This window comes from Herbidospora daliensis (assembly GCF_001570585.1).
Classification (GTDB): domain Bacteria; phylum Actinomycetota; class Actinomycetes; order Streptosporangiales; family Streptosporangiaceae; genus Herbidospora; species Herbidospora daliensis.
On sequence record NZ_BBXF01000004.1, the window covers coordinates 446511 to 504181 of the forward strand.

Annotated in this window: 45 protein-coding genes (1 of these 45 only partly in view); 13 read left to right on the forward strand and 32 right to left on the reverse strand. The window is 70.1% G+C overall.

Features of this window, described 5'->3' with window-relative positions; all coding sequences use genetic code 11:
* Positions 1–7 precede the first annotated feature (7 nt).
* A complete protein-coding gene (locus tag AW274_RS22430) occupies positions 8–658 on the forward strand; it encodes an O-methyltransferase (RefSeq protein WP_062435900.1) in 651 nt (216 codons plus the stop codon).
* On the opposite strand, the gene AW274_RS22435 is transcribed toward AW274_RS22430, so the two are convergent.
* The 4 genes from AW274_RS22435 to serA all read right to left on the reverse strand — a co-directional run bounded on the left by AW274_RS22435 (position 655) and on the right by serA (position 4899).
* Complete coding sequence (locus tag AW274_RS22435) at positions 655–1746, reverse strand: branched-chain amino acid aminotransferase (RefSeq protein WP_062435901.1); 1092 nt, start codon at positions 1744–1746, stop codon at positions 655–657. The two genes, AW274_RS22430 and AW274_RS22435, sit on opposite strands and share 4 nt — an antisense overlap.
* Positions 1747–1863: 117 nt before the next feature.
* On the reverse strand, positions 1864–2910 hold the full coding sequence (locus AW274_RS22440; RefSeq protein ID WP_062341410.1) for a 3-isopropylmalate dehydrogenase: 1047 nt from the start codon (positions 2908–2910) through the stop codon (positions 1864–1866).
* Positions 2911–2972: 62 nt separating this feature from the next.
* On the reverse strand, positions 2973–3122 hold the full coding sequence (locus AW274_RS40480; protein ID WP_157520661.1) for a hypothetical protein: 150 nt from the start codon (positions 3120–3122) through the stop codon (positions 2973–2975).
* Between the two features lie 187 nt (positions 3123–3309).
* Complete coding sequence (gene serA / locus AW274_RS22445) at positions 3310–4899, reverse strand: phosphoglycerate dehydrogenase (protein WP_062435902.1); 1590 nt, start codon at positions 4897–4899, stop codon at positions 3310–3312.
* Positions 4900–5158: 259 nt separating this feature from the next.
* On the opposite strand from serA, the gene AW274_RS22450 reads away from it, so the two are divergent.
* The 5 genes from AW274_RS22450 to AW274_RS22470 all read left to right on the forward strand — a co-directional run bounded on the left by AW274_RS22450 (position 5159) and on the right by AW274_RS22470 (position 9528).
* A complete protein-coding gene (locus AW274_RS22450; RefSeq protein ID WP_062435903.1) occupies positions 5159–6043 on the forward strand; it encodes a hypothetical protein in 885 nt (294 codons plus the stop codon).
* 45 nt (positions 6044–6088) lie between these two features.
* Complete coding sequence (locus AW274_RS22455) at positions 6089–7414, forward strand: MFS transporter (protein ID WP_062435906.1); 1326 nt, start codon at positions 6089–6091, stop codon at positions 7412–7414.
* A gap of 162 nt (positions 7415–7576) precedes the next feature.
* Positions 7577–8470, forward strand: a complete 894-nt coding sequence (locus AW274_RS22460) for a CAP domain-containing protein (RefSeq protein ID WP_157520662.1) — start codon at positions 7577–7579, stop codon at positions 8468–8470.
* Positions 8471–8520: 50 nt separating this feature from the next.
* A complete protein-coding gene (locus AW274_RS22465; RefSeq protein ID WP_062341405.1) occupies positions 8521–9057 on the forward strand; it encodes an FHA domain-containing protein in 537 nt (178 codons plus the stop codon).
* 90 nt (positions 9058–9147) lie between these two features.
* Positions 9148–9528: a Clp protease N-terminal domain-containing protein gene (locus AW274_RS22470; protein WP_062435909.1), complete on the forward strand. Its 381-nt coding sequence runs from the start codon at positions 9148–9150 to the stop codon at positions 9526–9528.
* A gap of 179 nt (positions 9529–9707) precedes the next feature.
* Here AW274_RS22470 and ilvC read toward each other — a convergent pair whose 3' ends face one another.
* The 6 genes from ilvC to AW274_RS22500 form a co-directional block, all read right to left on the reverse strand.
* Positions 9708–10697, reverse strand: coding sequence for a ketol-acid reductoisomerase (gene ilvC / locus AW274_RS22475; protein ID WP_062436210.1), 990 nt, complete (start codon positions 10695–10697; stop codon positions 9708–9710).
* A 32-nt stretch (positions 10698–10729) separates the two neighbouring features.
* Entirely contained in the window at positions 10730–11254 is a 525-nt protein-coding gene (ilvN, locus tag AW274_RS22480) for an acetolactate synthase small subunit (RefSeq protein WP_062435911.1), read from the reverse strand.
* Positions 11254–13044, reverse strand: a complete 1791-nt coding sequence (locus AW274_RS22485; protein ID WP_083974643.1) for an acetolactate synthase large subunit — start codon at positions 13042–13044, stop codon at positions 11254–11256. The genes ilvN and AW274_RS22485 overlap by 1 nt, the downstream gene beginning before the upstream one ends.
* Positions 13045–13171: 127 nt before the next feature.
* On the reverse strand, positions 13172–13789 hold the full coding sequence (locus tag AW274_RS22490) for a hypothetical protein (RefSeq protein WP_062435915.1): 618 nt from the start codon (positions 13787–13789) through the stop codon (positions 13172–13174).
* A complete protein-coding gene (locus AW274_RS42110) occupies positions 13789–16458 on the reverse strand; it encodes a putative bifunctional diguanylate cyclase/phosphodiesterase (RefSeq protein ID WP_439648782.1) in 2670 nt (889 codons plus the stop codon). Before AW274_RS42110 ends, AW274_RS22490 begins: the two co-directional genes overlap by 1 nt.
* Positions 16459–16608: 150 nt before the next feature.
* A complete protein-coding gene (locus AW274_RS22500; protein WP_062435917.1) occupies positions 16609–17520 on the reverse strand; it encodes a 2-hydroxyacid dehydrogenase in 912 nt (303 codons plus the stop codon).
* A 40-nt stretch (positions 17521–17560) separates the two neighbouring features.
* Here AW274_RS22500 and AW274_RS22505 point away from each other — a divergent pair, with 40 nt between their 5' ends.
* The gene (locus AW274_RS22505; protein ID WP_062435919.1) at positions 17561–18682 is read left to right on the forward strand and encodes a PQQ-dependent sugar dehydrogenase; all 1122 of its coding nucleotides are present in this window, start codon (positions 17561–17563) and stop codon (positions 18680–18682) included.
* 6 nt (positions 18683–18688) lie between these two features.
* Here the strand turns inward: AW274_RS22505 and AW274_RS22510 are convergent, their stop codons facing one another.
* The 7 genes from AW274_RS22510 to AW274_RS22540 all read right to left on the reverse strand — a co-directional run bounded on the left by AW274_RS22510 (position 18689) and on the right by AW274_RS22540 (position 28353).
* Positions 18689–20524: a VanW family protein gene (locus AW274_RS22510; RefSeq protein WP_062435921.1), complete on the reverse strand. Its 1836-nt coding sequence runs from the start codon at positions 20522–20524 to the stop codon at positions 18689–18691.
* A 554-nt stretch (positions 20525–21078) separates the two neighbouring features.
* Positions 21079–22584 carry an Asp-tRNA(Asn)/Glu-tRNA(Gln) amidotransferase subunit GatB gene (gene gatB, locus AW274_RS22515; protein WP_062435923.1) on the reverse strand — a complete coding sequence of 502 codons (1506 nt, stop codon included), beginning with the start codon at positions 22582–22584 and terminating at the stop codon, positions 21079–21081.
* Positions 22581–23168, reverse strand: a complete 588-nt coding sequence (locus AW274_RS22520) for a DUF4276 family protein (RefSeq protein ID WP_062435925.1) — start codon at positions 23166–23168, stop codon at positions 22581–22583. The genes gatB and AW274_RS22520 overlap by 4 nt, the downstream gene beginning before the upstream one ends.
* On the reverse strand, positions 23168–24361 hold the full coding sequence (locus AW274_RS22525; protein WP_062435927.1) for an AAA family ATPase: 1194 nt from the start codon (positions 24359–24361) through the stop codon (positions 23168–23170). The genes AW274_RS22520 and AW274_RS22525 overlap by 1 nt, the downstream gene beginning before the upstream one ends.
* A gap of 32 nt (positions 24362–24393) precedes the next feature.
* Positions 24394–25887 carry an Asp-tRNA(Asn)/Glu-tRNA(Gln) amidotransferase subunit GatA gene (gene gatA, locus AW274_RS22530; protein ID WP_062435929.1) on the reverse strand — a complete coding sequence of 498 codons (1494 nt, stop codon included), beginning with the start codon at positions 25885–25887 and terminating at the stop codon, positions 24394–24396.
* Positions 25884–26183, reverse strand: coding sequence for an Asp-tRNA(Asn)/Glu-tRNA(Gln) amidotransferase subunit GatC (gatC, locus tag AW274_RS22535; protein WP_030456557.1), 300 nt, complete (start codon positions 26181–26183; stop codon positions 25884–25886). The genes gatA and gatC overlap by 4 nt, the downstream gene beginning before the upstream one ends.
* Before the next feature lie 76 nt (positions 26184–26259).
* Positions 26260–28353 carry a putative bifunctional diguanylate cyclase/phosphodiesterase gene (locus AW274_RS22540; RefSeq protein ID WP_062435932.1) on the reverse strand — a complete coding sequence of 698 codons (2094 nt, stop codon included), beginning with the start codon at positions 28351–28353 and terminating at the stop codon, positions 26260–26262.
* A gap of 311 nt (positions 28354–28664) precedes the next feature.
* Here AW274_RS22540 and AW274_RS22545 point away from each other — a divergent pair, with 311 nt between their 5' ends.
* Positions 28665–30050 (forward strand): glycoside hydrolase family 6 protein, encoded by a 1386-nt coding sequence (locus tag AW274_RS22545; protein WP_083974646.1) that lies wholly within the window; start codon positions 28665–28667, stop codon positions 30048–30050.
* Between the two features lie 554 nt (positions 30051–30604).
* Here the strand turns inward: AW274_RS22545 and ligA are convergent.
* The 3 genes from ligA to AW274_RS22560 form a co-directional block, all read right to left on the reverse strand.
* A complete protein-coding gene (ligA, locus tag AW274_RS22550) occupies positions 30605–32797 on the reverse strand; it encodes an NAD-dependent DNA ligase LigA (protein ID WP_062435934.1) in 2193 nt (730 codons plus the stop codon).
* Between the two features lie 61 nt (positions 32798–32858).
* Complete coding sequence (locus AW274_RS22555) at positions 32859–33170, reverse strand: hypothetical protein (protein ID WP_062435936.1); 312 nt, start codon at positions 33168–33170, stop codon at positions 32859–32861.
* Between the two features lie 56 nt (positions 33171–33226).
* On the reverse strand, positions 33227–34228 hold the full coding sequence (locus AW274_RS22560; protein ID WP_062435938.1) for a methionine synthase: 1002 nt from the start codon (positions 34226–34228) through the stop codon (positions 33227–33229).
* Between the two features lie 19 nt (positions 34229–34247).
* Here AW274_RS22560 and AW274_RS22565 point away from each other — a divergent pair, with 19 nt between their 5' ends.
* Positions 34248–34880, forward strand: a complete 633-nt coding sequence (locus AW274_RS22565; protein ID WP_062435940.1) for an MBL fold metallo-hydrolase — start codon at positions 34248–34250, stop codon at positions 34878–34880.
* A gap of 501 nt (positions 34881–35381) precedes the next feature.
* On the opposite strand, the gene mnmA is transcribed toward AW274_RS22565, so the two are convergent.
* Positions 35382–36464: a tRNA 2-thiouridine(34) synthase MnmA gene (gene mnmA / locus AW274_RS22570; protein WP_269750609.1), complete on the reverse strand. Its 1083-nt coding sequence runs from the start codon at positions 36462–36464 to the stop codon at positions 35382–35384.
* A 59-nt stretch (positions 36465–36523) separates the two neighbouring features.
* Between mnmA and AW274_RS22575 the strand changes: the two genes are divergently transcribed.
* Positions 36524–37531, forward strand: a complete 1008-nt coding sequence (locus tag AW274_RS22575) for a DUF695 domain-containing protein (protein ID WP_062435943.1) — start codon at positions 36524–36526, stop codon at positions 37529–37531.
* A gap of 3 nt (positions 37532–37534) precedes the next feature.
* Here AW274_RS22575 and AW274_RS22580 read toward each other — a convergent pair whose 3' ends face one another.
* From AW274_RS22580 to glgP, 11 genes are all read right to left on the reverse strand, one after another.
* Positions 37535–38680 (reverse strand): cysteine desulfurase family protein, encoded by a 1146-nt coding sequence (locus AW274_RS22580; protein ID WP_083974649.1) that lies wholly within the window; start codon positions 38678–38680, stop codon positions 37535–37537.
* Positions 38681–38971: 291 nt separating this feature from the next.
* Complete coding sequence (locus tag AW274_RS22585) at positions 38972–39919, reverse strand: electron transfer flavoprotein subunit alpha/FixB family protein (RefSeq protein WP_062435947.1); 948 nt, start codon at positions 39917–39919, stop codon at positions 38972–38974.
* 12 nt (positions 39920–39931) lie between these two features.
* Positions 39932–40714: an electron transfer flavoprotein subunit beta/FixA family protein gene (locus tag AW274_RS22590; RefSeq protein WP_062435950.1), complete on the reverse strand. Its 783-nt coding sequence runs from the start codon at positions 40712–40714 to the stop codon at positions 39932–39934.
* Positions 40715–40868: 154 nt separating this feature from the next.
* Positions 40869–42104: a serine/threonine-protein kinase gene (locus AW274_RS22595; RefSeq protein WP_062435952.1), complete on the reverse strand. Its 1236-nt coding sequence runs from the start codon at positions 42102–42104 to the stop codon at positions 40869–40871.
* Between the two features lie 53 nt (positions 42105–42157).
* A complete protein-coding gene (locus AW274_RS22600) occupies positions 42158–44140 on the reverse strand; it encodes a serine/threonine-protein kinase (protein WP_062435954.1) in 1983 nt (660 codons plus the stop codon).
* A complete protein-coding gene (locus tag AW274_RS41420) occupies positions 44141–46510 on the reverse strand; it encodes a serine/threonine-protein kinase (protein ID WP_083974651.1) in 2370 nt (789 codons plus the stop codon).
* Between the two features lie 106 nt (positions 46511–46616).
* Positions 46617–47129, reverse strand: coding sequence for a YbaK/EbsC family protein (locus AW274_RS22610; protein ID WP_062435958.1), 513 nt, complete (start codon positions 47127–47129; stop codon positions 46617–46619).
* On the reverse strand, positions 47129–48628 hold the full coding sequence (locus AW274_RS22615) for a flavin monoamine oxidase family protein (RefSeq protein ID WP_062435960.1): 1500 nt from the start codon (positions 48626–48628) through the stop codon (positions 47129–47131). The genes AW274_RS22610 and AW274_RS22615 overlap by 1 nt, the downstream gene beginning before the upstream one ends.
* Positions 48625–49467, reverse strand: coding sequence for a M55 family metallopeptidase (locus AW274_RS22620; protein ID WP_062435962.1), 843 nt, complete (start codon positions 49465–49467; stop codon positions 48625–48627). Before AW274_RS22620 ends, AW274_RS22615 begins: the two co-directional genes overlap by 4 nt.
* Entirely contained in the window at positions 49467–49667 is a 201-nt protein-coding gene (locus AW274_RS22625) for a hypothetical protein (protein ID WP_034386164.1), read from the reverse strand. The genes AW274_RS22620 and AW274_RS22625 overlap by 1 nt, the downstream gene beginning before the upstream one ends.
* A gap of 108 nt (positions 49668–49775) precedes the next feature.
* The gene (gene glgP / locus AW274_RS22630; protein WP_062435964.1) at positions 49776–52373 is read right to left on the reverse strand and encodes an alpha-glucan family phosphorylase; all 2598 of its coding nucleotides are present in this window, start codon (positions 52371–52373) and stop codon (positions 49776–49778) included.
* Positions 52374–52722: 349 nt separating this feature from the next.
* On the opposite strand from glgP, the gene AW274_RS22635 reads away from it, so the two are divergent.
* The 3 genes in view from AW274_RS22635 to AW274_RS22645 are tightly spaced (at most 33 nt apart) and all read left to right on the forward strand, a layout consistent with a single transcriptional unit that may run on beyond the window.
* Positions 52723–54807, forward strand: coding sequence for an alpha-1,4-glucan--maltose-1-phosphate maltosyltransferase (locus AW274_RS22635; protein WP_062435966.1), 2085 nt, complete (start codon positions 52723–52725; stop codon positions 54805–54807).
* A 33-nt stretch (positions 54808–54840) separates the two neighbouring features.
* Entirely contained in the window at positions 54841–56574 is a 1734-nt protein-coding gene (gene treS, locus AW274_RS22640; protein WP_062435968.1) for a maltose alpha-D-glucosyltransferase, read from the forward strand.
* Positions 56575–56577: 3 nt separating this feature from the next.
* Positions 56578–57671 carry the 5' portion of a maltokinase N-terminal cap-like domain-containing protein gene (locus AW274_RS22645; RefSeq protein ID WP_062435970.1) on the forward strand. It continues 256 nt past the right edge of the window, so only the first 1094 of its 1350 coding nucleotides appear in the window; it begins with the start codon at positions 56578–56580; the stop codon falls past the right edge of the window.

Here is a 57671-nt window from a genome sequence, read left to right on the forward strand (position 1 = left end):
TGGGATCATGAAGGGTTCTTTTCTGGGCGAAGCTCTGTCCGACTACGTCTCCGCCCACGCCACCCCGCCCGACCAGGTACTTCGTGATCTCGCCGTCGAGACCACGGCCCTCCACTCCGACTACGCCGGCATGCAGATCTCACCCGAGCAGGGCACCTTCATGACCCTGCTGGTGCAGCTGACCGGCGCGCGGCTGGCGGTCGAGGTCGGCACGTTCACCGGCTACTCCTCGATCTGCATCGCCCGCGGGCTGGCTCCCGGCGGGCGGCTGATCGCCTGCGACGTCAGCGAGGAGTGGACGTCGATGGCCCGCAAGTACTGGGAGCGCGCCGGGCTCACCGACCGCATCGAACTGCGGCTCGGCGACGCCGTCGAGACCCTCGGCGCGCTGCCCGCCGGCGAGGAGATCGACTTCGCGTTCATCGACGCCGACAAGGCCGGCTACCCGAACTACTACGAGGCGCTGCTGCCCCGCATGCGCCCCGGCGGCCTGATCGTGTGCGACAACACGGTCCAGGGCGGCCGCATCACCGACCCCGACGCCGGGGGCAACGTGCCGGTGATGCGGGAGTTCAACGACATGGTGACCGCCGACCCCCGGGTCGATTCGGTGCTCCTCCCGGTGGCCGACGGTCTGACGCTGGTGCGCAAGCGCTAGGCGATCTTGTGGACCCAGGTGTGGGGGTCGGGACGGGTGCCGTACTGGATGCCCATGAGCTCTTCCCTGATCTTCAGGGTGACCGGGCCCGGGGTGCCGTCGCCGACGGTCCAGGCGCGGTCGGCGCCCTTCACCGAGCCGACCGGGGTGACCACGGCGGCGGTGCCGCAGGCGAAGACCTCGGTGAGCTCGCCCGACTCACACCCAGCCTGCCACTCCTCGATCGAGAGGCGGCCCTCCTCGGCGGTCAGGCCGAGGTCGGCCGCGAAGGTGAGGATCGAGTCGCGGGTGATGCCCGGCAGCAGGGTGCCGGTGAGCGCCGGGGTGAGCAGGCGGTCGCCGAAGACGAAGAACAGGTTCATCCCGCCCATCTCCTCGACGTAGCGGTGCTCGACGGCGTCGAGCCAGACGACCTGGTCGCAGCCCTCGGCCACGGCCTGGCGCTGGGCCACGAACGCGGCCGCGTAGTTGCCGCCGCACTTGGCGAAGCCGGTCCCGCCGGGGGCGGCGCGGGTGTACTCGGTCGACAACCACACCGAGACCGGCTTCACGCCGCCCGCGAAGTAGGAGGCCGCCGGTGAGGCGATCACCATGTAGCGGTAGGTCTTCGAGGGGTAGTTGACGCCCAGCCCGGCCTGCGTGGCGATCATGAAGGGGCGCAGGTAGAGGCTGTGGCCCTCGGTCGTCGGCACCCACTCGCGGTCGGTCTGCACGAGCAGTTCGAGCGACTCGACGAAGACGTCCTCGGGCAGCTCGGGCATCGCCATGCGGGCGGCCGAGGCGTTGAACCGCGCCGCGTTGGCGAAGGGGCGGAACGCGACGATCGAGCCGTTGGCCTGGCGGTAGGCCTTGAGACCCTCGAACAGCTCCTGGGCGTAGTGGAACACCGAGGTCGCGGGGTCGAGCACGAGCGGACCGTAGGGCTCCAGCCGGGCGTCGTGCCAGCCCTCGCCCTCGGTGAAGTCGATCGAGACCATGTGGTCGGTGAACGTCTGCCCGAAGCCGGGCGCCTCCAGCACCCGCTCTCTTTCCGCGGTGCTGCGCGCCTGGGGGTTCGGGCGCACCTCAAAGCTGAGCTGGCTGGTCATGCGGGTTCCTCTCTACGCTACTGATGAAAACCTAGGGCATGTCGCGGGGCACAAAAAAGCGCACAGTGACCCAACACGGGCCACTGTGCGCTGTGGAACGACGGAGGTGGCCGGCGATCAGCCGGCTACTCGGGCGGCGATGTCGTCGCCGATCTCCCGGGTGGTACGGGCCTGCCACGCGCCGGCGCGCTCGACCAGGTCGTCGGCGACGGCCTGCTCGACGCGGGCGGCGGCCTCGGCCTGGCCGATGTGGTCGAGCAGCATGGCGACCGACAGGATGGTCGCGCTCGGGTCGGCCTTGCCCTGCCCGGCGATGTCGGGGGCGGAGCCGTGGACCGGCTCGAACATGCTCGGCGCGGTGCGGTCGGGGTTGACGTTGCCGCTGGCCGACAGGCCGATGCCGCCGGCGATGGCGGCGCCGATGTCGGTGATGATGTCGCCGAACAGGTTGTCGGTGACGATCACGTCGAACCGCTGCGGCTGCGAGACGAAGAACATCGACGCGGCGTCGACGTGGCAGTAGTCGGTGGTGACCTGCGGGTATTCCTCGGCGACCCGCTTGACCGTACGCGACCACAGGTCGCCGGCGAAGGTCAGCACGTTGGTCTTGTGGACCAGCGTGAGATGGCGGCGCTCACGGCCGGCGGCCTTCTCGAAGGCGTAGCGCACGACGCGCTCGACGCCGTAGGCGGTGTTCACCGAGTCCTGCGTGGCGATCTCGTGGGGGGTGCCCTTGCGGAGCACGCCGCCCGCGCCGGCGTAGGGGCCCTCGGTGCCCTCGCGGACGACGACCATGTCGATGTCTTCGGGACGGGCCTTGCCGAGCGGGGTCTCCACACCCGGGAAGAGCTTCACCGGGCGCAGGTTGACGTAGTGGTCGAGCTCGAAGCGCAGACGGAGCAGCAGGTCGCGCTCCAGCACCCCCGGCGGCACGCTCGGGTCGCCCACCGCGCCGAGCAGGATCGCGTCGAACCCGCGCAGCTCGGCGAGGACCGAGTCGGGCAGGGTCTCACCCGTGGCGTGGTAGCGCGCCGCACCCAGGTCGTAGTGGGTGGACTCCACCTTGACGCCGACCGCGTCGAGAACTTTGAGGCCCTCCGCGACGACCTCGGTGCCGATCCCGTCGCCCGGGATCACTGCCAGGCGGATGTTGCTCGAATCCATGGGGGTACCTTAGCGGGCTGTCTCGGAGATCGAACAACGATCTCACCATACGGAATGTCGCGTCAGCGCTCGGGCGAGCCGCCGTTGTCGCGCCGGTCGAGGGCCGTCTGCAGGGCCTCGGCGACCTCGTCGTCGGTGTCTTCGGGACGGTTCCACGGATACATGTCGTACATGTGGGTCTCCAGCTCTGGAGGAGAAAGGGAGGTCGGCACGCCACGACTCCGCGGCGGGTCGCCGGCCTGCTGGATCAGACCCCGCCGCGGCAGGTAATTACGAGAACCCGACGCATCCCTGTCACAGTACCCCAGCCGTCTCGTAGGACGACCTACCATCTCACCCCATGAGACGGCAAAGCCGCCTCTCACAAAAGAGAGGCGGCTTTGTCTCGGTGCTTGGCGCTCAGCCCTCGAGGTCGACGACCCGGCCGCTGTCGGCGCCGATCTCGCTGGCGATCTGCTCGACCACGTCGGCCGGGGCCGCCGAGTCGAGGGTCAGCGCGATCAGGGCCTTGCCGCCCTTGGCGCCACGGGCGACCTGCATGGAGGCGATGTTGACGCTCTGCTCGCCGAGCAGGCGGCCGACGATGCCGACGATGCCGGGACGGTCGGTGTAGGTGAAGAACGCCAGGTGGTCGGTCGGCTCGATCTCCATCGTGAAGCCGTTGACCTCGACGATCTTGGTGATCTGGCGCGGGCCCGACAGCGTGCCGGAGACCGAGACGGTGCGGCCGTCGGCCAGCACGCCGCGGACGGTGATCACGTTGCGCCAGTCGGGGCTGTCGGGGCTGGTGACCAGCTCGACGACGGTGCCCCGGTCCTGGGCCAGCAGCGGCGCGTTCACATAGGTGACGCCGTTCTCGACGACGTCGGTGAAGACGCCCTTGAGCGCGGCCAGCTCCAGCACCCGCACGTCCTGGGAGGCGATCTCGCCCCGGACCTCGACGACCAGGCGGGTGGCGACCTCGCCCGCGAGGGCGGTGAAGACCCGGCCGAGGCGCTCGGTCAGCGGCAGGCCCGGCTTGACCTCTTCGGCCACCGCGCCGCCCTGGACGTTCACCGCGTCGGGCACGAACTCGCCGCCGAGGGCGAGCTTCACGCTGCGGGCGACCTGGGTGCCGGCCTTCTCCTGGGCCTCGTGGGTGGAGGCGCCGAGGTGGGGCGTGACGACGACCTGGTCGAGCTCGAACAGCGGGCTGTCGGTGACGGGCTCCTTGGGGAACACGTCGATGCCGGCGCCGGCGACGCGGCCCTCCTTGATGGCGGAGTAGAGGGCGTTCTCGTCGATGATGCCGCCGCGCGCGACGTTGATCAGGCGCACGTTGGGCTTGACCATGTGCATCTCGCGGTCGCCGATGAGACCGATGGTCTCCTTCGACTTCGGCAGGTGGACGGTGATGAAGTCGGCCTGCTGGAGCACCTCCTCCAGCGAGACGAGCTTCACGCCCATGGCCGCCGCGCGGGCCGCCGGGAGGTAGGGGTCGTACGCGATCAGTTCGACCCCGAACGGCGCGAGGCGCTGCGCGACGAGCTGACCGATCTTGCCGAGGCCGAGGATGCCGACGACCTTCTCGTCGAGCTCGACGCCGGTGTACTTGGACCGCTTCCACTCGCCGCCCTTGAGGGCGGTGTGGGCCTGGGCGACGTTGCGGGCCGAGGCGAGGATGAGCGCCACGGTGTGCTCGGCGGCGCTGGTGATGTTCGAGGTGGGCGCGTTGACGACCATGATGCCGGCCTTGGTGGCCGCATCGACGTCGACGTTGTCGAGGCCGACACCCGCGCGGGCCACGACGCGCAGCTTGGGCGCGTGGGCCACGGCCTCGGCGTCGACCTGGGTGGCGCTGCGCACGATTAGAGCGTCGACGTCGGAGAGAGCCGGAAGGAACGCGGACCTGTCGGCTCCGTCGACCTGACGGACCTCGAAGTCCGCTCCGAGGACGGCGAGACCGGCCTGGGAGAGCTCCTCTGCGACCAGTACGACGGGCTTGTTCACTGGTGATGTCCTTCGAACGTGACGACTTCATCGGTCGCCGACGAGTCTATCCACGCCCTTCGGGGAGCCCTCGGAGGATCCGCCATCCGAGACGGCTGTTACTCAGGGGAGTCGTGAGAATCCTTCACGTAAACAGCAGATTTGACGGCATACCCGGGTTGGACCGAGCCAATCCCCACAGCCGCCAACTTGGTATTGATCGCACCTAATCTTGGCGATTAGCCTGCTAAATCGTGGTTCGGTACCTATGGTTCAGCATATGAGCATCGGGAATCCCGCTCTCGGCGAAGTGCTCGCCCAGCACGGCAGTCCGCACCAACTTCTCGCCGCTTTGGCGGATTGGGGCATCCTGGTCGCCGTCCGGCCCGATCGTTCCGTGGTGCTCGGCACCACGCAGAGTGGCGAACGGGTGCTGCTCGGCTACACCGGTCCGGCGACGTACGCGCGCCACCGGGGCAGCCACTCGTTGTCGGTGTGCGACGCCGACACGATCCTGGACATCCAGCGGGTGACCGGGGTCCGCGAGATCGTCATCGACGCCGCCGGGCCCGCCGCCGCGGCCGTGCCGATCGACGACCTCCAGCGGTACCTCCGCCAGACCCGCAGCGGGCCGCATCCGGTGTTGTCGGGCGCCACGCCGAACGCCTACGCGACCGGCAGCATGGACCGGATCCCCAAGCCGCCGGTCCGCACCGCGGCGCCGATGCCGCTGGGCGCGCCGGTCCCGCCGGTGCAGCAGCACGCCCCCGCCGCGCCGGCGCCGTGGATCCCCCAGCCGCGCCAGCACCTGTCGGGCGCGATGCAGGTGGTCGACCCCGGATACCAGCGCACGAACCACCCGATACTGCCCGCTCTGCGGGTGGCCATCGCCGAGTTACTGCGTGACATGCCGGTCGTCCACCACGTGTGGATCTCGGCCGCGCGCACGGTCTCGGGGTCGCAGGGGATCATGCTGCATGTGAAGGTGCACACCGCCAACGCCGAGGACATCGTCCGCGACCTCCATCGCGGGGTGCGCGCCAGGCTGCCGCAGCTGGCCGCCAGCGAGGCTCCGGTGCTGATGGCGCGGGTGGCCGACGCGTTCACCGAACGGCGCATGATCGAACTGGGCGCGCACGTCGTCTGTGCGGACGTAACGGACTGATCGATTCCCTATCCGATTTGCCGTGATTGAGTTTGAATTGCGGCCATGGTCACGGTCCCCACCCGAGTGCGCCTCGGCTATGCCGTCGGCTCCTTCTGCACGGCCAACTTCAACACCATCCCCGGCCTCCTGCTGCTGATCTACATGACCAACGTGCTGGCCGTCGATCCGCTGCTGGCCGGGTTCGTGGTGTTCCTGCCGAAAGCGTGGGACCTGGTCGCCAACACGCTGGTCGGCCAGTGGTCCGACCGGACGGTGTCGCGGTGGGGGCCCAGGCGGCCGTGGCTGCTCGGCGGGGCGGCGATCCTGCCGATCGCCTTCGTGGTGATGTTCATCGGCCCGCCCCTCACCGGGGTCCCGGCCGCGCTCTTCGTCGGGGCCGCCTTCCTGGTCGCGGCCAGCGGGTACGCCCTGTTCGAGGTCCCCTACAAGGCGATGCCCGCCGAGATGACCCACGACTACCACGAGCGCACGTCGCTGCTGCAGTGGCGCATGATCTTCGTCGCCATCGCCATCGGCATGAGCGGCATCCTGGCGCCGATCCTCGCGGGCGACACCGTCGAGGGCTACCGGCTCATGGGCGTGGTCTTCGGCGTGATCCTGCTGCTCTCGATGCTGGCCTCGTTCTTCGGCACCGCCGGCGCGCCCTACACCGGCCAGGCGGAGGCCGAGTCGAGCCTGAAGGCCCAGATCAAGGCGGCCCGCAGCTCCGGGCCGTTCATGTGGCTGCTGGGCCTGAGCTGCGCGCAGACCCTCGGCGCGTACGTCATGCTCGCCGGCGCGCCCTACTTCGCGGCGTACACGATCGGCAGCACCGGCGCGACGACGACCCTGTTCGCGGCGCTGGTCGGCCCGATGCTCGTGACGATGCCGCTGTGGGTGTGGCTGGCCAGGAAGCTCGACAAACGCGGGGCCATGATCCTCTCCGGGGTGCTGTTCATGAGCGGCGCGGTCGCGGCCGTCGCCACCCCCCTGTTCGGCCCGGTCTACGCCCACGTGGTGATCGTCGTGGTCGGCGTCGGGTACGCCGGCCTCCAGTTGCTCCAGTTCTCGATGCTGGCCGACGTGATCGCGTACGACGGCATGGTGAGCGGGAAGCGCCGCGGCGGCGTGTTCACCGGCCTGTGGACGGCGGTGGAGAGCGCGGTGGCCGCCTTCGGCGCGACCATCTACGGCGCGACCCTGGCGATCGGCGGCTTCCGCGAGTCGGACCCCGCCAACCCGGTCACGCAGCCCGAGAGCGCGGAGTTCGCGGTGCTCATCGGCATCACGGTGGTGCCCGCGGCGATCATCCTCGTGGGGGTCCTGATGACCTTCAAATACGACCTCACGAGTGCCAAGATGTCTCAGGTTTCACACGATGTGACGTAAATCACATGAACCTCGGTTGGAACGTGGCCATCAGGGATTCCGTAACGGGAAGATCTCGGCCAGGTCACCGAATATGACGGTTTTCCTCCCACGCCAGCTCCGACCAGGCCATACTTCGGTTCCATTCCAGAGCTTCGGAACCCCACCCCTGGAAGGAAGTTCATGAAGACTTCACTCCGCGCGCTCTTCTGCGCCGGTGTGCTGCTGGCCGCCACTCTCCCGGCGATCGGCTCTGCCTCGGCGGCGACCGCGCAGGCACAGGCCGCGCAGGCTCAGGCCGCGCGTTGCCGCATCGTCGCGTCGAAGCCCGCCGTCAACCAGCTCGGCCAGCTCACCGCCGTCGGCTCCCGCACCGGCCGCTGCTTCGGCAAGACCAGGGTCCGGGTGCGGATCAAGCAGTCGGTCGCCGGTCCGGACACCACGCTCAAGAGCGGCTCCCGGGTCGTCCGCACCGCCAAGCTGCGGCTGCGCGCCACCTGCGCCCCCGGCGTCTACTACACCCAGGTGACGGGCCGCTTCGGCCAGGTCGTCAACTCGCGCCGGGTCAACATCACCACCTGCACCCCGGCCCCCGCGCCGTCCCCCTCCCCGTCGCCCTCGGCCTCGCCCACCCCGTCGCCGAGCGCCTCGCCCAGCGCCACCCCGTCGACGAACCCGCCCACCGGCGGCACCGTCGGCACCACCGTCGAGAACGAGGTCGTGCGGCTCACCAACGCCGAGCGCGCCAAGGGCGGCTGCGGCCCCCTGACGCACGACGCCAAGCTCCGCACCGCCGCCTTCAACCACTCGGCGGACATGTCGGCGAAGAACTACTTCAGCCACGACTCGGCCGACGGACGCTCGTTCGGCGACCGTCTCAAGCAGGCCGGCTTCAGCTTCCGCGCCGCCGGTGAGAACATCGCCAAGGGCTACCAGACGGCCGCCCAGGTCGTTCAGGGCTGGATGAACAGCCCCGGCCACAAGGCGAACATCATGAATTGCACCTACACGCACATCGGCGTGGGTCACGTGGTCGCGGGTGGGCCATACTGGACCCAAGACTTCGCGAAGCCCTGACCTTAGGGGCTATCTGGACACCGGCCTGACGGAAAGCGGATACTCCAGACATGAGCTCCGAGCCACACGTGCGCGCCTCTGACGAGGACCGCGAGCGTGCGCTCAACGAGCTACGTGAACGGGCGGCCGAAGGCCACCTCTCAATGGAGACGTTCGTCGGCAGGGTCGACCAGGCCCTGCGCGCCCGCAGCGCCGCAGAGCTCGAACAACTCGTCGCCGACCTGCCCCAGCGGGGCAGGTTCCGGCGGCGGGCCACCGACCTCGTCGGATCGGTGTCCGACTTCAGCACCCGGCTACGGGCGGCCTGGCGCCGCCCCAAGCTCCCCCGCCTCGCACTGCCGGCAGACACGCGGATCCGGTACGTCGTGGGGCGCGGCTCAGCCTGCGACCTGGTGCTGGCCGACCTGACCGTCTCGCGGATCCACGCGGAACTGCGACGAGAAGAAGACCACTGGCTGCTGGTCGACCTCGGCTCACTGAACGGCACCCGCCTGAACGGGTGGCGCCTGGTGGGCCCGGCCCGAGTCCGCAGCGGTGATGAGATCAGCTTCGGCGACTGCGCCTTCCTGGTGTCAGTCCCTCTTTGATCGCACCAAGGCCCGGCTCCCCCTGATCAAGGGAGCCGGGCCTTGTTGATTTCCGGCCGCAGGAGGAGTCCCAGGTTCCGGCGCGGAGTCATGCGAGAGCCCGTCGAGCGCCTGCTCACCGCCAACGCGGCCAGAGTGCTCGCATTGGCCGATCGGCACGCCCCTGACGTCCTGGCCGCCCTGCTGGAGAACGGCGAAGGGGTCGCGATCCTGTGCCTGCGCAGGCTCGGGGTCAGCCCCCACGACCTGATCACCACGCCCACGAGCGGGCCCACCACAGTCCTGGAGCAGGCGCGGCGTCAGGCCCACCTCCTCGGCCACCGGTACATCGGCACCGAACACCTGCTGCTGGCGCTGGCAGAGGAGGACCCGGAGCTGCTCGCCCGTCTCGGAACCGACCCGGCCACCCTCCGGCGACTGGTCGTCCACGTGCTGAGAGAACCGGTCCCGACCGGCTGGACCTGGCCGTGAGGCCGGCCACGTGAAATGACGAACCCGGCCCCTTCGGTGAAAGGGGCCGGGCTGGTCGTATGGCACGTTCGGCCGCGGCGGTGTCTGGACTGAGGAACGCAGGAGAGCGAAGCGAACCGGAGTGACGAGGGAAGACACCGACTAAGAGCGGCCGAACCGCGCCTGCGGAGCAGGCGCCATTAACCAGCGTTCTGGAGCCAGCTCATCATCGGGCGGAGCTTGGCGCCGGTCTTCTCGATCGGGTGCTCGGCCAGTTCGTCGCGGTACTGCTGGAAGCGCTTCTGGCCGCCGTCGAACTCGGCCACCAGCTCACGCGCGAACTCACCCGACTGGACCTCGTCGAGGATGCGGCGCATCTCCTTCTTGGTCTCGTCGTTGATGAGGCGCGGGCCGCGGGAGTAGCCGCCGTACTCGGCGGTGTCGGAGACCGACCAGTACATCTTGTGGATGCCGCCCTCGTACATGAGGTCGACGATCAGCTTCATCTCGTGGAGGCACTCGAAGTAGGCGACCTCGGGCTGGTAGCCGGCCTCGATCAGGGTCTCGAAGCCCGCCTTGATGAGCTCGGACACGCCGCCGCAGAGCACGGCCTGCTCGCCGAACAGGTCGGTCTCGGTCTCCTCGGTGAAGGTGGTCTTGAGCGCGCCGGCGCGGGTGCCGCCGATGCCCTTCGCGTACGACAGCGCGAGCTGCCAGGCGTTGCCCGTGGCGTCCTTCTCGACGGCGACGAGGCAGGGCACGCCGCGACCGGCGGCGTACTGGCGGCGGACCAGGTGGCCCGGCCCCTTCGGCGCGACCATGGCGACGTCGACGCCCGCGGGGGCCTCGATGAGGCCGTAGCGGATGTTGAGGCCGTGGCCGAAGAAGAGGGCGTCGCCCTCGACCAGGTTCGGGGCCACGTGCTCGGCGTAGAGGTGGCGCTGGATGTGGTCGGGCGCGAGGATCATGGTGAGGTCGGCCTCTTCGACCGCTTCGGACGGGTTGAGCACCCGCAGGCCGTCGGCCTCGACCTTCTCCCGGCTCTTGGAGCCCTCGGGGAGTCCGACGCGGACGTCGACGCCGGAGTCGCGCAGGCTCAGGGCGTGCGCGTGCCCCTGGCTGCCGTAACCCAGGACGGCGACGTGGCGGCCCTGGATGATCGACAGGTCGGCGTCGTTGTCGTAGTAGATCTCAGTCACTTCGATAAACCTTTCGGGGTTTCTTAAGCGGTCCGGTCCAGGGCCCGGAGCGAGCGGTCGGTGATCGACCGGGCACCGCGGCCGATGGCCACCATGCCCGACTGCACGAGTTCCTTGATGCCGAACGGCTCAAGGACGCGCACGAACGCCTCCAGCTTGTCGACCGTACCGGTGACCTCGATGGTGACCGCGTCGGGGGCGACGTCGACGCAGCGCGCCCGGAACAGGTTGACCAGTTCCAGGACGTGGCTGCGCGAGTCGGCGTCGGCCCGCACCTTGATCAGCATGAGTTCGCGCTGCACGGACTGGTTCGTGTCCAGCTCGACGATCTTGAGGACGTTCACCAGCTTGTTGAGCTGCTTGGTGACCTGCTCGAGCGGCAGGTCCTCGACGTTGACGACGATCGTCATGCGGGAGACGTCGGCGTGTTCCGTCGGACCGACCGCGAGCGAGTCGATGTTGAATCCGCGGCGGCTGAACAGGGCCGAGACCCGGGCGAGCACGCCAGGCTTGTTCTCGACCAGAACGGACAGGGTGTGCCTGCTCATCAGTCCTCGTGCTCCCACTTCGGCGCCATGTCACGGGCGTACTTGATGTCGTCGTTGCTGGTGCCGGCGGCGACCATCGGCCAGACCATGGCGTCCTGGTGCACCACGAAGTCGATCACGACGGGCATGTCGGTGATCTCCATCGCCTTGCGGATGGTGTCGTCGACGTCTTCCGGGCGCTCGCAGCGCAGGCCGACGCAGCCGTAGGCCTCGGCCAGCTTGACGAAGTCGGGGATGCGGCGGGACGCCTGAAGGTCGGTGTTGCTGTAGCGCTCCTCGTAGAAGAGCGTCTGCCACTGGCGCACCATGCCGAGGTTGCCGTTGTTGATGACCGCGATCTTGACCGGCACACCTTCGAGTGCGCAGGTCGCGAGCTCCTGGTTGGTCATCTGGAAGCAGCCGTCGCCGTCGATGGCCCACACTTCCTTCTCGGGACGGCCCATCTTGGCGCCCATCGCGGCCGGGACCGCGAAGCCCATCGTGCCCGCGCCGCCGGAGTTGATGAACGACCCCGGGTTCTCGTAGCCGATGAACTGCGAGGCCCACATCTGGTGCTGGCCGACGCCCGCGACGTAGATCGCCTCGGGGCCGACCAGCTCGCTGATGCGCTCCATGATGTACTGCGGCGCCAGCGAGCCGTCTTCGTAGGTCTCGTAACCGAGGGCGTAGGTCTCGCGGTAGGCCTCCAGGTGACGCCACCACTCGGCGTAGTCGCCCTTGACCGCGCTCGCCTTGATCGCCGCGACCAGGTCGGCGATGACCTCCTTGCAGTCGCCCACGATCGGCACGTCGGCGTGGCGGTTCTTGGAGATCTCGGCCGGGTCGATGTCGGCGTGGACGACCTTGGCGCCCGGCGCGAAGGTGTCGAGCCGGCCGGTGACGCGGTCGTCGAAGCGGGCGCCCAGCACGATCATCAGGTCGCTGCGCTGGAGCGCGCCGACCGCCGCGACCGTGCCGTGCATGCCGGGCATGCCGAGGTGCTGCTTGTGGCTGTCGGGGAAGGTGCCCCGGGCCATCAGGGTCGTGATGACCGGGATGCCGGTCAGCTCGGCCAGTTCGAACAGTTCGTCCGACGCGCGGGCCTTGTGGACGCCGCCGCCGACGTACAGGACAGGGCGTTTGGCCTCGGTGATGAGCCGGGCCGCCTCCCTGATCTGCTTGGAATGCGGGCGGGTGACCGGGCGGTAGCCCGGAAGCTGCATCTGGACGGGCCAGGAGAACGTGGTCGTCGCCTGGAGCGCGTCCTTGGAGATGTCGACGAGCACGGGACCGGGACGGCCGCTCGCCGCGATGTGGAACGCCTCGACGATGGTCCGGGGGATGTCGGCCGCATCGGTGACGAGGAAGTTGTGCTTCGTGATCGGCATGGTGATGCCGGAGATGTCGGCTTCCTGGAAGGCGTCGGTGCCGATGGCCTTCGAGGCGACCTGGCCGGTGATCGCCACGATCGGCACCGAGTCCATGTAGGCGTCGGCGATCGGGGTCACCAGGTTGGTCGCGCCCGGCCCGCTCGTGGCCATGCAGACGCCGACCTTGCCGGTGGCCTGGGCGTAGCCCTCGGCGGCGTGCCCGGCGCCCTGCTCGTGACGCACGAGCACGTGCCGGACCTTCTTGGAGTCGTAGAGGGGATCGTAGGCGGGGAGGATCGCACCGCCGGGGATCCCGAACACGGTGTCGACCCCGACCTGCTCCAGGGCCCGCACGAGGGCCTGAGCACCTGTCATCTGTTCGGTCATCGGCTCGTTCCTTGAGGCTGAGCTGGGCGTGTTCCGGCATAAAAAATGCCCCATCCGCAGAGAGCGGGACTGGGGCGGCGCGCGCAGGACTTCGGACTTCGTCAGGCGCGCCTGCGAAGTACTACGAGGAGGATCCCACCGCGATGCATGGACCCACCTTGTCCGATGAAACGGGCAGTCGTCAAATCCTGTGGGACGGACGTCTCAACAAATGAGACATCCGAATCAGGTGCCGCCGGGCATGGGCCCGCTTCAGGCGGTCGGCGGCCAACTCCGCGAAGCGAAAGGTCTCCGGCCACGTCGGCGCATCCGGCGTCGTGTGGCCCCGATAGAGGACGGCCATGTTCCGGTACGCCATCACGACGTACTCGACCACCATGTCGGGGTCGTCGACCGAGCAGCCGGGCGCGCGGACCTCGAATGCGTGGATCTCCTCCAGCAGCTCGGGCGCCTCGACGGTGCGGAAGGCGTACTCGCCGTCGGGTCCGGACACACCGTCGCAGTGGGTGGCGACGAGGGCGGCGGCGGACATGATGCGCCGGAGAGAGCCGTGGTCGCAGGTGAAGACGTGGTGGGCGGCGCCCCTGGGGTTGGACTTCCACATCCCATTGTTCTCGACCCCGAAGAACGCGCCGTTGAAGCGGTTGGCCGCGTCTCGGGCCCGGGGATCGACGTCGCCCATCGTCCGGAGAGGCAGGTTCCACCGCTCCATCTTGAACCCGCGCAGCCTCTCGCCCTCTCCGTAGTCGGCGAGGGTGAGCAGGGCCCGTTTCCGGAGCTCCACCTGCCAGGAGCGCACTACGCCGAGGCCGTCAGGCTGGTTCGGATCAGGGAGCTGACGCCCTGCGCCGCCATCGGGCGGCCCACCAGGTAGCCCTGCCCGCGGCTGCAGCCCATCTCGCGCAGCAGGTCGAGCTGCTCGGGGCGTTCGATGCCCTCGGCGACCACGATCAGGCCGAGGTCGTGGCCCAGCCGGACGATCGTGCGGGTCAGCAGGCTGAGGGTCTCGTCGCGGCCGAGGCCGCTGACGAAGGAGGGGTCGATCTTGATGATGTCGACCGGGAGCTGGCGGAGCAGGGCCAGGGAGGCGTAGCCGGTGCCGAAGTCGTCGATCGCCAGCCGCACGCCGAGCGCGCGGAGGTCGGAGAGCTTGCCGATGGTGTCTTCGGCGTCTTCGACGAGCATCTCCTCGATCACTTCGAGGGTGAGGGCGCTCGGCGGCAAGCCGCTCTCCGACAGGGCCTCCGAGACCGTCTCGACGAAGCCGGCCGCCGTGATCTGGCGCTTCGACAGGTTGACCGACAGGCCGATGTCCCAGTTGGCGGCGCGCCATTCGGCGACCTCGCGGCACGCCTCGCGGAGTATCCACTCGCTCAGCGGCACGATCAGGCCGGTGTCCTCGGCCGTGCCGAGGAACTGCTCGGGCGGGGTGAAGACGCCGCTCCCCCGGCACCAGCGCACCAGCGCCTCGACGGCGGTGACGCGGGAGGTGGCCAGGTCGACCACGGGCTGGTATTCGATCGCGAACTGCTGGTCGAGCAGGGCGCGCTGGAGGTCGGCGGCGGTTTCGAGGCGGCGTACGGCCTCGGCGTGCATGTGGGCGGCGAAGACCTCGACGCGGCGGCCGCCCAGGCCCTTGGCCCGCGCCATCGCGACGTCGGCGTTGCGCAGCAGGTCGGCGGCCGAGGTGTCGTCTTCGGTGAAGGCCACCCCGACCGAGGCGGTCAGCGCGATGTCGCGGTCGGCGACCCGGAACGGCTCCTGGGAGACCGCCCTGACCAGGCGTTCGGCCAGGTCGACGACCATCTGGGCGTCGGCTCCGGCCTCCAGCAGGACGGCGAACTCGTCGCCGCCCCAGCGGGCGAGCGTGTCGTCGGCCCGCAGGGCCTGGCGCAGCCGCCGGGCGGCCTGGCCGAGCAGGTAGTCGCCGCTCGCGTGGCCGACGGAGTCGTTGACGCCGGTGAAGCCGTCGAGGTCGAGGAAGATCACGGCGGTGCCGGCCGAGCGGGCGAGCACCTCGCGGGTGCGCTCCTCGAAGTAGGCCCGGTTGGGCAGGCCGGTCACGCCGTCGTGGAAGGTCAGGTGGGTGACCTGGTTGCGCAGCGCCACCTGGTCGGAGACGTCGCGGGTGGTCACCAGGATCAGGTCTTCGCGGCGGACGTCGCGGGTCGCCACCGACTCGGTGGGCCGCCAGGTGCCGTCGGCGGCGCGGACCCGGCAGGCCAGCCGGCAGGTGCCGTAGCGCTCGATGTTGCCGTCGTCTTCGGCGAGCTGGCGCAGCAGCGCCTGGATGACGGGCACGTCCTCGGGGTGGACGTAGTCGACGATCGGCTGGCCGAGCAGGCTCGCGGGCGCGTAGCCGTAGGTGGTCTCGACCCCGTCGCTGATCTCCTGTACGACCCCCTCGAGGTCGACCATCAGCACGACGTCGCCGGTGTTCTCGGCCAGTTGCCGCAGCTGCCGCTCGCTCACGACCATCTGCCGCCGCATGCCGTCGGCCGACAACATCACGATCAGCAGCCGGGCCAGCAGCACGGCCACCGCCGACACGGTGACGACCGGCATCAGCACGTCGCCGGTCGACCCGACGGCCTTCACGGCCACGACGACCACGGCCGCGAGCACGAGCGCGTAGGGGGCGACGGTGACCACCACGGGAGGCGTGGCGGCGTTGCGCTGATCCGAGGGCACCCGGCGGCGTCCGGCCTCCTCGATCCACGGAGCGATCGCGAGGGCGACGAATCCCAGGGGGGCGACCAGCCCGGCCGGGACGGCCGGGTCGACGCCGTTGAGGCGGGAGACGGCCGTGGCCAGTTCGGCCACCGTGACCGCGAACAGCACCCCGAGCCCGGCCAGCCCGACCGAGCGGTTGGCCGCCCGCGAGACCGCCACGAACGGGGCCGCCGCGCAGGTCGCCAGCAGGCACAGCAGCGGCAGCGCGAGGGTCGTGTAGAAGGCGCCGGTCTCCTCGGCCTCGGCGAACATCGGCGCGAGCAGCAGCGCCCAGGTGATCGCGAAGAGGGAGGCGGCCGACAGGTAACCGTCGCCGATCTGGCGGAACAGGCCGCGGCTCTGCGGCGGCGGCAACGAGGTCAGCCAGCAGCCGATCATCATCAGCAGCGCGCCGACGAGCAGCATGAGGTCGGCGAAGGTGAGCACGAAGGCGGTGCCCTCGGCCACCGGCCGCACGCCGGTCCCGGCCAGCCAGGTGAGCGCGCCGCCGGCCAGCCAGCGCCAGCCCACGGCCTCGCGGCGGTCGCTCGCGCCGTCGCCGGCGCCGCGGTCGCCCGAAAGGATCCGGCCCGAGGCCACCACCAGGGAGACCGCCGCGAGCAGGCCCGTAACCAGGCCCGCCACCGCCGTCACCGCGGAGGCCGATCCGCCCGCTATCAGGGCAGCGGCGATGACCGCCGCGCCGAGCCCGGCAGCGGCGATGAGCGAGACCCTGGGGTCACGCGTGCCGTTCACGCTCGTCGCCCTTTACTTCCGGTCACATCGTCAGTTTGCGCGCCGGTGCCGCCGCTGATGGAGACATCGGCCCAGTCGTCACCGATCTGATAAACAGGAATTCACGGTACGGACCCGAGGTCACGTCCTCGCTACGGTCCGGAACCAGATTCAGTAGCCCCCGCTGATGATATTGGTCAGCGGACGGCCGTCGTGCAGCCTTCGCAGCTGTGCCTCGACATAGACGAGTGCGCGCCTGGTCGAGGCGGGAGTGCTGCCCGCGACGTGAGGGGTGATGAGCAGGTGGGGCGCCTTCCAGAGCGGATGGCCTTCGGGCAGCGGCTCGGGGTCGGTGACGTCGAGCGCCGCCCGCAGCCGGCCCGATTCGAGCTCGGCCAGCAGCGCGCCGGTGTCGACGACGGGTCCGCGGGCCGCGTTGACCAGCAGCGCGCCGTCCTTCATCCGGGCCAGGAACGCGGCGTCGACCATGCCCTTGGTGGCGGCGGTGGCCGGGACCAGCAGCACCACGACGTCGGCCCGGGGCAGCAGGCCGGGCAGTTCCGATTCGGCGTGGACGCCGTCGCGGGCGCTCCTGGCCACCCTGATCACGTCGACCTCGAACCCGGCCAGCCGCCGTTCGAGGGCGGCGCCGATGGAGCCGTACCCGAGGATGAGGACCGTGGAGTCGGCCAGGACGCCCGTGTGCTGGTAGGCCCACCGGCCCTGTTCCTGGGCGCGCACGAAGGCCGGGAACTCGCGCAGCGAGGCGATCATCGCGCCGACCGCCCACTCGGCGGTTCCGGCGTCGTGGACGCCCCTGGCGTTGCAGAGCGACACCCCATCGGGGACGTGGGGCAGGTAGGGTTCGACCCCGGCGGTAACCGTCTGGATGAGGCGCAAACGTGTCATCCGCGACAGCAACTCCGAGATGTCCGGCACCGGGATGAGCGGGGGGACCCACACCTCGACGTCCCCGGCCCCGGGCGGCTCGGGATGGTCGCGTCCGTCGAAGAGCGCGTATTCGACGTCGGCCAGGTCGGTCGGGACAGCGGACTCGGCCTGCGGGGCCACCCAGATCTTCACAGGGGACAACCCTAATGACCGGTATGGAAGGGTGTAACTGATGGGCGTAGGCCGGACCGGGCTGCTCACGCTGGCGGCGGCACTGACGGTGGGCTGCACCGCCGCCTGCACGCCGGAGACCGGAGTGGGCACGGGCGTGACGCCGACCCCGCTGGCCGCGACGGCGACGGCGACGGGACCGGCGGCGGAGAGCCCCGCCCCCGCCGACGGGCCGCGCACGCTGGTCGAGGGGCTGGAGGTGCCCTGGGCCATCGCGTTCCTGCCCACCGGCGAGGCCCTGGTGACCGAGCGCGACTCGGGTCAGATCGTCCAGGTGGCCGCTTCCGGCCGCAAGACCGAGATCGGCACCGTGGCCGGGGTGAGCGCGGCGGGCGAGGGCGGCCTCATGGGCATCGCGGTCTCCCCCGAGTTCGAGCGCGACAAGCAGATCTTCGTCTACTTCACCTCGGCCCAGGACAACCGCATCGTCCGCTACCGCTTCGACGGCGCCCTGTCGGCCCCCGAGCCGATCGTGACCGGCATCCCCAAGGCCGGCATCCACAACGGCGGCCGGCTGGCCTTCGGCCCCGACGGCTACCTGTACGCCTCCACCGGCGAGGTCGGCGACCGGGGCCTGTCGCAGGACCGCGACTCGCTGGCCGGGAAGATCCTCCGCATGACGGTCGACGGCGAACCGGCCCCGGAGAACCCGTTCGGCACCCTGGTCTGGAGCATGGGCCACCGCAACGTCCAGGGCCTGGCCTGGGACGAGAGCGGCAACATGTACGCCACCGAGTTCGGCCAGAACACCTTCGACGAGCTCAACCTGATCCGCGCGGGCGGCAACTACGGCTGGCCCGAGGTCGAGGGCGTCGCCGCCGACGACCGGTTCGTCAACCCGCTGGTGACGTGGTCGACCGACGAGGCGTCCCCGTCGGGCCTGGCCTACGCCGACCACGCGGTGTGGGCGGCGGCGCTGCGCGGCGAGCGGTTGTGGAAGGTCCCGGTGACCCCCGACGGCGCGGCGGGCCGCCCCGAGGCCCTCTACGAGGGCGAGTTCGGCCGCCTGCGGTCGGTCGCGACGGCGCCCGACGGCTCGTTGTGGGTGGGCACCAGCAACCGCGACGGACGCGGCGACCCGAAGAACGGCGACGACCGCATCCTGGTCATCCCGGGTCGTTGACAGGCGTTAGTCGGCTTCGGGGCAGACGGTCTCGGCGCGCGGCTTGTAGACCGTCTTCCAGTCCTCGGGGGGCTCCACGGTGCCGTCGAGACGCACCCGCTCACGGGTCGTCACGATCGTGAACCCGGCGCTGCCCGCCACGGGCACGCAGCCGGCCGCGGGGCCCTGGGTCGGCAACATGGAGGTGAACCGGGTGCGCTCGCTCTGAGTGATCTTGACGTCGAAGGTCTTGGTCCCCCACAACGACACCACCATCTCGGTGTCGGAGGCGGACGCCTGGATGAGCACCCCGTAGTCGGTGTTGTTGCGCCAGACCAGGTCGGGTCCCGGGTAGGAGACGGCCACCTCGAGCCCGGCGGGATAGGGCGGCAGGAACGACTGGTGCGCCACCGCCTCGACGATCTCCAGGCCGCTGAGGAGGGCCGCGTTGTAGAGGACGGTCCCGGCGACCGAGACCCCGGGCACGTCGCGGCCCTGTTCGCCGCGGATGTCGACCTCCTCGGCGGGCCCGGCGTATCCGGGGCGGCCCTCGCGGAGCCCGGTCGCCTGGTTGAGCGAGAACGTCTCGCCGGGGCGGATGATCAGGCCGTTGACGCGCCGCGCGGTCTCCTTGATGTTGGTCACCCGGGGCTGGCAGCAGCTGTACCGCATGTCGACCCTGGTCAGCTGCTGTTCGATGCCGATCGCCGCGGCTTCCTTGTCGTCGAGGCCGGGCTTGAGCAGGGTCATCGGCACGGTCACCGTACGCTCGCCCTGGCGGCCGAGGACGGCGATGATCTGGGCGCCCAGCTTGGAGGTGTCGATCCCGATGCCCGGCTTCCCCGGCACCAGTTCCGGCCGTCCGTCGTCGATGACGAAGGTCGCGTCGCGGGGCGACTCGCCGGCGGGCACGAACCGCATGCCCCGCGTCGCCACGGCCGCGTCGAAGCGGGCCTCCAGCCCGCCGGTGTCGCCGGGCACGAAGCTCAGCGCCGCCGCGATGTCGACCGGCGCGAGCTCCATCGAGGTGCCGCCGTACGTCAGCGTGACCGGCGCCGCGACCGCCCTGCGCGCCCAGGCCACCGCCCGGTTCACGCCCTCGCGGGTGGCGCGGGGATCGGCCTCGACGGGCTTCACGTCGACGATGATGTCGGGCTTCAGGTAGGCGTCGCGCACCGCCTCGACGACGCGCGGCACGTCGAGCGCGGTGCCCTTCTTGGGGTAGACCGGCTCGGGCCGCAGGCCGTCGAAGGTGACGTCGCCCTCGACCATCGCCTGCTCCATGGCCCGCGCCACCTGCGTCGAGACCACCTCGCCGAGCCGCCCGCTGTCGACCCGGACGACCGGGACGACCTCGCGCCCGCCGGTCATCGACCGCCAGATGTCGACCGGGCTGGGGAAGCCGATGGGCAGGGCCCGCACGGTGGCCGGGATGTCGATCGACAACCCGCTGCGCTCGGGGCTGATGCGCTCGCTCGTGGTGCCGTGGCGTACGACGATGGCGTTGGTCGCCGCGCTGACCAGCCCGGTCTTCAGCCGGTTGCTCGCTTCCTGGGCGTTCATGCCGCCCACGTCGACGCCGAGCACGGTCGTGCCCGGGTAGACGTTGCCGGCCATCAGGAAGGCGGGCACGGCGTAGAGGAAGACCAGCAGCCCGCCCACGACGAGCAGGGCCGACCGCACCCAGCGGAACCCGGGCCCGTCTTCCTCGGGCAGGTCCTCGACCTCGGCGGGCAGCGGCGCGATGGTGACCTTGCGCGGCGCGGCGACGGGCCAGACCTCGACCTTGGCCGGGGGCGGTAACGACGTCTCGGGGGGCGGCGACTTCACGAGGGGGGCGCTGCCGAAGATGTCGGACGTCACGCCCGGGGGCAGCGTGCCGCCCGCGCGAACCGGGTGTTTACGTGCGGAGACCGCCTCAGAGTCCGTCCCGAACGGATCCGTAGGCGGGTCGATGGACGCTTCGGCGTTCCGCACGCCTTGCTCTCCTCCGGCTCAGGGGAAACTCCCTTCAGTTAACCCTAAAGCACCCTCTTCTGGATATGTCGCGAAAACATGAGGTTCACCCTGTCAGGAGTCATGTCAAGCGACGGTGGAACGTGGTTCTGGGGCGAGACGTCGGACTTCTTATAACAGAGCCAGGTGACGGCCGGCCGGAACTGTCAGGGATCTGTCATGACACATTCGCCGCTGGACGCGGTGCGGATGAAACAGATCAGGGATTTGTGGTGGCTAATTCCGGCGCTATGTCACATGGCGGCGGTTGGAACGTGTGTCAAACGCCCGTTGCGGCGGGACGCGGGAGCGGGGGCGGGCGCCAAGCGCGGCGGGACGCGGGGGCGGCGGGCGGGGCCGGGGTGGGCGGAGCCGTAACGGAAGAAAATGCCCGGACCCTGAACGGGCCCGGGCATTTCGAACTATTCGCTGACGCCGAGCTTCTCGAGGATGAGGGCGCGGGCGCGGCCGGCGTCGGCCTTGCCCCGGCTGGCCTTCATGACCCCGCCCACGAGCGCGCCGACGGCGGCGATCTTGCCGTTGCGGATCTTGTCGGCGGCGTCGGCGTTGTCGGCGATCACCTGGTCGATGATGGCCGACAGCTCGCCCTCGTCGTTGACGATCTTCAGGCCGCGGGCCTCGACGACCTCGTCGGGCGAACCCTCGCCCGCGAGCACGCCTTCGAGCACCTGGCGGGCCAGCTTGTCGTTCAGCGCGCCCGACTTCACCAGCTCGGTCACCCGCGCGATCTGCGCCGGGGTGATCGGCAGCTCGGCCAGCGCGACGCCGTTCTCGTTGGCGCGGCGGGCCAGCTCGCCCATCCACCACTTGCGCGCGTCGGCCGCCGGGGCGCCCGCCTCGACGGTCGCCTCGACCAGCCCGAACGCGTCGGCGTTGTGCATCGCGGCCATGTCGAGGTCGCTGACGCCCCACTCGGCCTGCAGCCGCGCGCGCCGCACCGACGGCAGCTCGGGCAGCTCGGCCTTCAGCTGCGCCACCCATGCGGTGTCGGGCGCGATCGGGACCAGGTCGGGCTCGGGGAAGTAGCGGTAGTCCTGCGCCTCCTCCTTGGAGCGGCCCGAGGTGGTCAGCCCGGTGTCCTCGTGGAAGTGGCGGGTCTCCTGGATGATCCGGCCGCCCTCGGCCAGGATCGCGGCCTGCCGCTCGATCTCGCCGCGGACCGACCGCTCGACGCTCCGGAAGGAGTTGACGTTCTTGGTCTCGGTCCGGGTGCCCCACTCGCTCGACCCGCGCGGCATCAGCGAGACGTTTACGTCGCAGCGCATCGACCCCTGGTCCATGCGCACGTCGGAGACCCCGAGGGAGCGCATGACCTCGCGCAGCTCGGTGGCGTAGGCGCGGGCGACCTCGGGCGCGAGCCGGTCGGTGCCCTCGATCGGCTTGGTGACGATCTCGACCAGCGGGATGCCCGCCCGGTTGTAGTCGACGATCGAGTGGTCGGCCCCCTGGATCCGGCCGGTCGCCCCACCGACGTGGGTCGACTTGCCGGTGTCCTCTTCGAGGTGGACCCGCTCGATCTCGATCCGGACCGTCTTGCCCTCGACGGTGATGTCGAGGTAGCCGTCGAAGCAGAGCGGCTCGTCGTACTGGCTGATCTGGTAGTTCTTCGGCATGTCCGGATAGAAGTAGTTCTTCCGGGCGAACCTGCACCACTCGGCGATCGAGCAGTTGAGAGCCAGGCCGATGCGGATCGTCGACTCGATCGCGGCCGCATTGGCGACCGGGAGCGCACCGGGGAAGGCCAGGCAGGTCGGGCAGACGTGGGTGTTCGGCGGGGCGCCGAAGGTGGTCGGGCAGCCGCAGAACATCTTCGAGTTGGTGCCGAGTTCGACGTGGGTCTCCAGGCCGAGCACCGGCTCGAACCTCTCCAACGCCTCGTCGTACGGCATGAGCGTAGGAGTGCTCATAGGTAACCGAGTCCCTTCAACACAGTGTTCGTCCGCGTGACCCAGTCCTTGTAGGCGGGAACCTGGGCCAGCGTGTCGAGATCGATGGTCTGTCCGATTCGTTTTGCGTAGTCTGCGGCGTCGCCCTTGCGGGGGATGACGTCGTCGAGCACCTTCTTCGGGTCGCCGACGCCCTCGACGTCTCTCGGCCGCGCCGGAAGGACATCGAGATTCGCCCCTCGCACGTCGGCCCACGCCCGGCGATCGGCCAGCATCCAGGCTTCCGTCTCCTTGACGGGGACCAGGCCGATCACCGGTGCCCGTAACCGGCAGGCGCCGATGACCTGCTCGGCCTTGTGCCGTTCCTTCAAGTCGTTGTGTACGAACAACACGTGGCAGTCGCCGGATAGTTCGGCCAGAGCTTCGGCGACGCTGGTGTGATCGCGGATGGTGCGGCACGAGCCGATCTGGGTCGGTTCGACGTCGACCACGCTGGTGGCCGATTCCAGCGTGAGTTCGCGAAGCTGGCGGTAGATGACCGCGCCGAGGAAATCTTCGTCCTCGCGGCCCTCCGCGACCAGACCGGGCACCAGCGGGCGAGCCATCAGACCGTTCCGACGGTGCTCAAGAAGGCCCGGACCTGACGCGGCGAGACGAAGGTGCCCGGCTCGCCCTCGTCACGGACGGGCTTGGCAACCGTGACCCGGGAGACGCGGTCGTTCTCAGGGTCGACGCGCACAGCCGTGTTCAGGAAGATCAACGATTCACGGCGCAGCCGGTAGAGCTCCGAGACGACCACCGGCGAGTGGGTGGTCATGATGACCTGCCGAAGCGGCTGATTCGCCCAGCCGGGGCTGTTGAAATCGGTGACCTTACGCTCGATCCGGCGCAACAACTCAGCGAGACGGCTGGGGTGGAGACCGTTCTCGATCTCCTCGATCAAGATCACACCAGGATGATCGGGATCGTGGAGCGCGGCGAGCAGTCCGAGTATGCGGAGCGTCCCGTCAGAGAGAAGCCTGCTGGACACCCTTCCCTCGCCGTCGACGAGGACATCGAAAAGCCATTCTCCCCGCCGCTCATCCAGATAGGGCTCGATTCCGACCACGTCAGGGGTCAACGCCAGAAAGTCGTTGACCAGATCGTCGAAAGCGCTCGTCGAGTGGAGTCGCCCCAGAACGGCCGCCAGGTTCCTGCCGTCGGAGTCGACCGCACCCAGGTCGGCCCCGTCTGCCGCCGCCCGCATTCGGCCGGGATCGGGTTGATAGAGGCGCCAGGTCTCGCGCGGCCGGTTCACGAGCGCGCTTATCAAATCCCAGTCGATCTTGGTCGCGCCCAGAATCCGCTCAGCGGATTCGGCAGCGAGATCGGCGATCCGCCGAGCGTCCGCGGGTAGATGATCAATGTGCCGAAGGCCCTCGTCCAAGGTGAGGAATGCCTCGCCTGCGCGCGCGACAGCGTTGAACCTGCCGTCGCCGAACGTGACGTTCTTCGACCTGGGCCCGCCGATGTAGGTCACGGCCAGCAGGTCGGCGTCGACGTGGGTCAACGACTCCGCCGCGACCTGGAAGTTCTCTACCGGCGATCCCTTGCTGACATGGTGGAAAAGTTCTGGCGAACGACCCCGGGACGACTCGGTCAGCGCTTTTCCCAGATTCAATCCCCGTAGAAAAGCCAGCGCGTCGAAGAAGTTCGACTTTCCGCTTGAGTTGGGGCCCACCAAGGCAAGAAGGGGCGGCACGTCCAGCTCGAAATCCAGGAACGACTTGAAGCCGTCGATCCGAATATGAGTGATCATGCCGCCCTCCTTCCCTGTTTCTCCAGGGCCGTCTACAGGGCCGGAGCCTTGGAGAGCAGCGGCCCGCCCCAGCGGGACTCGAAGGCCCGCTCCACCGCGGCGCCCACCCGGTAACACCGGTCGTCACCCAGAACGGGAGCCATGATCTGCAGGCCGACGGGCAGCCCGTCTTCGTCGGCCAGGCCACACGGCACCGACAGGGCCGCGTTGCCGGCCAGGTTCGACGGGATGGTGCACAGGTCGGCCAGGTACATGGCCATCGGGTCGTCGGCGCGCTCGCCGATCGGGAACGCCGTCGTCGGCGTCGTCGGTGAGATCAGCACGTCGACGTGCTGGAACGCGGCCTCGAAGTCACGCGAGATCAGGGTGCGGACCTTCTGGGCCGAGCCGTAGTAGGCGTCGTAGTAGCCCGAGGAGAGCGCGTAGGTGCCGAGCATGATGCGGCGCTTGACCTCGGGGCCGAAGCCGGCCGCCCGGGTCAGGGCCATGACCTCTTCGGCCGAGCGGGTGCCGTCGTCGCCGACCCGCAGGCCGTAGCGCATGGCGTCGAAGCGGGCCAGGTTCGAGGAGCACTCGGACGGCGCGATCAGGTAGTAGGCCGGCAGCGCGTAGGTGAACGAGGGGCACGACACCTCGACGACCTTCGCCCCGAGGGATTCGAGCAGCTCGACGGCCTCCTGGAAGCGGGCGAGCACGCCCGGCTGGTAGCCGTCGCCGCCGAACTCCTTGACCACGCCGACGGTCAGCCCGGCGACGTCGCCCTGGCGGGCGGCCTCGACGACGGACGGCACGGGCTGGTCGATCGAGGTCGAGTCCATCGGGTCGTGGCCGGAGAACGCCTCGTGGAGCAGGGCGGCGTCGAGGACGTTGCGGGCGAACGGGCCCGGGGTGTCGAGCGACGACGCGAAGGCGATCAGGCCGTAGCGGGAGGACCCGCCGTAGGTCGGCTTCATGCCGACGATGCCGGTCACGGCGGCGGGCTGGCGGATCGAGCCGCCCGTGTCGGTGCCGGTCGAGAGGGGGGCCTCGTAGGCCGCCACCGACGCCGACGCCCCGCCGGACGAGCCGCCCGGGATGCGGGTCAGGTCCCACGGGTTGTGGGTCGGACCGTAGGCCGAGTTCTCGGTCGAGGAGCCCATCGCGAACTCGTCGAGGTTGGTCTTGCCCAGGATGACCAGCCCGGTCTCGCGCAGACGGCGGGTGACCGTCGCGTCGTAGGGCGGCCGCCAGCCTTCGAGGATCTTCGATCCGGCCGTGGTGGGCATGTCGGTCGTGGTGAAGACGTCCTTGTGCGCGATCGGCACGCCGGCCAGCGGGCCCAGCTCTTCGCCGGCGGCGCGCTTGGCGTCGACGGCGGCGGCCTGCGCGAGCGCCGACTCGGCCCCCACGTGCAGGAACGCGTGGACGCGGTCTTCGACGGCGGCGATCCGGTCGAGGTGGGCCTGCGTCACCTCGACGGCCGAGACCTCGCCGGACGCGATCAGGGACCCCAGCTCGGCGGCCGTCTTCTTGATCAGCTCGCTCACGCCTCCTCCCCGAGGATGCGGGGCACGCGGAAGCGGTCGTCCTCGACGGCGGGCGCGCCGGAGAGGGCCTGCTCGGGCGTGAGGCTGGGCGCGACGACATCGGGCCGGAACACGTTCGTCAGCGGCAGCGCGTGCGAGGACGGCGGGATGTCGGCGGTGGCGACCTCGGCGACGCGGGCGACCGCGCCGACGATCTGGTCGAGCTGGGCGGCGAAGTGGTCGAGTTCCTCGTCGGCCAGCGCCAGCCGGGACAGCCGGGCGAGGTGAGCGACCTCTTCGCGGGTTATGGCAGACATAAGTCGTTTAACCCGATTCCTGGGTGGAGTGTGGACACCTCATCCTAGGGCGCGCCGCAGCCCTGCCTCGACGCGCTTATTCCACCCTGACCGTGGCCATCGGCAGCCGCAGCCGTGAGCGCAACCACACGACGGCCTCCTCGGCCGGCATGGGCTCGGCGAGCCACCACCCTTGCCCGGCATGACAGCCCATGCCCCGCAATTGCGCGGCGATGTCGGCCGATTCCACCCCTTCGGCCACGGCGCGCAATCCGAGCGACCGGACCAGGTCGATGATCGAGCGCACGATCCGCTCGTCGTCGGCCGACTCCCCCAGTTTCCGGACGAACGAGGCGTCGATCTTCACCTCGTCGACCTGGAGGCGCTGCAGCCGTACGAGCGTCGAATAGCCCGTGCCGAAGTCGTCGAGCGCGAGGGGCACGCCCAGTTCGGCCAGCGTGCGGATGGTGTCGGCCGAGTAGGCCTGGTCGGTCATCAGGATGCGCTCGGTGACCTCCAGGTGGATGGCCTTGGCGGGCAGCGAGTAGCGGGCCAGGCCGGCCGAGAGCTGGTCGGGCAGGCCCGAGTCGAGCAGGTCGCGGGCCGACACGTTGACCGAGATCGGGATCTCCAGGCCCGAGTCCCACCAGCGGGCGGCCTGGTCGAGGGCCTTGGCGATGACGTACTGGGTGAGCTCGCGCATCAGGTAGGACTGCTCGGCCAGCGGGATGAACTCGCCGGGCGAGACGGGGCCGCGTACCGGGTGCCACCAGCGCAGCAGCGCCTCGACGCCCTCGACGCGGCCGTCCTGGAGGGCGACCTTGGGCTGGTAGTGGAGGTCGAGTTCGGCGCCGTCGATGGCCCGGCGCAGGTCGCCGAGCAGGCTGAGGCGCTCGGGTGAGTTGCGGTCGCGTTCGGCGACGTAGAACTCGACGCCCGAACGGGCCTCCTTGGCCATGTACATCGCCACGTCGGACCGCTGGAGCAGCAGCTCGAAGTCGGGGGCGTGGTCGGGGTAGAGGGCGATGCCGATGGACGCGTCCAGATCGAAGGTCATGCCTTCGAGCCGGACCGGCTCGGTCAGCGCGACCCGCAGGCGGGAGGCCACCTCCTTGGCGGCCTGGGCGTCGCGGATCTGCGGCAGCAGGACGGCGAACTCGTCGCCGCCCAGTCGGGCGACGACGTCGCCGGGCCGGACCGAGTGGGTCAGCCGGTGGGCCACGATCTTGAGCAGCAGGTCGCCGACCGGGTGGCCCAGGGTGTCGTTGACCTCTTTGAACCGGTCGAGATCGAGCAGCAGCAGGCCCACCCGCTCGTCGGCGCGGGCCTCGGCGAGCGCCTCTTCCGTACGGAGAATGAGCAGTTTGCGGTTCGGGAGACCGGTCAGGCCGTCGTGCATCGCCTGGTGGTCGCGGCGCATCGACAACGTCGCGGTGAAGTAGACGGCCGCCAGCGGCGCCACGAACAGCGGCACCAGCCCGGCCGAGTGCTCCATCACCACCACGACCAGCGGCGACAGGCCCAGCAGCGCCCCGTAGACGAGGCCCTGCGGCAGCAGCGAGGTCTTGAGCACGCGGAGCACGGTCTTGCGCTCGTGCAGGGCCACCGCGCCGCACACCAGCAGGCCCCTGACCAGGAAGTACGCCAGCCCGGCCAGCAGGATCGCGGGGATGTCGGCCCCGGTGGGCGTCCAGAGGTTCATCGGCCGGGAGTGCACGCCGAACATGCCGAACGTGACGGCGGCGGCCAGGCACGCGAGGGTGACCTGGGCGATGTTGAACGCGATCCGGTGCCAGGCCCGTTTGTGGACGAGCCCGCTGACCAGCATCGCGACGGCCTGCATGATCGCCGCAGCGGACAACCCGTAGTGCATCAGCACTGCGAACGTGAACATCGTCGAGGTGGGGGTGCCCCCGACGAGGGCCGACGAGCTCACCATCACCGGCCGGAGTTCGCCCAGCACGACCAGGACGACCAGCACCCAGAAGAGCGGGGCGGCGCCGAGCAGCGCCAGCTCGGGGCCGCCGAGCCGGACGGTCGCCACGACGAGGGCGGTGAAACCGATCGTGATGATCGCGGCGAAGTAGGTCCACAGGGGCGAGCCGAGCCGCGGCCCGGCGTCCCGAGTGTCGGGCGGCGCGGGGGCACGGCCAGTTGGTCCGGTCGAGTCGCCGATCTCAGGACATGGCATGAGATGGCGCGCAATTGCAGTCATCGTTGAGAAACCCCCCAAGAGGTCACTATGGGAGGGTACGGCCTACGGGCCACTTCGCGAAACCGCTTGGGCACGTTGCGTTACTGGATATTTCGTGCGATGGATTGATCTAGCACGTTCGCACTGAAAGTTTCAGATGCCCGGATAGCCGTTTCCACCGTGTTGCCTGGGTGTTTCGTTCGGGCGGCCTCGCCTAATCCAGGCTGGGCCTTCAGGTGCCCGCGATCTGGTGATTAGATCGCCGCAACCTGGTGGGAGCGCTCCCACATTCTGGGACGGAGTATCTCATGTTTCGAAGAAGGACTCTGACAGCGGCATTCGCCGCCGCCGTCACCGCCCTGGGGGTGGGCACCGCGGTTCTCAGCACGTCGGCCGCCAACGCCGCGGACTCGGTGTTCTGGGTCGACCCGGACACCAGCGCGGCCCGCTGGGTGGCCGCCAACCCGAACGACTCGAAGACCGCCGTGATCCGCGACCGCATCGCGGCCGTGCCGCAGGGCCGCTGGTTCACCACGACCAACACCTCGGCGGTCCGCTCTCAGGTCAGCTCGTACGTGGGCGCGGCGGCCTCCCAGGGCAAGATCCCGATCATGGTGGTGTACAACATCCCCAACCGGGACTGCTCCGGCGCCTCGACCGGCGGCGCGCCCAGCCACTCGGCCTACCGCGCCTGGATCGACGAGGTCGCGGCCGGTCTCTCGGGCCGCGCGGCGTACATCATCCTCGAGCCCGACGTGCTGCCGATCATGACGAACTGCATGAGCTCGTCGCTGCAGAACGACGTCAAGGCGTCCATGGCCTACGCCGGCAAGAAGCTGAAGGCCGCTTCGTCGCAGGTCAAGGTCTACTTCGACATCGGCCACGGCGGCTGGCTCGGCGCCCAGGAGGCGGCCAACCGGCTCCTCCAGGCGGACATCGCCAACTCGGCCGACGGCATCTCGGTCAACGTCTCGAACTACCGCTCCAACTCGACCGAGATCTCCTACGCCAAGAGCGTCATCGCCGCGACCGGCATCTCCCGCCTGAAGGCCGTCATCGACACCAGCCGCAACGGCAACGGCCCGGCGGGCAGCGAGTGGTGCGACCCGAGCGGCCGCGCGACCGGCACGTGGAGCACCACCAACACCGGCGACTCGGCGATCGACGCCTTCCTGTGGATCAAGCTGCCCGGTGAGGCCGACGGCTGCATCGCGGCCGCGGGCCAGTTCGTGCCGCAGCGCGCCTACGACCTGGCGATCGCTGCCCCGTACACCCCGCAGCCGTCCCCGACCCCGAGCCGGACGCCCACCCCGACTCCGACGCCGACCCCCACCCCGACCCCGACTCCCACTCCCACGCCGACCCCCACCCCCACGCCCACGCCGGGCGGTAAGGCGTGCGCGGCGACCTACCGGATCATCAACCCGTGGGGCGGCGGCTTCCAGGCTGAGGTCGCGGTCCGCAACAGCGGCAGCGTCGGACTGACCGGCTGGCGCGTGAACTGGACGTTCGCCAACGGCCAGACCATCACCCAGTTGTGGAGCGGCACCCACACCCAGTCGGGCGGCAACGTCCAGGTGACCAACCTCAACTGGAACGGCAACCTCGCCCCGAACGCCAGCACGAACTTCGGCTTCACGGCCAACTCCGGCAGCACCAACAACGTCCCGTCGGTGACCTGCACGGCGCTGTAATTCCCTGATCCCTGCGGGCTGCGCCGAACCACACCCGAGCACCCCCGCAGACCGAGGCCACTCGTTCCGGCCCAGAAGCCCGGAACGGGTGGCCTCTTCCATGCGTGGCAGCGACCGGCCACCGGCCGTTTCGCACCACCCACCACCCGAAGCAACGGCCCAACAGCTCTGCGTGCTACTCCTCCGCAACGACTGGCAGGTTCGCACCACCCACCGCCTGAAGGAACCGCCCGGCAGCACTGGGCGCGCTACTCCTCCGCAACGACCGACAGGTTCGCACCACCCACCGCCTGAAGGAACCGCGCGGCAGCACTGGGCGCGCTACTCCTCCGCAACGACCGACAGGTTCACGCCGCCCACCGTCTGAAGAACCGCCCGGCAGCGCCGGCGGCCTACTTCTCGGCGACGACCGGCCAGTCGCGAAGCGCCGACCGCCTGGTTCGCACCACCCACTGCCTGAAGCACGGCCCGACAGCGCCGGCGTGCTACTCCTCCGTGACGACCGGCCGGTTCGCACCGCGTGAAGGAACCGCCCCGCAGCGCCGGGCGCAGCACTACGCCTCGCCCACCACCGCCACGGCCTCGGCCGCCTCCGGCCCTTCGGCCAGCAGGACCCCGAAGCCCTCCTCGTCGAGGATCGGCACCTTCAGCGTCACCGCCTTGTCGTATTTCGACCCCGCGTTCTCCCCCACCACGACGAAGTTCGTCTTCTTGGAGACCGACGACGTCACCTTCCCACCCCGTGAGGTGATCTCCAGGGACGCCTCGTCGCGGCTGTGCCGGGCCAGGGTCCCGGTCACGACGAAGGTCAGCCCGGCCAGCGTCTGCGGTCGAAGGTCGACGGGTTCGGGGTCTTCCATCCTGACCCCGGCCGCCCGCCACCGGTCGATGATCTCCCGGTGCCAGTCGACCTCGAACCATTCCCTGATCGTCTCGGCCACGCGCGCGCCGATGCCCTCGACCTCGGCGAGTTCCTCGACCGAGGCGTCGGCGATGGCCTGGATGGAACGGAAGTGCGCGGCCAGTTCGGTCGCGGTGGGCAGGCCGACGTGCCGGATCGACAACGCCACCAGCACCCGGGCGACCGGCGCGAACTTGGCCTTCTCCAGGTTGTCGAGCAGGGTCAGCGCGGTCTTGGTGGGCGCGCCCGACTTGTTGGCGAAGAAGGTGACCTGCTTCTCCTCGCCCGTCTCGGGGTCGAGCTTGGGCAGGCCGCTCTCCTGGTCGCGGACCGTCGAGGTGATCGACAGCAACTGCTCGACGGTCAGGTCGAACAGGTCGGCCTCGGTGCGGACGACGGCCTCCCCTTTGACGCCCCGCTGGGTGAGGGCGGTGGCCGCCTCGTAGCCGAGGCCCTCGATGTCGAAGGCGTTGCGGCCCGCGGCGAAGAAGATGCGCTCGCGCAGCTGCGCGGGGCAGGCGCGGGTGTTCGGGCAGCGCAGGTCGGCGTCGCCCTCGCGTTCGTAGGCGAGCTCGGTGCCGCACTCGGGGCAGTGGGTCGGCATCACGAACGCCCGCTCGGTGCCGTCGCGGAGGTCGACCACGGGCGCGACGATCTCGGGGATCACGTCGCCGGCCTTGCGCAACACGACCGTGTCGCCGATCAGCACGCCCTTGCGCACCACCTCGGACGCGTTGTGCAGCGTCGCCCGCTCGACCGTCGACCCGGCCACGACCACCGGGGTCATCATGCCGAACGGGGTCACCCGGCCGGTCCGGCCGATGCCGACGCGGATGTCGAGCAGCTTGGTCGTGACCTCCTCGGGCGGGTACTTGTAGGCGATGGCCCACCGGGGGGCCTTGCTCGTCGAACCCAGCTGCCGCTGCACGTCGACCCGGTCGAGCTTGACCACGACGCCGTCGATCTCGTATTCGGTGTCGTGGCGGTGCTCGGCGTAGTGGTCGACGAACTCCTGCACCTCGGTCATCGTGGCGACGACCCGGTACCGGTCGCTGACCGGCAGGCCGAACGACTTGAGACGGTCGTACATCTCCGACTGGGCCGTGGGCGGCGCCGCGCCCTCCCACTTGCCGACGCCGTGGACGATCATGCGCAGCGCCCGGTGGGCGGTGATGCGCGGATCCTTCTGCCGCAGCGACCCCGCCGCGGAGTTGCGCGGGTTGGCGAAGGGCGGCTTGCCGGCGTCCATGAGCTCCTGGTTGAGCTTCTCGAAGCCCCACACCGGCAGGAACACCTCGCCCCGGACCTCCATGAGGTCGGGCACGTCGTCGCCGGTCAGCCGTTCGGGCACGTCGGCGATGGTGCGGACGTTGGGGGTGACGTCTTCGCCGACCCGCCCGTCGCCGCGGGTGGCGGCCCTGACCAGGCGTCCCTTCTCGTAGACCAGCGCGACCGCGAGCCCGTCGATCTTCAGTTCGCACAGGTAGGGCGCGGGATCACGCTCGGCGAGCCGCTCGGCCCTGCCCTGCCAGGCGGCCAGGTCGGCCGCGTTGAACGCGTTGTCGAGACTTTCGAGCCGCTGCAGGTGCTCGACGGCGGTGAACTCGGTGGAGATCGGCGCGCCGACCTTCTGCGTCGGTGAATCGGGCGTGCGCAGCTCGGGCCGCCGCTCCTCGATGGCGAGGATCTCGCGCATCCAGGAGTCGTATTCGGCGTCGCTGACCGTCGGCGAATCACGCACGTAGTAGCGGAAACTCGCTTCTTCGATCAGCTCGGCGAGCTCCGAGTGCCGCCTTCTGAGCTCGGCCTCTTCCGGACTCGGCTCCGGCGCGGTCCCCTCGGTCATGCCCCGCTCCCCTCATCGCGACTCAGGGAGAACCTATCGCCGCCGACCGACTTTTCCATGCTCAGCCGCCCTGCGCCCAGACCCCCGCATAAGCGGAGCAACGCCCGGCAACCGCCGTGGCCGTGCCCCGGCAGACCCGCGCTTCGACGCCGAGGACATGCCCCGTTTCGAGGGTGACCGCGCTCCATCCGGCTTTACAGGTCTTGTACGACTTGTGCACCGGTTCGCCGCCCTCGGTCAGGTACCGGAACCGCACCCATGAACACGAACCGCCCGCCGCGGCGTCGTGCAGCCGCCCGGTGATCGTCAGCCCGGTGGCGGTGCTGACGATCTTCCCGTTCGTGACCCGGCCCTTGCCCTCGACCGACCTCACCGGCCCTCGGTGCCAGGTGCCGGCGCGACCAGCAACGTGCCCCATGATCGGATGGACTACTCCTCCTCCGGGTCCTCCCGCAGCACCCGGGCCGATTCGCGGCACTTCGCCAGCGCCGCCTTCGCATAGGCGGGCGAAGCCCCCGCCAGCCCGCAGGCCGGGGTCAGCACGACCTGCTGCGCCAGCCCTTCAGGCCGGAAGCCCAGCCGCCGCCACAACTCCAGCGCCGGTTTCGCCACCACGCCGACGTCGGGCAACCTGCTGTCGGTGCCCGGCACCACGCCGAGGAAGAAGGCGGTCCCGGCCTCGATGGCCGCGCCGAGCGCGTCCTCGTCGCGCCGCCGCAGCAGGGCGGCGTCGAGGGAGATGCCCTTGGCCCCGGCGGTGCGGATGACCTCGAACGGCACCGAAGGCGCGCAACAGTGCACGATCGGGAACTCGGCCGCCGCCAGCACCTGCCCCAGTCGGGCGGCGGCCAGCGGCCCCTCGACCGCCGCGAGCCGCGAGAACCCCGACGCCGTCGGCACCGTCCCGGCCAGCACGCCCGGCAGCCCCGGCTCGTCGACCTGCACCACCAGAGACGCCCCCGGAACACGTTTCCGCACGTCGGCGATGTGCGCCGCGAGCCCTTCGGTGAGCGAGTCGGTCACGTCGCGGACCGCCCCCGCGTCGGCGAGGATCTTGTCGCCGTAACGCAGCTCGACACTGCCGACGAGGGTCCACGGCCCGCAGACCTGGATCTTCAGCGGCCCGGTGTACCCCTGCGCGACCTCCTCCAGCGCGTCGAGATCACGCAGCAGGTGGTCACGCGCCCGCTTGTGGTCGCGCCCCGGCCGGTCGGCGACGCGCCAGCCCGAAGGCTGCACCTCGACGGGCAGCTCGACGAGCAACGAGGCCGTACGCCCGATCAGGTCGGCCCCCACCCCCCGCCCCGGCAACTCGGGCAGATAGGGCATCGGCAACTCCCCGAACACGGTCCGGAGCGCCTCGAAATGATCTTCGCCGGGGTGGGAGCCGACCCCGGTCGCGGCAGCCTGGTCCCATGGGTACGAATGCACGAGGACTAGCTTAGGAATTATGAAGCTCACCAAACTCGGCCATGCCTGCTGGCGCTTCGAGAAGGACGGCCGCACGTTCGTCCTCGACCCGGGCAGCTTCAGCGGAACGGGCCTGCTCGACGGCGCGGAAGCCGTCCTGATCACCCACGAGCACGTCGACCACCTCGACGCCAACCTGATCAAGTCGGCCAGCCCCGACCTGGAGGTATGGACCTGCAACGGCGTCACGAACGCCCTCGGCGAGGTCCCCGTGAAGATCCAGACGGTCCGCGAGGGCGACGTCTTCGAGGTGGCCGGCTTCTCGGTACGCGTCATCGGCGAATGGCACACCCCGACCATCCCCGACGCCCCGATCATCCAGAACGTCGGCTTCCTGATCGACGACCGCGTCTTCTACCCCGGCGACGCCCTGACCGACCCGGGCGTGCCCGTCGAAACCCTGCTGGCCCCGTCGAACGCACCGTGGTTGCGGGTGTGGGACTTCATCGAATACCTCAGGGCCGTCAGGCCCGACCACGCCTTCTCGACCCACGACGGGCTGGTCAACGAGATCGGCCAGGGCATGATCGACAACTTCATGGCAATGGAGGGCCAGAAACAGAAAGCCGACATGCGCCGCCTCAAGCCAGGCGAATCAGCGGAATTCCCCTAAGCCTGTCCAGGGAAAGCCGCGGCCTGAACCCGCTCAGGCAAGCCAGCACGTGATCCCATCAGGGAAAGCCGACGCCTGAAGCCACCTGCGGCAACCTGCGCGTGATCCCACCGGGAATGCCAATGCCTGAAGCCACCTGGCGAAGTCGGCGTGTGATCCCATCCAGGAAGCTGGTGCATGATCCCCACTGGGGAAGCTCGCACCCAAATCCATCCGGGGAAGCCAGCGCCCGAACGCATCCAGGGCAGCTGCGCGTGATCCCACCCCGGAAAGCTGTCACCCAAAACCATCCGGGGAAGTCAGCACCCGAACTCGTCTAGGAAAGCCTGCGCCTGCACCCACCCGGGAAACTGGCGTCGATCAGCCTTCGGGCCAGCATGACGGGCGCCAAAGACCCGCCGTCGCGGCGCGCGCCGGGAGCGGGTGGTTGGCGCCGGATACGGCGCGGGCCGGGGACGGCGGTCGGGGCCGGCCCGGCGGAGCCGTAACGGAAAAAAGGATCTATGCGGCGGAAGCGATGGTCGCCGAGCCGATGACCGTGTCGCCGTGGTAGAGAACAGCCCCCTGACCAGGCGCGACACCAGTGGCGGGCGCTTCGAGGGTGATGTGGACGTCGCCCTCGCCGACCCGCACCCGCGCCGGATAGACCTCGCCGTGTGCCCGGAGCTGCACCGAGCAGCCGATCTCGCCCGACGAGGTGTCGACGGGCCCGTTCCAGACCGGCTTGGTCGCGACGATGGACCTCACCTCGAGGGCCGCCCGAGGCCCGACCGTCACCGTGTTGGACACCGGCTCGATCGACAGCACGTAACGCGGCCGCCCATCAGCCGCGGGACGGTCGATGTTGAGGCCCTTGCGCTGCCCGACCGTGTAGCCGAACGCGCCGCCGTGGGTGCCGACGACCTTGCCCGACAGCGCGTCGACGATCGGGCCCTCCGACTCGCCGAGGCGGTCGGCCAGGAACGCCCGGGTGTCGCCGTCGGCGATGAAGCAGATGTCGTGGGAGTCGGGCTTGTCGGCCACGGTCAGTCCCCGGCGGGCGGCCTCCTCGCGGACCTGGGCCTTGGTCGAGTCGCCCAGGGGGAAGATCGCGTGGGAGAGCTGCTCGCGGGTGAGCACGCCGAGCACGTAGGACTGGTCTTTGCCCTCGTCGGGCGAGCGGCGCAGTACGCCGTCTTCGAGGCGGGCGTGGTGGCCGGTCGCGACGGCGTCGAAGCCCAGGGCCAGGGCCCGGTCGAGCACCGCCTCGAACTTGATCTTCTCGTTGCAGCGCAGGCAGGGGTTGGGGGTCCGGCCGGCGGCGTATTCGGCCACGAAGTCTTCGACCACGTCGCGGTGGAAACGTTCGGCCATGTCCCAGATGTAGAAGGGGATGCCGATGACGTCGGCGGCCCGGCGGGCGTCGCGCGAGTCTTCGACGGTGCAGCAGCCCCGGGCGCCGGTGCGGTAGGACTGCGGGTTGGACGACAACGCGAGGTGCACACCCGTCACATCGTGACCGGCCTCCGCGATGCGGGCGGCGGCCACGGCCGAGTCGACGCCGCCGGACATGGCGGCGAGCACGCGCAGAGGCTTGAATCCCATAACCCTTCGAGCCTACCCGCGTTGGCGTCCTGCCCGTCCTGCTGGTTGGATTGCGGGCCATGCGGTTGTTCGGGCGCAAGAGCGAGCCGGTTGACCCGGCGGTGGCGATCTCCGAGTTCTGGACGTGGTGGGCCGAGGCCCGCCCCCGGGTGGAGGCCGCCGACGACAAGGCGGAACTGATGGCCCCCGCCGTGGCGGCGATCGACCCCGGCCTGGTCTGGGAGGTCGGCAACGGACGGGGCAGCCTGTTCTCCCTGACGGTCAGCTCGGCCGCCAACCCGGAACTGCGCTCCCTGGCCCACCGGTGGGCCCAGGCGGCCCCCGAACCCGACGCGATGTGGGAGTTCCATCCGTCGAGGCAGGCGGCCTCGATCCCGGCGGACGTCCGGTTCCCGGCCGGCCCCCACGAGTTCGACATGGCCCGTTTCGTGGTGGCCCTGCGGGTGCCCCCCGGCAGCCCCCGGGTCGACATCTCGGCCTATCACCCGATCTTCGAGGACATCGACGACGACACCCGCATGGACACCGCCATGCTCGCCCTCGACCGCCTCCTCGGCGAAGACGAGGTCGCCCGCTGGGTCGGCGACGTCACCGCCGCCCAGATCGAGCCGATCGACGCCCTCCCCGCGATCCACCTCCCGGCCGTCGTCGCCGACGTCGCCGAGGGCTTCCAGGACGAACAGTGGGCCCTGCTCGAAGGCACCACGGCCCGGGGCAAGAAACTCACCGCAACCGCCAGGTTCCCGCTCCGCCCGGTCGACTACCCCCTCTACGACCAGCACATCGCCGTCACCCTGCCCTACCGCAAGTCCGACGGCGACGGCCTCCCGGCCGGCGACTCCCTCGACGCCCTCAACGCCTTCCACCAGACCCTGACGGCGGCTCTCGGCCCGGCGGTCGTCGCCGCCCACGTGAGCTCGGAGGGCGTGCGCACCTTCCACGTCTACGCCGACCCGACGGGCACCACCGAACGCGCCATCCGCGACCTGGTCTGGCGAGAAGGCCGCCCGGCCATCGTCACCGCAATGGACCCGGAGTGGTCAGCCGTGGCCCACTTCCTTACCTGATTCTCAGGAAAGACCCGCTCGGCGGGCGCGCTCCACGACGCCGCCGATCACTTCGCCGACCCATTCGACGTCTTCGACCGTCGACGTGTGGCCCAGCGAGAACCGCAACGAACCCCGGGCACGAGCGCCGTCCTGGCCCATCGCGAGCAGCACGTGAGACGGCTGCGCGACCCCGGCCGAGCAGGCCGAACCCGTCGAGCACTCGACCCCCTTGGCGTCGAGCAGCATCAGCAGCGCGTCGCCCTCGCAGCCGGGGAAGGTGAAGTGGGCGTTGCCCGGCAGCCGCCGGTCGAGGTCGCCGTTGACGACCACGTCGGGCACCGCCGCCCGGACCTTGGCGATCAGCAGGTCGCGTAGTTCGGTCAGCCGGGCGGCCAGGGCGGCCCGGCGTTCGACGGCGAGGTGGACCGCCGTGGCGAACCCGGCGATGGCGGGCGCGTCGAGAGTGCCCGAGCGCACGTCACGCTCCTGCCCTCCCCCGTGCAGCACCGGCACCGGGTCGACCCCGCGCGCCAGCAGCAGGGCCCCGACCCCCATCGGCCCGCCGACCTTGTGTCCGGAGATCGTCATCGCGTCGACGCCCGAGGCGGCGAAGTCGACGTCGAGCTGGGCGACCGCCTGCACGGCGTCGGTGTGGAAGGGCACCCCGGCCTCGTGGGCGATGGCCGCCAGCTCGTGGATCGGCTGGACGGTGCCGACCTCGTTGTTGGCCCACATCACGCTGACCAGCGCGACGTCGTCGCCGATCGCCGTCTTCAGCGTTTCGGGGAGCACCCGTCCCTGGGCGTCGACGGGCAGCAGTTCGACCTGGGCCGCCTGGTGGTCGGCCAGCCAGTGGGCCGGATCGAGCGCGGCGTGGTGTTCGATCGAGCTGAGCAGCACCCGAGGCCGCCGCCGCGCCCAGAACAGCCCCTTGATCGCGAGATTGTCGGCTTCGGTCCCTCCGGCCGTGAACACGACCTCACTGGGCCGGGCGCCGAGCGCGCAGGCGATGGTCTCGCGCGACTCCTCGACGATGCGCCGGGTGCGCCGCCCCGCGGCGTGCAGCGACGAGGCGTTTCCGACCCGGGAGAGCTCCGCCACCATCGCGGCGACCGCCTCGGGAACCATCGGCGTGGTCGCGGCGTGATCCAGGTAGGCAGTTCGCACCAAACAAGCGTATCCGCAGTGAACTCCGACTCCACCGCGGGGAATTGGTGGTCGCCCACTACGGCCCGGGCCGTAAGGGCGACCTGAATCGGTCTGCCCGCCGGACAGCGTCCGGAAACCCTGTGTTCACGTGGCGGCAAGCACGAAAGACTCCGCTCCGTTACGGCTCCGCCTGGCCGGCACCCCCCGCCGCCCGGAGCGCTCACCCTCCCGAGGCGCCAACCACCCGCGCCCGTCCCCGCCGAAACGAGAAGGGCGCCGAGACCGAAGCCCCGGCGCCCTTTCAAGGACCTACTTCCGCTTGGTGATCTCGTCGATCAGCTGCGGCAACACCTTGTGCAGGTCGCCCACCACGCCGAAGTCGGCGATCTCCCAGATCGGCGCCTGGCCGTCCTTGTTGATCACCACGATCGTCTTGGCCGTCTGCATGCCGGCCCGGTGCTGGATCGCCCCGGAGATGCCCGCCGCGATGTAGAGCTGCGGCGCGACGGTCTTGCCGGTCTGCCCGACCTGGAACTCGTGCGGGTACCACCCCGAGTCGGTCACCGCGCGGGACGCGCCCACCGCCGCGCCCAGCGAGTCGGCCAGCTGCTCGATGATCGAGAAGTCGGCGCCGACGCCGCGGCCGCCGGAGACCACGATCGCGGCCTCGGTCAGTTCCGGACGGGAGCTCGTCTTCTCCTTCACCCGCTCGACCACGCGGGCCCCGCGGGCGGCGTCGGAGAGCGCGACGTCGACCTTCTCCTCGGTGCCCGCGCCGGCGGTGGCCACCGGCTGGGTCGAGTTGGGGCGCAGGGCGATGATCGGGGTGCCCTTGGCGACCTTGCTGTGCACGACCACGCCGCCGCCGAAGACGGGCTGCTCGGCGACGAAGCCCTCGGCCACGCCGACCGCGTCGGTGATGACGCCGCTGTCGGTCTTGATGGCCAGGCGGCCCGCGACCTCCTTGCCCTCGGTGGTGGAGGCGATCAGGACCGCCGCCGGGGACCGGCTGCCGACCAGCGAGGCGAGCAGTTCGGCCTTGGGGGCCACCAGGTGGTCGGCGATGTCGGCCGAGTCGGCGACGTAGATCTTCTCGGCGCCGTACTCCGACAGGCGCGCCTTGGCGACGTCGGTGTAGCCGGGACCGGCCCACACGGCCGACGGCTCGCCGAGCGAGCGGGCCAGGGTGAGCAGTTCGAGGGTGACCTTCTTGATCTCGCCGTCGACCTGTTCGACGAGGACCAGGATCTCTGCCATTGCCAACCCTCCCTAGATGAACTTCTTCGACACGAGGAACTCGGCCGCCTTGGTGCCGCCGTCGCCCTCGTCGTTGACCACGACGCCCTTGCCGCGCGGGGGCGCGGGGGTGAAGTCGGCGACCACGCTCCAGGCGGCGGCGAGGCCGATCTGGGCGGGGTCGATCTCGGCGTCGGCGATGCCGATCTTCTCGATCGGCTTCTTCTTGGCCGCCATGATGCCCTTGAAGGAGGGGTAGCGCGGCTTGAAGGGGTCGGGCTTCTCGACGACCGACACGACGGCGGGCAGCGTGGCCTCGACCTTGTCGTAGCCGTAGTCGGTCTGCCGGTGGATGCTGATCGCCGAGCCGGCGACCTCGATCTTGCTGGCCAGCGTCAGCTGCGGCACGCCGAGGCGCTCGGCGAGCATCGCGGCGAGCATGCCGGTGCGGGCGTCGGTCGACTCGGAGCCGAGGATGACGACGTCGAACCCGATCTTCTTGAGCGCTTGGGACAGCGCGTAGGAGGTCGAGAGGGCGTCGGAGCCGTGCAGCGCCTCGTCGGACAGGTGGACGGCCTTGTCGGCGCCCATCGCGAGGGCCTTGCGGATGGCGTCGGTGGCCTGGTCGGGCCCCATGGTGAGGACCGTCACCTCGCCGCCGTAGGCCTCTTTCAGCTTGAGAGCGTCTTCGACCGCGTATTCGCAGAGCTCGTTGATGACCCCGTTGGCGCTGCGGTCGATCGTGTTGTCATCGGACCGCAGCTTGCGCTCGGTCGCGGTGTCGGGAACCTGCTTCACGCAGACGACGATGTTCATGGCCGGTGGCCGACCTCCCGTACTCAGACGGCTGACGCCGCAGCGGACGACTGGCTATTTGTTACCCACGGGTAGCTTACTCACAAACCCCGCGTACGGTGCACTTGCCCTCACCATACCGAACTATGTTCTGGAAGAAAGGGGCGGGGGTGGGTCAGCTCGCCAGGACCAGCACGCCGAGCGCGAAGAGCACCGCGCCGACGGCCAGCAGCAGGATAAACGTGCTGAAGAAGGTGCTCAGCACCCACCAGAGCACGACTGAGCCCGCGATGGCCGACAGGTCGAGGATCACCCGCCCCTTCTCCTTGACGGCCAGGCCGAACATGGCGTCGATGAGGAGCGCCAGACCGTACACGACGAGGAGAAGGAGACTGGCCTCGGGCAGGTGCTCGCGGCCCGTGGCGGCGAGCAGGCCGACGACCGCGCAGGTGCCGATCACCCAGCGGCGCCGCACGATGTCGCGGCGGCGGGCGAAGGCGATCTCCGAAGGAGAGCGGGGATCGGCCGGCGGCGCGGCCGCCGCCGCCTTCAGCTCGACGGTCTCCTCCTCGCGGTGGGCGCTCGCCGGCGCCGGGGTGACCGGCGAGACCGGGACGACCGGACGCTGGGCGCCCAGCCGGGCCAGCAGCTGACCGGCGGTAGGACGGGCCGCCGGATCGGTGGCGAGCGCGTCGCGCAGGATGGGGACCAGCCACGACGGCACCCCGGTCAGATCGGGTTCGTGGTGGACGATCCGGTAGGCGACCGCCGGGGCGGGACCCTGGCCGTAGATGGGACGGCCGGTCGCGGCGAAGGCGAGCGTCGTGGCGAACGCGAACACGTCGGCGGGCGGCCCGGCCTCGCGGCCTTCGAGGACCTCGGGGGCCAGGTAGCCGGGGGTGCCGACGACCGCGCCGGTGTCGGTCACCGAGACCAGGTCGAGCGCGGAGGCGATGCCGAAGTCGATGAGGTAGGGCTCGCCGTCGGCGAGCATCACGTTGGCCGGTTTCAGGTCGCGGTGGACGACCCCCGCGTCGTGGATCGCCACCAGCGCCTCGGCCAGGCCGCGCGCCAGCCGCAGCAGGTCGGCGTCGTCGTCGACCGGGCCCTCGGCGACGATCGTCGACAGGGCCCGGCCCGGCACGTAGCGGGTGACGATGTAGGGCCGGTCGCCGTCGAGCGACACGTCGAGCACCTCGGCGATGTGCGGCCCGCGCACCCGCAACATGGTCTCGACCTCGCGCGACAACCGGGTGATGGCCGAGCCGTCGGCCACTATGTGGGGATGCAGCACCTTCACCGCGACGGTGCGGCCCTCGGCGTCGAGCGCCAGATGGACCTCACCGAACCCACCCTTCCCAAGGGGTGACAGCAGCCGATAGGGACCGGCGTTTGAGACGCTCGACTCCACCGGCTGCTCCCTTCAGGATTCACGAGTCATCGTGCCCCGTCGCGGGCTCTGGCTCACTTCCCGACGAGGAAACCCAGTCCGATCTGGTCCATCAGGTCTTCGAACAGGCCGGTGATCAGGTTGACCGCCGTGTCCTGTCCCTTGCCGAGACTGGCGACGAGCTCGTCGATGACCGCCGACGGGGGCCGCCAGGGCGTCCAGACGGCTTCGGCCGACAACGCGGTCATCACGATGAAGAACGCCAGCGTGCCGAACACCAGGGTGACCACCATGCCGGCGCCGGGGCTGCGGATCGCGCCCGCGAGGGCCCGCTGCACCGCCTGGCGCGGCTTGCGCCCGCCCGGCAGCAGGAACAGCCCGCCGACGAACGCCGCCGCCGCGTAGGCCGCCGCGCCGTCGGTCGTCAGCCCGCCCAGGTAGCGGCACGCCCCCCACACGCAGATGCCGAACAGGATGCCCAGCGGCACGTGGATCAGGGTCGCGAGCACCGCCTTGACCAGCGCCCAGGGGGTGCCGAGCACGGCCCGCATCGGGTCGGAGTTGCTGGTGCCCCGGATCGAGCGGCGCTCGCTCATGTCGCCGATCAGCGAGTTGCCGACCCGCAGGCACAACACCAGGACGATCGCGAGCAGGCTCACCATCACCGGCAGCAGGCACGCGGCGCCGACCAGCGTCGCCAGCATCAGCCCCGCCATGACGGGGTGGCTGGTCTTGTAGCGCGGCCGGTCCTGCTCCGGCTGCGCCGGCGGCGGGGTGTAGGGCCGCGCCTGCGGCGGGGCCGGTCGCTGCTGCTGCTGGGGCGCCGGGAAGCCGGCCACCCGCTGGTCGGCGTAGGGCGGCGGCGCGAACTGCGGCGGCGGCTGGTAGGGCGGCACGTTCGCCGGGACGTAGGGCGGCGGCTGGCCGCCCGGACGCCGGCGCGACTCCTTCTGCGGCCGGGGCTCGCGCTCGGGCGCGACGTAGTTGACCGGCGGCAGCAGGTCGGAGTAGGTCTCGTCGCGCCGCGCCCTGGGCACGGCGTCGTCGAGCACGCGGGTGCCGTCGCTCAGCACCCGGGTGCCGTCGTTGAGGACGCGGGTGCCGTCGGTGAGGACCCGGGTCCCGTCGCCGAGGATCCGGGTTCCGTCGGAGAGCACCCGGGTGCCGTCGGAGAGCACCCGGGTGCCGTCGGGCTGCGGGTTCTTCTGGACGGCGGTGCCGCCCTCCTTGAACACCGTCACCGACGGGTCGAGGGCGCGCGAGAGCTTCAGCAGCGACCCGGCCGTCGGCCGGGCGGCGGAGTCGGTCGCCAGGGCCAGCCGCAACCAGCCGCGCAGGAACGCGGGCGCGACGTCGACCTGGGCCTTGCCCTCCAGGATGTTGTAACAGACCGCCTCGAAGGTGCCCTGGCCGAACGGCGGCTTGCCCGTCGCGGCGAAGAACACGGTCGCGGCGAGCGCGTGGACGTCGGCCGCCTGGGTGATCTCGCTGTCGCGGATGATCTCGGGCGCGAGGTAGCCGGGGGTGCCGACGAACATGCCCGTCTGGGTCAGCCGGGTGGCGTTCACCAGGTGGGCGATGCCGAAGTCGATGACGAGCGGCTCGAACGTGCCCGACCCGTCGTCGACGAGCATCACGTTGGCCGGCTTGAGGTCGCGGTGGATGACGTCGGCGTGGTGGATGGCCACCAGCGCCTCGCACAGTCCGCGGGCGAGCTTGGTCAGTTCGTCGCCCTTGAGCGGGCCGTCTTCGAGCACCCGCTGCTCAAGGGTGCGGCCCGGCGCGAAGCGGGTGACGATGTAGGGCGTTGCGCCGGTCAGGTCGGCGTCGAGCACCGCGGCGACGCGGCTGCTGCGCACCCGGCGCATCGTCTCGACCTCGCGGGTGAGACGGTCGCGCGCCTTCAGGTCGGATGCGACGTGTTGGTGGAGGACCTTCACGGCGACTTGGCGATCGTCGGAGTCGAGCCCCAGATGGACGACGCCCATCCCGCCCTCGCCAAGTCGCCGGAGCAATCGGTATGGACCGATCCGCTCCGGTGCTTCCGTTGCGGCCACCTATGACCCCCCTAGTCCTGATTTCCGCAGTTGTTCCAGCCGTTGTGTCAGCTCCGGCAGGTCGAAACCCCAGATCAAACCTGCCGTATGAATGTCGGAACTGAGCGACAACAGCGCGACTCCTGCGAGGACCACCGCCACCACCCCCACGATGGCCGCGACCCCGATCGCCATACCCCTGGTGGGGAACAGCGATGCCAGCGTACGGCGTACCTGGCGGGTGGGGGCCTCGACGGCCGGGCCGGCGCAGATCGTCCAGAGGGCGACCGCGACGCCCCAGCCGAGAGTGGCGGGGATGTCCATTTTCGTGAGCACCGTCAGCAGCAGCGTGACGGGGATGCCGAGGATGAGGCCGTAGAAGATGAGGCCCAGCGTCGCCCCGGCCGACCTGGCCAGCGCGGCGGGCTCGTTGAGCACCCGGAACACGTCGCCCGCCGCCGCGCTGACCTGCCGCTGGCCGTTGAGCTGCGGCTGGGCGATGTCGGCGGCGCGGAACAGGATGACGCTCGGGATGACCAGCAGCGCGGCCAGCGTCGGCGCGATGGCCGCGCCGCCGAGCAGCGCGACCTGCATGAGCACGCTCGCCACGCCGTAGGCCCGGGAGCGCTGCAACATGGCGCCCGGACGCGCGCTCGGGTTGTGCAGCGGCGGGGGCGGCGGCACACGCAGCGTCTCCAGGAACGGCGCCGGCTTGGGCTGGTGGACCTGCGGCGTGCGCTCGTAGAGCTCCGCGGGCTGCTCGAAGAACGCCTGCTGCGGGTTCTGCTGCTGAGACTGGCGCAACTCCTCGGGCCGGACCCGGCGCGTGGGCAGGTCGCCGTCGCGCGGCTGCTCCCACCCGCCCTGACCGGCCCGGCGCGTCGGCATGTCGCCGTCGTTCCAGCCGCCCTGCTGACCCGGCATCCGGGTGGGGATGTCGCCCTCACCGGAGAGCCCGGCCCTGCGCAGGTCGTCGCCGGTGACCCGGACCGTCGGGAACGGATCGCCGCCGCCCCGGCCGGGCACGTGCCCGGGACCGGACGGGTTGACGGCCTGCCGCGGCGCGGTGGGCTCGGCGGGACCGGGACTCGCACCGGGGTTCTGACCGGTGTTCGGCCCGGTGTTCGGCCCGGTGTTCGGGTGGCCGGCGAGGCCGGACGGACCGGTCCCGTGCTGATGGGCGGCGCTCTGCCCGGTCTGCCCCGGATAGCCGGATGCGCCGGTGCCCGGATGAGCCGGTGAAGGCCGCCCGGCACCGGTGCCGGGGCCCGTCTGGCCCGGGTAGTGGTTCGGGCGGTTCGGGTGGCCCTGGGTCGGGCGGACGTCGCTCGTCGGGATCGGCTCGGCCGGGGGCTGGTGACCCGCGTAGGGGGTGTCGTTCAGGAGGGAGACGTACTCCTCCTGGGCCGGCTGGCGGCGGACGACCGGGGTGATCAGCGGGTTGGCCTTGGGACCGGCCACGGGCTGGTTGACCTGGTCGTTCGACGGGGGCCGCGGCGTGGGCGGCGGGCCCTCGACGCCGAAGACGGCGATCGGCTGGCCGTGGTCGTCGATGTTGGGGACCGTGGTGACCTCGTCGGGCACCCGGGGACGCCGCGCCTGCGGCATCAGCCGGGCCACCTGCTCGCGCAGCTCGACCGCGCGGGGACGCCGCGAGGGGTCGCGCTGGAAGGCAGCGCGCAGCACGGCCTGGATCACCGGCGGGGCGGCGTCGACGTTGGCCTTGCCCGAGGTGATGTTGAAGAAGATCATCTCCAGCGTGCCCTTGCCGAACGGCGGCAGGCCGGTCGCGGCGTAGAGCAGGGTGCCGGCCCAGGCGTGCACGTCGACCTCGGGGCCGGCCTCGTGACCCTCGATGATCTCGGGGGCCAGGTAGCCGGGGGTGCCGATGAACATGCCGGTCTGGGTCAGCCGGGTCGCGTCGACCGCCTGCGCGATGCCGAAGTCGATCAGCACCGGGTCGCCGTCGAGCATGAGCACGTTGCCCGGCTTGAGGTCGCGGTGGATGACCCCGGCCGCGTGGACGGCCGACAACGCGTCGGCCACGCCGTAGGCGATCTTCAGCAGACCCTCGACCGACATCGGGCCGTCGGTCTTGATCAGGTCGTCGAGGGGTTTGCCGGGGACGTAGCGCGTGACGATGTAGGGCCGCTGGCCCGTCACGTCGGCGTCGACGACCTCGGCGATGTAGGGGTTGCGGACCCGCCGCATCGTCTCGACCTCGCGGGAGAGCCGGCGGCGCGCGGTGTCGTCGCCGGCGACCTCCGGGCGCAGCACCTTGACGGCCACCTGCCTGCCGTGAGGATCGAGGGCCAGGTGGACCACGCCCATGCCGCCTTCACCGAGCCGCCTGAGCAGCCGGTAGGGGCCAAGTCGGTCGTCCTGATTCATGCCTTAAGCACCATACCGACTAAAACACCGCCCATGAGTGAACCATCAGGCCACATTCCTGCCCTGTACAACGGCAGGATTGGTCCAACGGTTTCCCACCCTACGGTCACAAAGTGAGCAACAGCACCTCGCCCTGGGTGGCGGTGACGAGATCACTACCGGAAAGCGCCAGCTTGGACCGGCGAAGGCCGCTGCCGATGACGACGAAGTCGCGGCGGGTCACGTTTTCGTCAACGAGCACCGGCCAGCCCTCGGGCAGCCCGATCGGGGTGATTCCTCCGTATTCCATCCCGGTCAGCGAGACGGCGTCGTCCATGGGCGCGAAGGAGATCTTGCGGGCGTCGAGGTGGCGGCGGACGATCCCGTTGATGTCGGCCCGGTGGGTGGCCAGCACCATGACGGCCGCGTAGCGGGTCTCGCCGCCGCGCTTGGCCGCCACGACGACGCAGTTGGCCGAGTCTTCGGGGGCGACGCCGTACTGCTCGCAGAAGGCGGCGGTGTCGGCCAGGCCGGGGTCGATGGCGGCCGCCCGCAGGTCGATCTTCAGGTCGGGCACGGCCTTCGCCACCGGTTCGGCCAGCAGGTCGAGGTGGTCGGCGGCCGGGAGCCAGTCGAGCATCAGTTCTCCTTCAGCGCCCTCTCGTGGATCGAGAGCACTGCCTTGCGTGCGGACTCGAAGGCCCCAGCCTGCCAGGCCACCAGGCCGGTCAGCCAGTCGCCCGCCAGGTAGATGCGGCCGTGGGTCTGCTCGACCACGTTCTGCAGGCCGACGTTCATCATGGCCTCGACATGGGGGCGGTTCGCCCACGACATGGAGACGCTCGACAGCAGGTCCTTCCGGTAGCGCGGCCCGTGGACCTGTTCGCCGGCGCGCAGCGCCCGTTCGAGGCGGGCGGCCGGGGACAGGGCGTCGTAGGCGGCGGCCTGGTCGGCCAGGTTGTAGTAGCCGACCAGCAGACCCCGGCGTTCGTGGAAGCCGTGGGAGGGATACCAGATGCGGCCGATGTCGAGGTCGGTCTCGCTGGTGCCGCCGTAGATCTTCTCGTCGAGCTCCCACCAGCGGCGGCCGTACTCCAGTCCGAGTTTGCCGCCGGCGAAGAGGAAGCCCCCGCCCAGCCGGAAGACGACCTCCTGCGGGAGCGAGCTCGGGACCCGGGCCAGGATGTGCGGGGGCAGGGTGGCGACGCAGTAGTCGGCCCGGACCGCGCCGTTCCGGTGCTCGACGACGACCTCGCGTCCGGTGTCGGTGATCTTCGTGGCCGGGGTGCCGGTCCTGATCCGGTGGCGGCCGACGTTGGCGACCAGGGCGTCCACGATGCGGTCCATGCCGCCGACCGGCTGGAACATGGGCATGGCCTGGTCGTGGGCCAGGTCCCAGGTCAGCGCGTAGGGGATGCGGTAGCCCAGCACCTCGCCGACCGACGGGATCGCGCCGGGGTCGGCGCGGCGTTCGCCGCCCTCGTAGGTGAGCTGCTCGCCGAGCTGGCCGAACTCGCGCAGCAGGTCGAGCAGGTTGGTCTTGTCGTCGGCGGTCAGGTCGGCGTCGAGGGCGCCCTGGTTCGCCGCCTTGGCCAGCAGTTCCGACAGGTGGCCCTGGGTGTCGGCGCGGGCGGTGCGCAGCCGGATGGACTTGCCCGAGGTGTGGACGTAGGCGTCGGCGTTGGAGTTGACGAAGATCTCCAGGGGCACGCCCAGCTCGCGGCAGTAGTCCATGGTGAGCATCCACTGCGCGATGCGGGCCGGGCCGGCGTTGAAGTAGGTGCCCTCGCGGAAGGCGGCCCGCTGGGTGGCCCCGCCGATCTCGGTGATCTCGTCGCCGCCGCGGATGGTCAGGTTCCGGCCGCCGACCTTCTTGGCGGCCTCCAGGATCGTGACGTCGTACCCGGCCTTGAGCAGTTCGTAGGCGGCGGCGAGACCGGCGATGCCGGCGCCGAGGATGACGACGCGTTTGGGCGAGCGGCCGGTCAGGGTGAAGTCGCCCGGCTGGGGCGCGGTGTAGGTGGTCGACTGGCTCGACGGGACGAGCCCGAGCGCGCCCATCGCGGCCAGCATGGCGCCGGCTCCCCCGGCGACGCCGAGGCCGTGGAGGAGAGCCCTGCGGCTTAACTCACCTGTCACCCATATACACCGCTTCCGCACGCGACCTGGCCGGCGATCATGGCGTACAGCCCGAAGAGTGCCATGATCTCCCGGTAGTCGGGCGTTGTGAACTCGGTGTTCCTTGCCGATTTGCGCCGGGTTCCCGGGATGATCGCGCAGGCCGAGGCGATGGCGGTGCTGTTCCACTCCACTTCGAGCGTGTACGGCGGCTCCATCACATAGGGCCGGAAGTCGGCCAGCCGGTTCAGCGCGGTGAAGGTCGACTCCTCGATCTTCCGCTGCGCCACCGCGATCGGCAGCAGTTCGGCGGCGAACATGTCGATGCCCTGCTTGACGGCGACCGTCTCGACGTCGCCGAGCACCTCGCGCGCCTCCTCGCAGACCGCGACGTCGCCGGTGACCAGCACGACCGGCACCCCGACGAACCCGGCGAACGCGGCCACCAGCCGGGGCTCGCCGCAGATCTCGCCGTTCAGCCAGACGTTCTGGATCTCCTTGCCCATCCACGTGTGGTTGAGCACGCCGTGGGAGACCCCGGCCCGCGCGTGGTAGCCGGCGAAGATCGCGGCGTCGAAGCCCTCGGTGAGGCCCTGGCCCATGCGGTGGGGCTTGCCGGGGCCGCGGATCAGGGTGGCGCGGGAGTCGAGCTGGTCGATGCGCAGGTTCCTGGTCGAGCCGTGGGCGTCGTTGACCAGCACCTGCGTCGCCCCGGCGGCGAACGCGCCCCGGATGACGGCGTTGGCGTCGCCGGTCATGAACTCACAGCCGCGCTCGTAGCCCCGGCCGCCGTGGTGCATCTCCTCGGGGTCGGTGAGCCCGGTTATGCCCTCCATGTCGACGGACAGGTAAACCCGCATCAGTAGCTCCGCAATCGATCGACCTCACGGCGCAGCGCCACCACTTCCCGGCGGAGCATCTGGATCTCCCAGAGCGCCTCCTTCATGTCCTGCGCGTGGTCGGCCCGGGTGACGTACCGGGCGTCGACCCGGACGCGGACGGCCCGGCGGAGCCGGGGCGGGGCGAGCACGCGAAGCATGAGGCGGAGGACGGACCGCATGAGCGGCAACCCTAGCCGGGATGCGAGGAACGTTCCGCACCCAATGGTCACAATAACCGCACGGGACCGGTTCCCCCGCCAGGGGGAACCGGTCCCTTAGGTAGATCCTTAGCGGAGCGTGCCGTTGGTCATGCCGGCCGGCTCCTCGGGCACCGCGATCAGGCCGAGCTCGGCGGGCGAGGCCATCAGCGGGTGGAAGGGCACCACCCTGACCGAGTAGCCGAACGCGCCGGTCCGGTCGAGCGGGATGATCCCGGTGAAGGTGGCGTGGCCGTCGTCGTCGAGCGAGCCGACGGTCAGCTTCACGTGGTTGGGCTCGATCAGCTCGTCGTGCTGGCCGACCCGGCCGTAGGCGGCCTGCACCTCGACGTCTTCGGGCGACAGCTCGCCCAGTGCGATCGTGGCGTTGACCTCCATGGCGACCCCCAGCTCCGGGGTGTCGCCGATGCCGGCCGTCTCGACGTGCTCGACCCGGACGGCGGGCCAGGCCTGCGAGACCCGCAGCTTCCAGGCCGCGAACGCCTTGGCCTGGGCGTAGCCGTCGCCCGACAGGGTCTTGGCGGCGCCGGCCGCCGGGCTGTAGAGCTCCACGACGTAGTCGCGCAGCATGCGCCCGGCCAGCACCTTCGGCCCGAGCGAGCTGAGGGTGTGCTTGACCATCTCCAGCCAGCGGCGCGGCAGGCCGTCGGCGGCCCGGTCGTAGAACCGGTCGGCGACCTCGCGCTCGATCAGGTCGTAGAGGGCGTTGGCCTCCAGCTCGTCACGCCGTTCGGGGTCGGAGACGCCATCGGCGGTCGGGATGGCCCAGCCGTTGTTGCCGTCGAACCACTCGTCCCACCAGCCGTCGCGGATCGACAGGTTCAGGCCGCCGTTGAGGGCGGCCTTCATGCCGGAGGTGCCGCACGCCTCCAGCGGGCGCAGCGGGTTGTTCATCCAGACGTCGCAACCCTGGACGAGCAGCTGGCCGACGGTCATGTCGTAGTCGGGCAGGAAGACGATGCGGTGGCGCACGTCCTCCATGTCGGCGAACTTGATGATCTGCTGGATGAGCTTCTTGCCGCCCTCGTCGGCCGGGTGGGCCTTGCCCGCGATCACGATCTGGACCGGCTTGACCGGGTCGAGCAGCAGCGCGCGCAGCCGCTCGGGGTCGCGCAGCATCAGCGTGAGCCGCTTGTAGGAGGGCACCCGGCGGGCGAAGCCGATGGTCAGCACGTCGGGCGACAGGGCCTCGTCGGTCCAGGTCAGCTCGGCGTCGGAGGCGCCGCGCTGCCGCCACGACCTGCGCAGGCGCTTGCGGGCGTCGTTGACCAGGTTGGCGCGCAGCTGGCCGCGGATCGTCCAGAGGTCGGCGTCGGAGAGCTTCTGGACGCCCTCCCAGCCCTGGGCGCGCTCGACGATCGTCGGCAGCTCCTTGCCGGCCAGCTCCATGACCTCGCGGCCGACCCACGTGGGGGCGTGCACGCCGTTGGTGATCGAGCCGATCGGGATCTCCGACAGGTCGAAGCCCGGCCACAGGCCCTGGAACATGCCCCGGCTGACCTCGCCGTGCAGGACCGACACGCCGTTGACCCGCTGGGCCAGGCGCATGCCCATGACGGCCATGTTGAACACGGCCTTCTCGCCGTCGCCGGTGTCGGGCTCGGCGCCGAGGGCCAGGATGCGGTCGACCGGCACGGTCGGCCAGGCGTTGTCGCCGCCGAACTGGCGGGCGATCATGTCGGCCGGGAAGCGGTCGATGCCGGCCGGGACCGGGGTGTGGGTGGTGAAGACGGTGCCGGCCCGGACCGCCTCCAGGGCCTCGTCGAACGACAGGCGGGCCTCGGTGAGCTCGCGGATGCGCTCGACGCCGAGGAACCCGGCGTGGCCCTCGTTGGTGTGGAAGACCTGCGGCTCGGCGTGGCCGGTGATGCGGCAGTAGGCGCGGATGGCGCGCACGCCGCCGATGCCCAGCAGGAGCTCCTGGAGGAGGCGGTGGTCGCCGCCGCCGCCGTAGAGGCGGTCGGTGACGTCGCGGGCGGTGGTGTCGTTGTCGGCCACGTCGGAGTCGAGCAGCAGCAGCGGGATGCGGCCGACCTGGGCGACCCAGATCTGGGCGTGCAGGCCGGTGCCGCCGGGGAGGCTGATGCGGATGCGGGCGGGGCTGCCGTCGTCCTCCTTGAGGAGGGTGAGCGGGAGGCCGCCGGGGTCGAGGGAGGGGTAGTGCTCCTGCTGCCAGCCCTCGGGCGACAACGACTGGGTGAAGTAGCCGTGGCGGTAGAGCAGGCCGACGCCCAGGATCGGCACGCCGAGGTCGGAGGCGGCCTTCAGGTGGTCGCCGGCCAGGATGCCGAGGCCGCCCGAATACTGGGGAAGGGCGGCGGCGATGCCGTATTCCGGGGAGAAGTAGCCGACGGCGGCGGGCGCGTCCTGCAGCGTCTGGTACCAGCGCGGCGCCGTCATGTACTCGCGGAGATCGTCGGCGGCGTCGGCCAGGCGGCGGAGGAAACGCCGGTCCTGGGCCAGGGCGCGGAGCCTCTCGGCCGAGACGGCGCCGAGGAGGGCCACGGGGTCGTGTTCGACCCGCTCCCAGACCTCGGGGTCGACCTCGGCGAACAGGTCCATCGTCTCCGGGTGCCATGACCAGCGGAGATTCTGGACCAGCTCGCCAAGCGGCGCGAGCTCGGCCGGAAGGACGGTACGGACGGTGAACCTGCGTATAGCTCTCACGTGGCCAGACCCTAGGCGATCGGAGGGGGTGGATGTGGCGCGAACTTCGCGCCACACAGTGCGAACTCACCATTGGCATACCTGCTCAAACCTCACCGATCGGCCGAGGTGACGGTGAGTACGTGTACGTCGCACGAACCTCCGGAGACCCGTGGATGACACGCGGGTTTGACCCGCCGGACTGACTTTCATTCTGGCGGGTAAAGGGGGAGCATTAGGGCAACTCCAGTACGAGCGAGTGGCCCGGTCAGCGGGCTGTGATTCGTGCTGCCTCAAGACAGAGCAAAGATCGACAATTGCCCCGTGGACTCCGGCGGTACCGGGCGTGCCGTCGCTACGTTGAGAAACGATGATCGGAAGAATCCCAATCCAGGACATCCATCCCGTCGTCGACTGCGGGAAGCGACCCGCGAAGGCCGCCGCCGGGGAATCCTTCGAGATCACCGCCGTCGTGTTCCGCGAGGGACACGACGCGGTGGCCGCCGGGGTCGTGCTCTTCGATCCCGACGGCGTGCCCGGCCGCCTCAGGCCCATGCGGGAGCTCGCGCCCGGCACCGACCGGTGGGGCGTCGACGTCACGCTGCCCGCGGAGGGATTGTGGTCCTACCGCGTCGAGGCCTGGAGCGACCCGATCGCGACCTGGCTCCACGACGCCGGGATCAAGATCCCGCGAGGGCTCGACTCCGATCTGATGTGCGAGGAGGGCGCGCGGTTGTTCGACCGCGCCGCCAAGGCGGTGCGCGCCGCCGACTGCCCCGACGTGCCCGCCAAGCCTCGCAAGACGACCACGTCGAAGGCGAAGTCCAAGGACCCGGTCTGCGGCCACAAGGCCGCCCTCCAGGCGATGGCGGCCCGGCTCCGCGACGACGACGTGGACCCCAGGGCCCGCTTCGCCGCCGCGCAGCTGCCCGAGACGCAGGCGCTGATCGCCGCCCACCCGCTGCGCGAGCTGGTCACCCGGACCGTCCGGTACAAGGTCATGGTCGACCGCAGGCGGGCGCTGTTCGGTTCCTGGTACGAGTTCTTCCCGCGCTCCGAGGGCGCGATCGTCGAAGAGGGCGTGGCCCCGAAGTCGGGCACGTTCAAGACGGCCGAGAAGCGTCTCCCGGCGGTCGCCCAGATGGGCTTCGACGTGGTCTACCTGCCGCCGGTCCACCCGATCGGGACCGCGTACAGGAAGGGCCCGAACAACACCCTCACGCCCGAGCCCTACGACCCCGGCAGCCCGTGGGCGATCGGCGCCGACGAGGGCGGGCACGACGCGATCCACCCCGACCTGGGCACGATCGACGACTTCGACTCCTTCGTGGCACGCACCCGCGAGCTCGGCATGGAGATCGCGCTCGACCTGGCGCTGCAGTGCTCGCCCGACCACCCGTGGGTCAAGGAGCACCCCGAGTGGTTCAACATCAGGGCCGACGGCACGATCGCCTACGCCGAGAACCCGCCGAAGAAGTACCAGGACATCTACCCCCTGAACTTCGACAAGGACCCCGAAGGCATCTACCGCGAGGTCCTGCGGGTGGTGCGCCACTGGATGGACCACGGGGTGCGGATCTTCCGCGTCGACAACCCCCACACCAAGCCGGTGGCGTTCTGGGAGCGGCTGCTGCGCGACGTCCGCAACACCGACCCCGACGTGCTGTTCCTGGCCGAGGCCTTCACCCGGCCGGCCATGATGCAGACGCTCGGGCGGGTGGGCTTCCACCAGTCGTACACCTACTACACGTGGCGCAACAGCAAGCCGGAGCTCGAGGAGTACCTGACCGAGCTCTCGCGCGAGACGGCCCACTTCATGCGGCCGAACCTGTTCGTCAACACGCCCGACATCCTCCACGAGTACCTGCAGCAGGGCGGCCTGCCCGCGTTCAAGATCCGCGCGGTGCTGGCGGCGACGATGTCGCCCACCTGGGGTGTGTACGCGGGCTACGAACTGGCCGAGAACGTCCCGGTACGCCCCGGCAGCGAGGAGTACCTCGACAGCGAGAAGTACCAATACCGGCCACGCGACTGGCAGGCGGCCGAACGCGAGGGCCGCAGCCTGGCGCCGTTCATCACGCAGCTGAATTTGTTCAGAAGAGCCCACCCGGCCCTGCAGGAATTGCGTAATCTACGGTTTCACAGCGTCGACCAGCCGGCCGTGATCTGCTTCTCAAAGCGGCTGCCGGGCGCCTACGACACGGCCACACGAAGGCACGCCATAGGCGACGTCGTGCTGACGGTCGTCAATCTTGATCCGCATAACACCCACGAGGGCACCGTCTTCTTGGACATGCCGGCCCTGGGTCTCGACTGGCATGCCGAGTTCGTCGTCGACGACGAGCTGTCGGGCGAGTCGTACCGCTGGCGGCAGGCCAACTACGTGCGCCTCGATCCGCATGTCAATCCTGCACACATCTTCACGCTGCGTCACGGGTCAGCGCACCGCCCATAACAACCGCAGCCTGCACAACCGGGGAGTCCACAGGTGAGCGTTACGACACCTCAGCCGAATCCGCAGAATCAGCACAACCAGCCGATTCCGAACACCTTCACGCACGAGAAGCCGCGCGACGCGTTCTGGTACAAGCGCGCCGTCTTCTACGAGGTGCTCATCCGCGGGTTCGCCGACTCCAACGGCGACGGCACGGGCGACATCCGGGGGCTCATCGACAAGCTCGACTACCTCGAGTGGCTCGGCGTCGACTGCCTCTGGCTGCTGCCGCTGTACGAGTCGCCGCTGCGTGACGGCGGCTACGACATCGCCGACTTCATGAAGATCCTGCCCGACTTCGGCGACCTGGGCGACTTCATCAAGCTGGTCGACGAGGCGCACAAGCGCGGCATCCGGGTCATCGCCGACCTGGTCATGAACCACACGAGCGACCAGCACCCGTGGTTCCAGGCCAGCCGGCACGACCCGACGGGCCCGTTCGGCGACTTCTACGTCTGGAACGACGACGACGAGCTCTACAAGGACGCCCGGATCATCTTCATCGACACCGAGACGTCCAACTGGACCTACGACCCGGTCCGCCAGCAGTACTACTGGCACCGGTTCTTCCACCACCAGCCCGACCTGAACTACGAGAACCCGGCCGTGCAGGAGGCGATGCTGGAGGTGCTGCGCTTCTGGCTCGACCTGGGCATCGACGGCTTCCGCATGGACGCCATCCCCTACCTGTTCGAGGTCGACGGCACCAACTGCGAGAACCTGCCGCAGACGCACGCCTACCTGAAGCGGGTCCGGGCCGAGATCGACCGGCTCTACCCCGACCGGGTGCTGCTGGCCGAGGCCAACCAGTGGCCGAGCGACGTGGTCGAGTACTTCGGCGACCCGGTCACCGGCGGCGACGAGTGCCACATGGCGTTCCACTTCCCGCTGATGCCGCGCATCTTCATGGCGGTCCGCCGCGAGTCGCGCTACCCGATCTCCGAGATCCTGGCCCAGACGCCGAAGATCCCGGAGAACTGCCAGTGGGGCATCTTCCTCCGCAACCACGACGAGCTGACGCTCGAGATGGTGACGGACGAGGAGCGCGACTACATGTACTCCGAGTACGCCAAGGACCCGCGCATGCGCGCCAACGTCGGCATCCGCCGCCGCCTGGCGCCGCTGCTCGACAACGACCGCAACCAGATCGAGCTGTTCACCGCGCTGCTCATGTCGCTGCCGGGCTCCCCGGTGCTCTACTACGGCGACGAGATCGGCATGGGCGACAACATCTGGCTGGGCGACCGCGACGGCGTGCGCACCCCGATGCAGTGGACGCCCGACCGCAACGCCGGGTTCTCCGACTGCGACCCGGGCCGCCTCTACCTGCCGGTGATCATGGACCCGATCTACGGCTACCAGGCGATCAACGTCGAGGCGCAGCAGAAGCACTCCGGTTCGCTGCTCCACTTCACCAAGCGGATGATCGAGATCCGCAAGCGCCACCCCGTCTTCGGGCTGGGCGACTTCACCGAGCTCAACTCCTCCAACCCCAGCGTGCTGGCGTTCGTGCGGGAGCTGGGCGACGACCGGGTGCTCTGCGTCAACAACCTGTCGCGGTTCCCGCAGCCGGTGGAGCTGGATCTGCGCCGGTTCGAGGGGGTTTCACCCATCGAGGCGACGGGTAACGTCCCGTTCCCCCCGATTGGCGAACTTCCGTATCTTTTGACGCTCCCGGGGCATGGGTTCTATTGGTTCACCATCCCGCCGTCGTCCCGGGAGGATTAGAAAGTGCTTGCCGAGCTCCTTACCGGATGGATCGCCGATCAACGATGGTTCGCCGGTAAGGGGCGGCCGATCGACGATCTGTCGATCGAGTCCGTCGTCCCGCTCGTGGACGGCGACCCCGCCCTGGCCCACCTGGTCGTCAAGGTGGTCCAGGGTGACCGCACCACCCGCTACCAGCTGCTGATGGGGCTGCGCGACGCGCTGAGCAGCAGGTTGCGGCACGTCTACATCGGCCGCTGCGAGTGGGACGGCCGCGAACGCGACGTGTACGACGCCGCCCACGACGCCGAGCTCATGGGCCGGCTGCTCCACGGCGTCGCCGACGACGCGACCGTCGGCCCGCTGAGCTTCCACCGGGTGCCCGGGGTGGAGATCGACACCGCCCAGCGCAGCCTGGTGATGACCGCCGAACAGTCGAACACCTCGATCGTCTTCGGCGACCAGTACATCCTCAAGATGTTCCGCGTGGTCATCCCGGGGATGAACCCCGAGCTGGAGATCGTCCGGGCGCTGGCCGACGAGGGCTCCCACCACGTGGCCCGGCCCTTCGGCTGGGTCGAGGGCGTGATCGACGGCGAGCCCACCACCCTGGCGATCATGCAGGCGTTCCTCGGGGGCGCCAGCGAGGGCTGGGCGATGGCGCTGACCAGCGTCCGCGACCTCTACGCCACCTCCCGCGAGGTGTCGGCCGGCGACGCCGGGGGCGACTTCGCCGCCGAGGCCGAGCGGCTCGGCATCGCCACCGCCGAGGTCCACCGCGAGCTGCGCGAGGCGTTCGGCTACGACGCCCTCGACCCCGACGAGATCCACGCGATGGCCGCGGGCTTCCAGGCCCAGCTGGAGCGGGCGGTCGAGGAGATCCCGGCGCTGGCCGACCACGCCGACGTGGCCCGGGAGGCGTACGACCTGCTGGCGTCGATCGACGAGCCGGTCCTGGTGCAGCGGGTGCACGGCGACTACCACCTCGGCCAGGTCATGCGGACCTACGACGACTGGATCGTGCTGGACTTCGAGGGTGAACCGGGGCAGCCGCTGGCCGAGCGCCGCGCGCTCCACTCGCCGCTGCGCGACGTCGCGGGCATGCTGCGCTCCTTCGA

Excerpts from the sequence above, each read along its gene's own strand:
- AW274_RS22430 (WP_062435900.1), top strand. The coding sequence starts at position 8 with ATGAAGGGTTCTTTTCTGGGCGAAGCTCTGTCCGACTACGTCTCCGCC.
- AW274_RS22435 (WP_062435901.1), bottom strand. The coding sequence starts at position 1,746 with ATGACCAGCCAGCTCAGCTTTGAGGTGCGCCCGAACCCCCAGGCGCGC.
- AW274_RS22440 (WP_062341410.1), bottom strand. The coding sequence starts at position 2,910 with ATGGATTCGAGCAACATCCGCCTGGCAGTGATCCCGGGCGACGGGATC.
- AW274_RS22450 (WP_062435903.1), top strand. The coding sequence starts at position 5,159 with ATGAGCATCGGGAATCCCGCTCTCGGCGAAGTGCTCGCCCAGCACGGC.
- AW274_RS22455 (WP_062435906.1), top strand. The coding sequence starts at position 6,089 with ATGGTCACGGTCCCCACCCGAGTGCGCCTCGGCTATGCCGTCGGCTCC.
- AW274_RS22460 (WP_157520662.1), top strand. The coding sequence starts at position 7,577 with ATGAAGACTTCACTCCGCGCGCTCTTCTGCGCCGGTGTGCTGCTGGCC.
- AW274_RS22465 (WP_062341405.1), top strand. The coding sequence starts at position 8,521 with ATGAGCTCCGAGCCACACGTGCGCGCCTCTGACGAGGACCGCGAGCGT.
- AW274_RS22470 (WP_062435909.1), top strand. The coding sequence starts at position 9,148 with ATGCGAGAGCCCGTCGAGCGCCTGCTCACCGCCAACGCGGCCAGAGTG.
- ilvN (WP_062435911.1), bottom strand. The coding sequence starts at position 11,254 with ATGAGCAGGCACACCCTGTCCGTTCTGGTCGAGAACAAGCCTGGCGTG.
- AW274_RS22485 (WP_083974643.1), bottom strand. The coding sequence starts at position 13,044 with ATGGGGCATTTTTTATGCCGGAACACGCCCAGCTCAGCCTCAAGGAAC.
- AW274_RS22505 (WP_062435919.1), top strand. The coding sequence starts at position 17,561 with ATGGGCGTAGGCCGGACCGGGCTGCTCACGCTGGCGGCGGCACTGACG.
- gatB (WP_062435923.1), bottom strand. The coding sequence starts at position 22,584 with ATGAGCACTCCTACGCTCATGCCGTACGACGAGGCGTTGGAGAGGTTC.
- AW274_RS22520 (WP_062435925.1), bottom strand. The coding sequence starts at position 23,168 with ATGGCTCGCCCGCTGGTGCCCGGTCTGGTCGCGGAGGGCCGCGAGGAC.
- AW274_RS22525 (WP_062435927.1), bottom strand. The coding sequence starts at position 24,361 with ATGATCACTCATATTCGGATCGACGGCTTCAAGTCGTTCCTGGATTTC.
- gatC (WP_030456557.1), bottom strand. The coding sequence starts at position 26,183 with ATGTCTGCCATAACCCGCGAAGAGGTCGCTCACCTCGCCCGGCTGTCC.
- AW274_RS22540 (WP_062435932.1), bottom strand. The coding sequence starts at position 28,353 with ATGCCATGTCCTGAGATCGGCGACTCGACCGGACCAACTGGCCGTGCC.
- AW274_RS22545 (WP_083974646.1), top strand. The coding sequence starts at position 28,665 with ATGTTTCGAAGAAGGACTCTGACAGCGGCATTCGCCGCCGCCGTCACC.
- ligA (WP_062435934.1), bottom strand. The coding sequence starts at position 32,797 with ATGACCGAGGGGACCGCGCCGGAGCCGAGTCCGGAAGAGGCCGAGCTC.
- AW274_RS22565 (WP_062435940.1), top strand. The coding sequence starts at position 34,248 with ATGAAGCTCACCAAACTCGGCCATGCCTGCTGGCGCTTCGAGAAGGAC.
- mnmA (WP_269750609.1), bottom strand. The coding sequence starts at position 36,464 with ATGGGATTCAAGCCTCTGCGCGTGCTCGCCGCCATGTCCGGCGGCGTC.
- AW274_RS22575 (WP_062435943.1), top strand. The coding sequence starts at position 36,524 with ATGCGGTTGTTCGGGCGCAAGAGCGAGCCGGTTGACCCGGCGGTGGCG.
- AW274_RS22585 (WP_062435947.1), bottom strand. The coding sequence starts at position 39,919 with ATGGCAGAGATCCTGGTCCTCGTCGAACAGGTCGACGGCGAGATCAAG.
- AW274_RS22590 (WP_062435950.1), bottom strand. The coding sequence starts at position 40,714 with ATGAACATCGTCGTCTGCGTGAAGCAGGTTCCCGACACCGCGACCGAG.
- AW274_RS41420 (WP_083974651.1), bottom strand. The coding sequence starts at position 46,510 with ATGAATCAGGACGACCGACTTGGCCCCTACCGGCTGCTCAGGCGGCTC.
- AW274_RS22610 (WP_062435958.1), bottom strand. The coding sequence starts at position 47,129 with ATGCTCGACTGGCTCCCGGCCGCCGACCACCTCGACCTGCTGGCCGAA.
- AW274_RS22620 (WP_062435962.1), bottom strand. The coding sequence starts at position 49,467 with ATGCGGGTTTACCTGTCCGTCGACATGGAGGGCATAACCGGGCTCACC.
- AW274_RS22625 (WP_034386164.1), bottom strand. The coding sequence starts at position 49,667 with ATGCGGTCCGTCCTCCGCCTCATGCTTCGCGTGCTCGCCCCGCCCCGG.
- AW274_RS22635 (WP_062435966.1), top strand. The coding sequence starts at position 52,723 with ATGATCGGAAGAATCCCAATCCAGGACATCCATCCCGTCGTCGACTGC.